The sequence below is a fragment of the Aureimonas flava genome (assembly GCF_003583935.1).
Taxonomy (GTDB): Bacteria; Pseudomonadota; Alphaproteobacteria; order Rhizobiales; family Rhizobiaceae; genus Aureimonas; species Aureimonas flava.
Genome location: NZ_QYRN01000002.1, coordinates 169,709 through 226,591, shown reverse-complemented (window position 1 = coordinate 226,591; position 56,883 = coordinate 169,709). Strand labels below are relative to the sequence as shown.

47 protein-coding genes, 1 tRNA gene and 1 pseudogene (2 of these 49 only partly in view) are annotated in these 56,883 nt (G+C 71.8%); 17 read left to right on the top strand and 32 right to left on the bottom strand.

Translation table 11 applies throughout. From position 1 onward, the window contains the following. A protein-coding gene (locus D3218_RS04270) for a response regulator (RefSeq protein WP_119538665.1) crosses the window boundary here: on the bottom strand, positions 1-236 show its 5' portion. It extends 139 nt beyond the left edge of the window; only the first 236 of its 375 coding nucleotides appear in the window; the start codon lies at positions 234-236; the stop codon falls past the left edge of the window. A gap of 141 nt (positions 237-377) precedes the next feature. Beyond that, positions 378-2,087: a methyl-accepting chemotaxis protein gene (locus D3218_RS04265; protein ID WP_168990410.1), complete on the bottom strand. Its 1,710-nt coding sequence runs from the start codon at positions 2,085-2,087 to the stop codon at positions 378-380. 216 nt (positions 2,088-2,303) lie between these two features. Here D3218_RS04265 and D3218_RS04260 point away from each other — a divergent pair, with 216 nt between their 5' ends. Continuing rightward, positions 2,304-2,996, top strand: coding sequence for a methyltransferase domain-containing protein (locus tag D3218_RS04260; RefSeq protein ID WP_119538663.1), 693 nt, complete (start codon positions 2,304-2,306; stop codon positions 2,994-2,996). A 23-nt stretch (positions 2,997-3,019) separates the two neighbouring features. Here D3218_RS04260 and D3218_RS04255 read toward each other — a convergent pair whose 3' ends face one another. Continuing rightward, positions 3,020-3,640 (bottom strand): LysE/ArgO family amino acid transporter, encoded by a 621-nt coding sequence (locus D3218_RS04255; RefSeq protein WP_119538662.1) that lies wholly within the window; start codon positions 3,638-3,640, stop codon positions 3,020-3,022. A gap of 73 nt (positions 3,641-3,713) precedes the next feature. On the opposite strand from D3218_RS04255, the gene D3218_RS04250 reads away from it, so the two are divergent. Next, entirely contained in the window at positions 3,714-4,607 is an 894-nt protein-coding gene (locus D3218_RS04250; protein WP_119538661.1) for a LysR family transcriptional regulator ArgP, read from the top strand. Positions 4,608-4,613: 6 nt separating this feature from the next. Here D3218_RS04250 and D3218_RS04245 read toward each other — a convergent pair whose 3' ends face one another. The 10 genes and pseudogenes from D3218_RS04245 to D3218_RS04200 form a co-directional block, all read right to left on the bottom strand. Then, positions 4,614-6,095, bottom strand: coding sequence for a phospholipase D-like domain-containing protein (locus D3218_RS04245; protein ID WP_342635109.1), 1,482 nt, complete (start codon positions 6,093-6,095; stop codon positions 4,614-4,616). A 46-nt stretch (positions 6,096-6,141) separates the two neighbouring features. Further along, positions 6,142-7,944: a chloride channel protein gene (locus D3218_RS04240; protein WP_119538660.1), complete on the bottom strand. Its 1,803-nt coding sequence runs from the start codon at positions 7,942-7,944 to the stop codon at positions 6,142-6,144. Positions 7,945-8,153: 209 nt separating this feature from the next. After that, positions 8,154-8,474, bottom strand: a complete 321-nt coding sequence (locus D3218_RS04235; protein WP_119538659.1) for a formate dehydrogenase subunit delta — start codon at positions 8,472-8,474, stop codon at positions 8,154-8,156. Beyond that, positions 8,471-11,344, bottom strand: a complete 2,874-nt coding sequence (fdhF, locus tag D3218_RS04230; protein WP_119538658.1) for a formate dehydrogenase subunit alpha — start codon at positions 11,342-11,344, stop codon at positions 8,471-8,473. The genes D3218_RS04235 and fdhF overlap by 4 nt, the downstream gene beginning before the upstream one ends. A 12-nt stretch (positions 11,345-11,356) precedes the next feature. Continuing rightward, positions 11,357-12,937, bottom strand: coding sequence for an NADH-ubiquinone oxidoreductase-F iron-sulfur binding region domain-containing protein (locus tag D3218_RS04225; protein ID WP_119538914.1), 1,581 nt, complete (start codon positions 12,935-12,937; stop codon positions 11,357-11,359). Then, positions 12,934-13,419, bottom strand: a complete 486-nt coding sequence (locus tag D3218_RS04220; protein ID WP_119538913.1) for a formate dehydrogenase subunit gamma — start codon at positions 13,417-13,419, stop codon at positions 12,934-12,936. The genes D3218_RS04225 and D3218_RS04220 overlap by 4 nt, the downstream gene beginning before the upstream one ends. Positions 13,420-13,495: 76 nt before the next feature. Then, a pseudogene (locus D3218_RS04215) lies at positions 13,496-15,145 on the bottom strand (OFA family MFS transporter); the annotation flags it as partial. Positions 15,146-15,267: 122 nt separating this feature from the next. After that, positions 15,268-16,194: a LysR family transcriptional regulator gene (locus tag D3218_RS04210; protein WP_119538657.1), complete on the bottom strand. Its 927-nt coding sequence runs from the start codon at positions 16,192-16,194 to the stop codon at positions 15,268-15,270. A gap of 100 nt (positions 16,195-16,294) precedes the next feature. Continuing rightward, positions 16,295-17,122, bottom strand: coding sequence for an ethanolamine ammonia-lyase subunit EutC (gene eutC / locus D3218_RS04205; protein WP_425359285.1), 828 nt, complete (start codon positions 17,120-17,122; stop codon positions 16,295-16,297). Further along, a complete protein-coding gene (locus tag D3218_RS04200) occupies positions 17,119-18,507 on the bottom strand; it encodes an ethanolamine ammonia-lyase subunit EutB (RefSeq protein WP_119538656.1) in 1,389 nt (462 codons plus the stop codon). The genes eutC and D3218_RS04200 overlap by 4 nt, the downstream gene beginning before the upstream one ends. Positions 18,508-18,704: 197 nt before the next feature. Here D3218_RS04200 and D3218_RS04195 point away from each other — a divergent pair, with 197 nt between their 5' ends. From D3218_RS04195 to D3218_RS04185, 3 genes are all read left to right on the top strand, one after another. Further along, positions 18,705-19,562, top strand: coding sequence for a LysR family transcriptional regulator (locus D3218_RS04195; RefSeq protein ID WP_119538655.1), 858 nt, complete (start codon positions 18,705-18,707; stop codon positions 19,560-19,562). Next, a complete protein-coding gene (locus D3218_RS04190) occupies positions 19,563-20,612 on the top strand; it encodes a GlxA family transcriptional regulator (protein ID WP_119538654.1) in 1,050 nt (349 codons plus the stop codon). Positions 20,613-20,842: 230 nt separating this feature from the next. Next, the gene (locus D3218_RS04185; protein ID WP_168990409.1) at positions 20,843-22,063 is read left to right on the top strand and encodes an MFS transporter; all 1,221 of its coding nucleotides are present in this window, start codon (positions 20,843-20,845) and stop codon (positions 22,061-22,063) included. 31 nt (positions 22,064-22,094) lie between these two features. Here D3218_RS04185 and D3218_RS04180 read toward each other — a convergent pair whose 3' ends face one another. From D3218_RS04180 to D3218_RS04135, 10 genes are all read right to left on the bottom strand, one after another. Beyond that, positions 22,095-23,084, bottom strand: a complete 990-nt coding sequence (locus tag D3218_RS04180; protein WP_119538652.1) for a GntR family transcriptional regulator — start codon at positions 23,082-23,084, stop codon at positions 22,095-22,097. 15 nt (positions 23,085-23,099) lie between these two features. Then, positions 23,100-23,771: a cysteine hydrolase family protein gene (locus D3218_RS04175; RefSeq protein ID WP_119538651.1), complete on the bottom strand. Its 672-nt coding sequence runs from the start codon at positions 23,769-23,771 to the stop codon at positions 23,100-23,102. 31 nt (positions 23,772-23,802) lie between these two features. Next, positions 23,803-25,068, bottom strand: a complete 1,266-nt coding sequence (locus D3218_RS04170) for a Zn-dependent hydrolase (RefSeq protein ID WP_119538650.1) — start codon at positions 25,066-25,068, stop codon at positions 23,803-23,805. A 43-nt stretch (positions 25,069-25,111) separates the two neighbouring features. Further along, the gene (locus D3218_RS04165) at positions 25,112-27,157 is read right to left on the bottom strand and encodes a dipeptide ABC transporter ATP-binding protein (RefSeq protein ID WP_119538649.1); all 2,046 of its coding nucleotides are present in this window, start codon (positions 27,155-27,157) and stop codon (positions 25,112-25,114) included. Positions 27,158-27,162: 5 nt separating this feature from the next. Next, a complete protein-coding gene (locus D3218_RS04160) occupies positions 27,163-28,191 on the bottom strand; it encodes an ABC transporter permease (protein WP_119538648.1) in 1,029 nt (342 codons plus the stop codon). Beyond that, entirely contained in the window at positions 28,188-29,138 is a 951-nt protein-coding gene (locus tag D3218_RS04155) for an ABC transporter permease (protein ID WP_119538911.1), read from the bottom strand. Before D3218_RS04155 ends, D3218_RS04160 begins: the two co-directional genes overlap by 4 nt. 117 nt (positions 29,139-29,255) lie before the next feature. Then, positions 29,256-30,953: an ABC transporter substrate-binding protein gene (locus tag D3218_RS04150; RefSeq protein WP_119538647.1), complete on the bottom strand. Its 1,698-nt coding sequence runs from the start codon at positions 30,951-30,953 to the stop codon at positions 29,256-29,258. A 55-nt stretch (positions 30,954-31,008) separates the two neighbouring features. Beyond that, on the bottom strand, positions 31,009-31,356 hold the full coding sequence (locus D3218_RS04145) for a RidA family protein (protein WP_119538646.1): 348 nt from the start codon (positions 31,354-31,356) through the stop codon (positions 31,009-31,011). Next, positions 31,357-32,523, bottom strand: a complete 1,167-nt coding sequence (locus tag D3218_RS04140; RefSeq protein ID WP_119538645.1) for an NAD(P)/FAD-dependent oxidoreductase — start codon at positions 32,521-32,523, stop codon at positions 31,357-31,359. Between the two features lie 213 nt (positions 32,524-32,736). Beyond that, a complete protein-coding gene (locus tag D3218_RS04135) occupies positions 32,737-33,834 on the bottom strand; it encodes a pyridoxal phosphate-dependent aminotransferase (RefSeq protein ID WP_119538644.1) in 1,098 nt (365 codons plus the stop codon). A 196-nt stretch (positions 33,835-34,030) separates the two neighbouring features. Here D3218_RS04135 and D3218_RS04130 point away from each other — a divergent pair, with 196 nt between their 5' ends. Next, positions 34,031-34,735 carry an RraA family protein gene (locus tag D3218_RS04130; protein ID WP_119538643.1) on the top strand — a complete coding sequence of 235 codons (705 nt, stop codon included), beginning with the start codon at positions 34,031-34,033 and terminating at the stop codon, positions 34,733-34,735. Between the two features lie 37 nt (positions 34,736-34,772). On the opposite strand, the gene D3218_RS04125 is transcribed toward D3218_RS04130, so the two are convergent. After that, complete coding sequence (locus tag D3218_RS04125; RefSeq protein ID WP_119538642.1) at positions 34,773-36,254, bottom strand: N-acyl-D-amino-acid deacylase family protein; 1,482 nt, start codon at positions 36,252-36,254, stop codon at positions 34,773-34,775. Positions 36,255-36,318: 64 nt separating this feature from the next. Next, a complete protein-coding gene (locus tag D3218_RS04120; RefSeq protein ID WP_119538641.1) occupies positions 36,319-37,104 on the bottom strand; it encodes an SDR family oxidoreductase in 786 nt (261 codons plus the stop codon). A gap of 260 nt (positions 37,105-37,364) precedes the next feature. On the opposite strand from D3218_RS04120, the gene hydA reads away from it, so the two are divergent. From hydA to D3218_RS20235, 3 genes are all read left to right on the top strand, one after another. Continuing rightward, positions 37,365-38,795: a dihydropyrimidinase gene (gene hydA, locus D3218_RS04115; protein ID WP_119538910.1), complete on the top strand. Its 1,431-nt coding sequence runs from the start codon at positions 37,365-37,367 to the stop codon at positions 38,793-38,795. Then, complete coding sequence (locus tag D3218_RS04110) at positions 38,780-39,703, top strand: nitrilase-related carbon-nitrogen hydrolase (RefSeq protein WP_119538640.1); 924 nt, start codon at positions 38,780-38,782, stop codon at positions 39,701-39,703. The genes hydA and D3218_RS04110 overlap by 16 nt, the downstream gene beginning before the upstream one ends. 741 nt (positions 39,704-40,444) lie before the next feature. Continuing rightward, positions 40,445-40,576, top strand: coding sequence for a hypothetical protein (locus D3218_RS20235; RefSeq protein ID WP_280959957.1), 132 nt, complete (start codon positions 40,445-40,447; stop codon positions 40,574-40,576). On the opposite strand, the gene D3218_RS04105 is transcribed toward D3218_RS20235, so the two are convergent. Together D3218_RS04105 and cpdR are read right to left on the bottom strand one after the other, a co-directional pair. Beyond that, a tRNA-Val gene (locus D3218_RS04105) sits at positions 40,565-40,639 on the bottom strand. The two genes, D3218_RS20235 and D3218_RS04105, sit on opposite strands and share 12 nt — an antisense overlap. Positions 40,640-40,723: 84 nt before the next feature. Beyond that, positions 40,724-41,089 (bottom strand): cell cycle two-component system response regulator CpdR, encoded by a 366-nt coding sequence (gene cpdR, locus D3218_RS04100; RefSeq protein WP_019996719.1) that lies wholly within the window; start codon positions 41,087-41,089, stop codon positions 40,724-40,726. 163 nt (positions 41,090-41,252) lie between these two features. Between cpdR and D3218_RS04095 the strand changes: the two genes are divergently transcribed. Continuing rightward, positions 41,253-42,155: an N-formylglutamate amidohydrolase gene (locus D3218_RS04095; protein WP_119538639.1), complete on the top strand. Its 903-nt coding sequence runs from the start codon at positions 41,253-41,255 to the stop codon at positions 42,153-42,155. 82 nt (positions 42,156-42,237) lie between these two features. Continuing rightward, entirely contained in the window at positions 42,238-43,020 is a 783-nt protein-coding gene (gene hisN / locus D3218_RS04090) for a histidinol-phosphatase (protein ID WP_119538638.1), read from the top strand. Here hisN and D3218_RS04085 read toward each other — a convergent pair. Continuing rightward, a complete protein-coding gene (locus D3218_RS04085; RefSeq protein ID WP_119538637.1) occupies positions 43,010-44,083 on the bottom strand; it encodes an alpha/beta fold hydrolase in 1,074 nt (357 codons plus the stop codon). The two genes, hisN and D3218_RS04085, sit on opposite strands and share 11 nt — an antisense overlap. 579 nt (positions 44,084-44,662) lie before the next feature. On the opposite strand from D3218_RS04085, the gene D3218_RS04080 reads away from it, so the two are divergent. Further along, entirely contained in the window at positions 44,663-45,127 is a 465-nt protein-coding gene (locus D3218_RS04080) for an Hsp20 family protein (protein ID WP_119538636.1), read from the top strand. A gap of 70 nt (positions 45,128-45,197) precedes the next feature. Here D3218_RS04080 and D3218_RS04075 read toward each other — a convergent pair whose 3' ends face one another. Continuing rightward, positions 45,198-46,247, bottom strand: a complete 1,050-nt coding sequence (locus D3218_RS04075) for a threonine aldolase family protein (protein ID WP_119538635.1) — start codon at positions 46,245-46,247, stop codon at positions 45,198-45,200. Positions 46,248-46,569: 322 nt separating this feature from the next. On the opposite strand from D3218_RS04075, the gene gltB reads away from it, so the two are divergent. The 3 genes from gltB (at position 46,570) to D3218_RS04060 (ending at position 53,710) form a co-directional block, all read left to right on the top strand. Continuing rightward, positions 46,570-51,288, top strand: coding sequence for a glutamate synthase large subunit (gene gltB / locus D3218_RS04070; protein WP_119538634.1), 4,719 nt, complete (start codon positions 46,570-46,572; stop codon positions 51,286-51,288). Between the two features lie 212 nt (positions 51,289-51,500). Further along, entirely contained in the window at positions 51,501-52,955 is a 1,455-nt protein-coding gene (locus D3218_RS04065) for a glutamate synthase subunit beta (protein WP_119538633.1), read from the top strand. Between the two features lie 107 nt (positions 52,956-53,062). Next, the gene (locus D3218_RS04060; RefSeq protein WP_119538632.1) at positions 53,063-53,710 is read left to right on the top strand and encodes a ceramidase domain-containing protein; all 648 of its coding nucleotides are present in this window, start codon (positions 53,063-53,065) and stop codon (positions 53,708-53,710) included. Positions 53,711-53,775: 65 nt separating this feature from the next. Here D3218_RS04060 and D3218_RS04055 read toward each other — a convergent pair whose 3' ends face one another. Further along, positions 53,776-54,546: a L,D-transpeptidase gene (locus D3218_RS04055; protein ID WP_119538631.1), complete on the bottom strand. Its 771-nt coding sequence runs from the start codon at positions 54,544-54,546 to the stop codon at positions 53,776-53,778. A 235-nt stretch (positions 54,547-54,781) separates the two neighbouring features. Here D3218_RS04055 and D3218_RS04050 point away from each other — a divergent pair, with 235 nt between their 5' ends. Both D3218_RS04050 and D3218_RS04045 read left to right on the top strand, forming a co-directional pair. After that, positions 54,782-55,192: a MerR family transcriptional regulator gene (locus tag D3218_RS04050; RefSeq protein ID WP_119538630.1), complete on the top strand. Its 411-nt coding sequence runs from the start codon at positions 54,782-54,784 to the stop codon at positions 55,190-55,192. A gap of 94 nt (positions 55,193-55,286) precedes the next feature. Continuing rightward, positions 55,287-55,784 carry an MmcB family DNA repair protein gene (locus tag D3218_RS04045; RefSeq protein WP_119538629.1) on the top strand — a complete coding sequence of 166 codons (498 nt, stop codon included), beginning with the start codon at positions 55,287-55,289 and terminating at the stop codon, positions 55,782-55,784. A gap of 10 nt (positions 55,785-55,794) precedes the next feature. Here the strand turns inward: D3218_RS04045 and D3218_RS04040 are convergent, their stop codons facing one another. Both D3218_RS04040 and D3218_RS04035 read right to left on the bottom strand, forming a co-directional pair. Beyond that, entirely contained in the window at positions 55,795-56,355 is a 561-nt protein-coding gene (locus D3218_RS04040; RefSeq protein WP_119538628.1) for an ActR/PrrA/RegA family redox response regulator transcription factor, read from the bottom strand. 97 nt (positions 56,356-56,452) lie between these two features. Then, positions 56,453-56,883: the 3' portion of an ActS/PrrB/RegB family redox-sensitive histidine kinase gene (locus tag D3218_RS04035; protein WP_119538627.1), read on the bottom strand. Its footprint extends 958 nt past the window's final position; the window shows 431 of its 1,389 coding nt (coding positions 959-1,389); the start codon falls outside the window, past its right edge — the gene reads right to left on this strand; the stop codon is at positions 56,453-56,455.

The window sequence follows — 56,883 nt, the reverse complement described above, 5'->3', positions numbered from 1 at the left end:
AGCGCGCGGGCGACGGGAAACACCGTGTCGCCCGCCAGGTTCACGTCGAGGATCGCGGCGTCCGGCGCCTCGTCGCCGGCCAGCAGGGCCAACGCCTCCTCCAGGCTGCCGACCGGACCCACGACCCGGCCGCCGCCCGCCCTGACCGCGTCCGTCAGCGCCTCGGCGGCGACGCGTTCGTCCTCCACGATCAGCACGCGCTGGCCGGAGAGATCATGGGCCGAGGTGGTGAACATGGCGCAGTCCGTTCGCGCGCGTCGTCGTCTCCTGATGTAAGGGCCGCACCTGCGCTTGGCGACGGGATCGCCCGGCGGAAACGTGTCTCGCCTACCGAAATCCCGGCGCCGCGGGCGTCGGCCGATGCGCTCCCGCCCCCGTCAGAACCCGCTCGCCAGGCGCGCATGCAGGGCGTGGACCGGCGAACCGCGGCGCGGCGCGGCGCCGGGCTGCGACACTTCGAACCGGCCGATCATCGCGTTGAGCGCGCCCACCTCCGTCGACAGTTCGGCGCAGGCGGCCGCCGATTCCTCGACCATGGCCGCGTTGCGCTGGATGCTGCGGTCCAGCGTGCCCATCCCGGTCTCGATCTCCCCGAGGCCTTCGGCTTGGCTGCGGACCGCCTCCACGATCGTCGTCACGTGGTCGTTCACCGCCGCGAACTTCTCCACGATGTTCTGGAGCGACTGGCCGGCGCGTCCGACGAGGTCCACGCCCTCCGCCACCTGGTTGCGCGAGGTGGAGATCAGCGTCTTGATCTCCTTGGCGGCCTCGGCCGAGCGTTGCGCCAGCCCGCGCACCTCCTGCGCCACCACGGCGAAGCCCCGCCCCGCCTCGCCGGCCCGCGCCGCCTCGACGCCCGCGTTCAGCGCCAGGAGATTGGTCTGGAACGCGATCTCGTCGATCACCCCGATGATGCTGCCGATCCGGTCGGACGAGACCTGGATCTTGCCCATCGCCTCCACGGCGCCGCCCACGATCGAGCCCGACTGTTCCGCCTCGCGCCGGGTGCGCGACACGAGTTCGCCCGCTTCCCCGGCCTTCACGCTGGCCACGCGCATGCCGGCGCTCATGGCCCCGAGCGCGGCCGAAATCTCCTCGATGGCCGCGGCGTCCTGTTCCGTGCGCCGGGCGAGATCGTCGGAGGCGGTGCGGATGCCGTCGGCGCTCGACTGGATCGTCGAACCGTTGCCCGAGATCGCGATCAGGGTCTGCTCCAGCGTCTCGACCGAGCCGTTGAAGCTCTGGCGGATGGGGTCCAGCGCCTTGCCGAACGGCGTGTCGAGGCGGTTGCGAAGGTTGCCCTGCGAAAGGGTGACGAGCGCCTCGCCGAGCGCCCGGACGGCGCGCACCCGGTCGCTCACGTCGGAGGCGAACTTCACCACCTTGGCGACCTTGCCGTCGAGGCCGAGCACCGGGTTGTAGGAGGCCTGGATGAACACCTCGCAGCCGTTCTTGCCGAGCCGCCGGAACTCGTCGCTGACGAACTCGCCGCCGCGCAGCTTGGCCCAGAAGGCGGCGTATTCGGGCGAGGCGGCGTAGGCGGCGTCCACGAACAGGCTGTGGTGGCGCCCCACCACCTCCTCCAGCGTGTAGCCGAGCGCGCCTAGGAAGGCCGGGTTCGCGGTGACGACCTGACCCTCCAGCGTGAACTCGATCACCGCCTGCGAGCGGTCGATCGCCGCGATCTTGGCCGCGCTGTCGATCTGGCTCAGCTTGGTCTGGGTGATGTCGTTGGCGAACTTCACGATCTTCACCGGCTTGCCGGCGCGGTTCACGATCGGGTTGTAGTTGCCGCGGATGAACACCTCGCGGCCGCCCTTGGCGAGGCGGCGGAACTCGTCGCACTCGAACTCGCCTCGGCGCAGCTTGGCCCAGAAGGCGGCGTATTCGGGCGAGGCGGCATGGGCCGCATCCACGAACAGGCTGTGCGACCGGCCCACGATCTCGCTTTCGGCGTAGCCCATGAGGTCGCAGAAGTTGCGGTTGGCGCGCAGGATCCGGCCGTCGAGATCGAACTCGATGATCGCCATCGAGCGGTCGAGCGCTGCGAGGATTCTGTCGGATTCCGAGGCGAACAGGGCAGTCACTGCGGGTCCTCCCATTTGCGAAACCACGTCAGCATGCGCCGGTCTGGTTAAGGCAAATCGAAGACGGAATCGGGCCGGTCGAGCAATTCGCCGCAGGCACAGTTACGAATTGGATAAAATGCGATCTTTAACCATAGGAGGATGTATTTCGGTCGATAAATTGACCGCAGCTTCATTAACGGCACATTAACCTTACCAAGTAACGGAGGTGCCCTGATGACGGTCGCAACGGACCATTGGGTCAAGCCGGACCCGCTCTCCAACCCGAAGAGCCTGGAGCGCCGTTTCCGCGCGCGGCGCTTCGCCCAGGTGGCGCCGCTGATCGAGGCGGCCCTGGCGCGCCGGCGTCACGTCGAGATCCTCGACCTCGGCGGCACGGAAGCCTACTGGGAGATCGGCGCCGATCTGCTGCGGCGCCATGCGGGGCGGATCACCGTGACGCTGGTCAACAACGAGCCGGCGGCCGAGCCGCGCAGCGCGATGTTCCGCAGCGTGGACGGCAACGCCTGCGACCCCGCGCTGTTCGAGGGGCGCCGCTTCGACCTCGTCCATTCCAATTCGGTGATCGAGCATGTGGGCGACTGGGACGCCATGGTCGCCTTCTCGCGCACCGTGCACCGCCTGGCCGACCGGCACTTCGTCCAGACCCCGAATTATTGGTTCCCGCTGGAGCCGCATTTTCGGGTGGTCGGCTTCCAGTACCTGCCGTTGGCGGTGCGGGCCTATCTGTCGCGGCACTTCAACCTCGGCTTCTTCCCGCGCGCCGGGAGCGTCGAGGAGGCCTGGAGCAACGTGCGCGACATCCGCCTTCTCGACCGCGCCATGATGCGCACGCTGTTTCCGGGCTCGCGGATCGCGAGCGAGCGCGTGGCGGGCCTCACGAAGTCGATCATGGCGATCCGCGACTGAGGCGCGGCGTCGGCGCCCGGCCGTCAGGCCCGGACACCGGCCAGGAGCGAGGCGGCGAGCGAGAGCATCGCGAGGCCGACCAGCGCGTCGAGCACGCGCCAGGCGCCGGGCCTCGCCAGGAGCGGGCGCAGCGCCCGGGCGCCGAAGCCGAGCGCGCAGAACCAGGCGAGGCTGGCGCCGGCCGCCCCCAGAGCGAAGACCGGGCGCAGCGCGGGCGGCTCGGCCGACCCGGCGACGCCCATCAGGAGCACCGTGTCGAGATAGACATGGGGGTTCAGGAAGGTGAACGCCGCCGCCGTGGCGAGCGCGCGCCGCAGCGACCGCTCGCCTCCCGCCTCGGCGGCCATCGCGCCCGGCGTGGCGGCGCGGCGCAGCGCCGCCACGCCGTAGCAGGCCAGGAACGCCGCTCCGCCGAGCGCCAGCGCGCCCGACAGGCGGGGCGCGGCCGCCAGCAGCGTGCCGGCGCCGCCGACCCCGGCGGCGATCAGCACCGCGTCCGCCGCGGCGCAGAACAGGACGACCGGCCCGACATGCCGGCGCGCGAGCCCCTGCCGCAGCACGAAGAGGTTCTGCGCGCCGATCGCCACGATCAACGCGGCCGACAGGGCGAAGCCGGAGAGGAAGGCGGCGGAGGAATCGCTCATGCCCCCTCATGGACGGCATGCGGCATGCAGCCAAACTTGTTTTCCTGTCGCCGGTGAAGCAAGGCTTCATCCGATGCTGGACTATCCCGCCCTTCGCGCGCTCGCCGCCGTGGTCCGCGAGGGCAGCTTCGAGCGGGCCGCCGCCGCCCTGTCGATCACGCCCTCGGCGGTGTCGCAGCGCGTTCGCGCCCTCGAGGAGCGCCTCGGCGCGATCCTGGTGGTGCGCGGGCAGCCCTGCCGCCCGACCGACCTCGGCCGGACCCTGTGCGCGCATGTGGACCGGGTCCGGCTGCTGGAGGCCGATCTTGGCCTGGCGGGGGAGGGGGCGTCCGCGCGCAGCGTCCTGCGCGTCGCGGTGAACGCCGACAGCCTCGCGACCTGGTTTCCCGTGGCGCTCGCAGGCGCCGGCGAGACGCTCGGCGCGACGCTCGACCTCGTTCTCGACGACGAGGCGCACACGGCCGGCCGCCTGCGCTCGGGCGAGGTCGTGGCGGCCGTCACCGCCTCGCCCGAGCCCGTCACGGGCTGCCGCACCGTTCCGCTCGGAAGCCTGCGCTACGCCGCCTGCGCCAGCCCGGCCTTCGCCGCGCGCTTCTTCGGCGCGGGCGTCGATCCCCGGTCGCTCGCCGACGCGCCGCAACTGCGCTTCGACCGGCGCGACGGGCTCCAGGCACGCTGGATGGCCGAGGCATACGGCCACGTCCCGGACGCGCCGACGCATTGGGTGCCGTCCACGCACGGCTTTCTCGACCTCGCGCTGGCGGGCTTCGCCTGGGGGCTTCAGCCGGTGGCCCTGGCCGAGGCGCATTTGCGGGCTGGCCGGCTGGTGGAACTGCCGCCGGGCCTGCGGATCGCGGTGCCGCTGTTCTGGACCGTGGCGCGGCTCCCTGCCCTGTCGCTGCGCCGTCTCACGCAGGCCGTGCGCCGCGGCGCCGGGCTCGCGCTCGGCGAAGCGCCGCCGGCCTGAGGCCGCTCAGCCTCCGGCCCGCCGGCGCAGGCGGCCGAGCAGGCTGCGGCGCCGGCTCAGCGGCTCGAACATCTCCTCCGGGCCCTCCGGGTCGAGGATCTTGTTGTCGGCGAGCCAGGCCTCGAGGTCGTTCAGCTCCGGCGCCTGGTAGGGAACCAGTGAGCGGCCCGGCCCGCGCAACGCCTCGATCGTGCCGATCAGCGAGCCGGTGCGCGCCAGGGTTTCGGCGACGCGCGCGGCGTCGACCCCGAGATGCTCGGCCAGCAGGTCGTCGCGCACGGCGGCGATCCCGGCACGGGTGCCGCCCGGCGCCAGGGCCGCGTCGACGCTCACGTCGCATTCGGTGTCGAGCCGCATGGAGCGGTTGTTCATGTTGGACGAGCCGACTCGCAGGCAGCGGTCGTCCACCACCAGGATCTTGGCGTGGCAGTAGATCGCCTCGCCCCCCGCGTTCACCGGATGATACAGCCGGAAGCGCCCTTCGCGGTCGATCCGGCGCAGCGCCTCCATCAGGCGGGCGCGCGCCGTGTCCATGGCCACCGGCTCCAGCCAGCCCTGTGCCGAGACCGGGTTCACCACCACGATCTCCGGTCCGCCCGGCTCCTCAAGGCGCCGGGCGATCGCCTCGGCGATGCGGCGCGAGGCGAAGTACTGGCTCTCGGCATAGACGAAGCGCCGGGCGGCGCGGATCTGGTCGACGTAGAGCGCCTCGATCTCGCGCACCGGCTCGCGACCGCCGAACTCGGGCGCCGAGCGCGCGACGGCGACGTCGAGGTCGCGGAAATCGGTCCGCAGCCCGTCCGGCCAGACCGGCTCCAGTCCCTCCAGCGGCGCCGGGTCGGGGCGTCCGCCCGCCCGCTGCCAGCGTTCGCGGCAGATGGCGCCGAGGGCTGCGGCCGCCGGCCCGGTGACGGCGGTGGTGGCGTCGTGCCAGGGCTTGTAGCGGCGGCGGGTGAAGGGGCGGCGGCGGCGCTCGTCGCGGAAGGCGTGGGCGCGCGTGTCCCACCGGTCGGCGGTCATGTCGATGCCGCCGCAGAAGGCGAGCCCGTCGTCGATCACCACGATCTTCTGGTGGTGCGAGGAGCCGGTCGGGTGGGCGCCGTCGAGCTTGGTGTGGATGCGCGGATGGCGCATCCAGGTGAGGAGCGTCACGAGGGTGGAGCCCCGGAGCAGCGTCTTGAGCGCGCCGACGTCCCAGCGCAGGAGGAAGATCTCGAGGTCGGGGTTGCGCCGCACCAGCCAGGGAACGAAGTCGCCGAGCTTCTCCGGCCCCTGCGCCCCGTCCTCGTATCCCAGCGGGATGCGGCCGTCGAAGTCCCAGCCGATCAGGATGATGCGGCGGCGCGCGGCCGTCATCGCGCGGCGTGCGAAGCGGAAGTAGTCGTCCGCGTCGACGATCACCGACAGGCGCTCGGCCCGTTCCACCGCCATGCAGTTGCGTCCCGGCTCCAGGATCGTGGGCGCCGCGCGCAAGGTGGTCTCGTTCACTGCGTCCAAGCCCGTCTGTCCTTTTCGTCTGGGTGCCGGGGCGGCCTCATGCGGTCTCCCCCGCCGCCTCGCGGCGGCGCATCTCCAGTTCCTCGCTGTAGCGCCGCAGCGTGTGGCTTTCGGTGAGAAGGCCCACGACGTTGCGCGTCTTGGGCCCGTCGATCACCGCCAGAGCCTCGCTCTCGGCGCTGTCGAACAGGCCGGCGGCCTCGCGCGCGCTCATCTGCGGCAGAAGCACCGCGTCCCCCCAGCGCAGGAGGTCGTCGATCCGGGCTTCGGGGTCGGTCGCCGTGTCGGAATAGGCGTCCGAGACCAGGACGATGCCGGCATAGGCGTCCTGCGCGTCCACCACCACGACGCGCTGGGCGGAGCCGAGCGGGAAGTCGCGGCGGAAGGTCTTGAGGCTGGTGCCCAGGGTCGCCGTGCGCACGTCCGTGCGCATCATCCGGCCCACCGTGAGGTTGCGGATCCAGCCGATGTCGTGGGCGCTGCGGATGTTCTCGCCCCTGAGGTGGAAGCGCCAGGTGGCGAACGAGTAGCCGAAGGTCTTGCGCGCGGTGAGCGAGGCGGTGACCACGGCCGCCAGCGCCAGGGCGGTGATAGGGAAGTCCCCGGTCATCTCCAGCGCCAGGAAGGTCATGGTCATCGGCCCGCCGACCACGGTGACGGCGAGCGAGCTCATGCCCACGATCGCGAAGGTGACGGCCGGCAGCGCCGTGCCGGCGAACAGCAAGGGCGCGACGTCGGCGAAGAGCTTGCCGAGGAGCGCGCCCATGAAGAGCGAGGCGAAGAACAGGCCGCCGCGAAAGCCGCTGCCGATCGAGACGGCGGAGGCCAGGGCCTTCAGCGCCAGCACGAGCAGGAGCGCCCCGGCCGAGGCCGGAAGGTCGAGCTGGAGATGCAGCGCGCCGTGTCCCGACGACAGGACCTGCGGCGTCGCCAGCGCCAGGGCGCCCACCACCAGCCCGCCGGCCACCGGCCGCAGCGGCGCGGGCAGGCCCGAGCCGCGCACGCCCCGCTCCACCGTGGTCACGCCCTTCATGATGGCGATGCCGAGCCCGGCCGCGAGGATCGCCAGGAGGATGGCCGGCGGGTAGTCCGGCGCGGTGATGGTGCCGGGCGTGCCGACCTCGATCAGGAAGGGGGCGGCGCCCAGGAAGCGGGCCACGAACGTGCCGCACAGCGCCGCTGCGACCACGGGCGCCAGGGTGACCACGGAATAGGTGCCGATGATGAGCTCGAAGGCGTAGAAGGCGCCGGTCAGCGGCGCGTTGAAGGCGGCGGCGATGGCGCCCGCCGCGCCGCAGCCGACCAGCATACGCAGGTCGCCGCGCCGCATCTCGAAGGCCGTTCCGAGGCGCGAGGCCAGACCGCCGGCCATCTGCGTGTAGGCCGCCTCCAGCCCGACCGAGGCGCCGAACCCGTTGGACACGAGGTTCTGCAGCACCACGATCACGCTGTCGCGGATCGACATGCGCCCGCCGTGCAGCGCGTTGGCCTCGATCGGGTCCACGAGCGGCCGCACCTTGCGCCCGCGCGCCCAGAGGAGGTAGGCGCCCAGGATCGCGCCGCCGCAGGCCGGCAGCGCGGCGTGCCAGGGCGAGCCGAGCGCGGCCATCGCGCTGAGATGCCCGTCGTCGGCGCCGAACAGGAGGACGTGGAGCCCCTGCGCGGCCCAGCCGATCACCGTCACCACGAGGCCGGCGAGAACCCCCACCACGGCCGCCACCAGAACGAGGCCGATCTCGTTGCCGCGGACCCAGGCCCGGAACCGGCTGGGCGCCTTCACCGGCGGCGCCGTCGCGGGCGCGTCTCTGGGCGCCTCCCGAGGGGCCTTGCCTCCATCCATGGTCGTGACGCCGCCTTGCCCGTTTCGTCCCCGCTGCCCGGCACAGATAGGCCACGGACCGGCGAGGGCCCGTGCAGGGGAGCGGATTTCGGTGCGCGGCGCCCCGGACGTCCGTGCGGCGGGTGGCGGTGCCGGCTCGGCCGCGGCTCGCTCGAGGGGGGCGCCGGGCGGGGGCCGGCGCCGGTCCGACCCCCCGCGCGGGGCGGGCGCTAGCCGGCGTCGGAGCCCGGCTCGGTGCCGACCGACACGCCGCCGGCCGCCTCCAGCCGCGCGGACGCGGCCTTGGGCGGGCGGGCGCGCAGCGCGTCGAGGCCCTCGCGCGCCAGCGGGCGCAGGCCCGCGCCGCCGCCGTCGAGATGGCGGAAGATCGTCTGGCGCATGCGCGGCGTCCAGAAGGCCGCGACGTGGTCGGCGATGCCGAGCACGCCCGGCTCGTGCGCCTGGCTCTCGAAGAAGCGCGCCACCTGGTTGACCATGGTGACGAGCTTGTCCGCCTCGCCGCCGTGCGCGGCGCCCTCGGCCGCGCTCATTCGGCGGGCTCCGCCGGGGCGACGCGACGCGAGGTGGCGGCGAAGCTGTTGTAGCGCTCCTGCCAGTCGGTGGGCCCGTTGGAGGGCGAGACCTGCACCGCCGTGACCTTGTATTCCGGGCAGTTGGTGGCCCAGTCGCTGTAGTCCGTGGTCACGACGTTGGCCTGCGTCAGCGGATGGTGGAAGGTCGTGTAGACGACGCCCGGCGCCACGCGCGTGGTGATGGTGGCGCGCAGCGTCGTGTCGCCCGCCCGGCTCGCCACCTTGACGAAGGCCCCGTCGCGGATGCCGCGCTGCTCCGCGTCGTGCGGGTGGATCTCCAGGAGGTCCTCCTCGTGCCACGCGGTGTTCTCGGTGCGCCGCGTCTGCGCGCCGACATTGTACTGCGACAGGATGCGGCCGGTGGTCAGGAGCAGCGGGAAGCGCGGGCCGACCTTCTCGTCGGTGGGCACGTATTCGGTGACCACGAACAGGCCCTTGCCGCGCACAAAGCCCTCCATGTGCATCAGCGGCGTGCCGAGCGGGGCCTTGTCGGTGACCGGCCACTGCAGCGTCTCGCGCTCCAGCCGCTCGTAGGAGACGCCCGCGAAGGTCGGGGTCAGCGCCGCGATCTCGGCCATGATCTCGGACGGGTGCGCGTAGGCCATCGGCAGGCCGAGCGCGTTGGCGAGGGCCTGCGTGATCTCCCAGTCGGCATAGCCGTTGCGCGGCGCCATCACGCGTCGCACGCGCTGGATGCGCCGCTCGGCGTTGGTGAAGGTGCCGTCCTTCTCCAGGAAGGTCGAGCCCGGAAGGAAGACGTGGGCGTGGACGGCGGTCTCGTTCAGGAACAGGTCCTGCACCACGACGCATTCCATCGCGGCCAGGCCTGCCGTCACGTGGCGCGTGTTGGGGTCGGACTGGAGGATGTCCTCGCCCTGGATGTAGATGCCCTTGAACTCGCCCTCGACGGCCGCGTCCAGCATGTTGGGGATGCGCATGCCGGGCTCGTCGTCGAGCTGGACGCCCCACATGGTCTCGAACAGCGCACGCGCCGTGTCGTCCGACACGTGGCGGTAGCCCGACAGCTCGTGCGGGAAGGAGCCCATGTCGCAGGCGCCCTGCACGTTGTTCTGGCCGCGCAAGGGGTTCACGCCGGCGCCCCGGCGACCGATGTTGCCGGTCGCCATCGCAAGGTTGGCGATCGCCATCACGGTGGTTGAGCCCTGGGAATGCTCGGTCACGCCGAGGCCGTAGTAGATCGCGGCGCGCCCGCCGGTGGCGTAGAGCCGGGCGCTCGCGCGCAGCGCCTCGGCCGGCACGCGCGTCATCGGCTCCACCGCTTCCGGCGAGCGCGACGGGTCGGACACGAACTCGGCCCAGGCCTGGAAGGCCTCGAGGTCGCAGCGCTCGCGCACGTAGGTCTCGTCCACCAGCCCCTCGGTCACGATCACGTGGGCCATGGCCGTGAGCACGGCGACGTTGGTGCCGGGGCGCAGCGGCAGGTGGTGGGCGGCCTCCACGTGGGGGCTGCGCACGAGATCGATCCGGCGCGGGTCGATGACGATGAGCTGCGCGCCCTCGCGCAGCCGCTTCTTCATGCGGCTCGCGAAGACGGGGTGGCCGTCGGTCGGATTGGCGCCGATCACCAGGATGACGTCCGCCTCCTCGACCGAATCGAAGTCCTGCGTGCCCGCCGAGGTGCCGAGCGTCGTCTTGAGGCCGTAGCCGGTGGGCGAGTGGCAGACGCGGGCGCAGGTGTCGACGTTGTTGTTGCCGAAGCCGGCGCGGATCAGCTTCTGGACGAGGAAGGTCTCCTCGTTGGTGCAGCGGGACGAGGTGATGCCGCCCACCGCGTTGCGCCCGTACTTGGCCTGGATGCGCCGGAACTCGGACGCGGTGTGGGCGATCGCCTCCTCCCACGACACCTCGCGCCAGGGCTCGGCGGTGGAGGCGCGGATCATCGGCGAGGTGATGCGCTCGCGGTGGTTGGCGTAGCCGTAGGCGAAGCGGCCCTTGACGCAGGAATGGCCGTGGTTGGCCTTGCCGTCCTTCCAGGGCACCATGCGCACCAGCTCATCGCCGCGCATCTCGGCCTTGAACGAGCAGCCGACGCCGCAATAGGCGCAGGTGGTCACCTTGGAGTGCTCCGGCACGCCGATCGCCACCACCGACTTCTCCATCAGCGTCGCGGTGGGGCAGGCCTGCACGCAGGCGCCGCAGGACACGCACTCGGAGGAGAAGAAGTCCTCGCCCTGGCTGGGCGACACGCGCGAATCGAAGCCGCGCCCCGCGATCGTCAGCGCGAAGGTGCCCTGCACCTCCTCGCAGGCCCGCACGCAGCGCGAGCAGACGATGCATTTCGACGGGTCGTACTGGAAATAGGGGTTGGAGAGGTCCTTCTCCATGAACAGCGGGTTGGGCGCCCCGCTCTCGACGGGGTGGACGTGGTTCTCGCCGTGCTGGCCGTAGCGCACCTCGCGAAGGCCGACCTCGCCGGCCGTGTCCTGCAGCTCGCAGTCGCCGTTGGCCGAGCAGGTCAGGCAGTCGAGCGGGTGGTCGGAGATGTAGAGCTCCATCACGCCGCGCCGCAGCTTGGCGATCCGGTCGGTCTGGGTGCGCACCACCATGCCCTCGGCCGCCAGCGTCGTGCAGGAGGCGGGCGTGCCGCGCATGCCCTCCACCTCGACGAGGCACATGCGGCAGGAGCCGAAGGGCTCGAGCGAATCGGTCGCGCACAGCTTGGGGATGCGGGTGCCGAGCTCGGCGGCCGCGCGCATCAGCGAGGTGCCGGCGGGGACGGTGACCGCCTCGCCGTCGATGGTGAGGGTCACGTGGCGCTCGGCGCGGCGCTCGGGCGTGCCGTAGTCGGTTTCGGAAACGAGAGACATCGGGCCTCCTCCTTATTCCGCCGCCTGGAGCCCGGCCGGAAGACGGCGGGCATCGAGGTCGAAGTCTTCGGGGAAATGGGTCATCGCGCTGGTCACGGGATAGGGCGTGAAGCCGCCCAGCGCGCAGAGCGAGCCGAACTTCATCGTGTCGCACAGGTCGGCGAGCAGGGTCAGCTCGGAGCCCACGGGCTGGCGCGCCTCGCGCTTGGCGAGGATGCGGTCCACGGTCTCGACGCCGCGCACCGCGCCGATGCGGCAGGGGGTGCACTTGCCGCAGCTCTCGGCCGCGCAGAACTCCATGGCGAAGCGGGCCATGTGGGCCATGTCCACCGTGTCGTCGAACACGGTGACGCCGCCGTGGCCGATCAGGCCGTCCTTGGCGGCGAAGGCCTCGTAGTCGAAGGGCGTGTCGAACAGGGCAGGCGGGAAATAGGCGCCGAGCGGGCCGCCCACCTGCACCGCGCGCACCGGCCGGCCGGAGGCCGTGCCGCCGCCGATCCCGTCGACGAGCTCGCCCAGCGTGATGCCGAACGGCACCTCCACCAGGCCGCCGTAGCGGACGTTGCCGGCGAGCTGCACCGGCATGGTGCCGCGCGAGCGCCCGAGCCCGAGCCGCTCGTAGGCCTCCGGCCCCTCGGCGAAGATCGCCGGCACGGCGGCCAGCGACAGGACGTTGTTGACCGCGGTCGGCATGCCGAACAGGCCCTGCAGCGCGGGCAGGGGCGGCTTGGCGCGCACGATGCCGCGCTTGCCCTCGATGGAGTTCAGGAGCGAGGTCTCCTCGCCGCAGACATAGGCGCCGGCGCCCACCCGCACCTCCATGTCGAAGGCGAGGCCCGAGCCGCCCACGGAGGGGCCCAACCGTCCGGCGCGGCGCGCGCCGGCGATGGCATGCTCCATCGCCTCGATCGCGTGCGGGTATTCGGAGCGGATGTAGACGTAGCCGTAGGTCGCGCCGATCGAGATGCCGGCGATGGCCATGCCCTCGACCAGCCGGAACGGATCGCCCTCCATGGTCATCCGGTCGGCAAAGGTGCCCGAATCGCCCTCGTCGGCGTTGCACACGACGTATTTGCGGGGCGCTTCGGCCCGGCGCACCGTGTCCCACTTGACGCCCGTCGGAAAGCCCGCGCCACCGCGCCCGCGAAGGCCCGAGGCCGCGACGGTCTTGACCCGCGCCTCCGCGTCCATCGCCAGCGCCGCCTCGAGGCCGCGCCAGCCGCCGTGGGCGGCGTAGTCGGCCTCCGAGCGCGGATCCACCACGCCGCACAGCGCCATGGTGGAGCGCGTCTGGCGCGCCAGGAACGGGTGCTCCTCCGGCCGGCCGACGCGGGCCGGGTGGTCGGCGCCCTCCAGCATGCCGGCCGCCAGCAGCGCGGCGACGTCGCCGGGCGCCACCGGGCCGTAGCCGATGCGGCCCTCGGGCGTCTCGACCTCCACAAGGGGTTCCAGGAAGTGCATGCCGCGCGAGCCGGTGCGCACGATCTCGATCGGGCGGGGCGCGGCGGCGGCCAGCGCGGCGGCGACCTCGTCGGCGCCCACCGCCACGGCCGCCGCGTCGCGCGGCACGAAGATGCGGACGGGCGCGCTCATCGCATGGCCTCCTCGACGATGGTTTCCAGCCGCTCGGCGGTGAGGCGGCCGTGGACGCGCCCGTCGACCATGGCGGCGGGAGCGACCGAGCAGAGGCCGAGGCAGTAGACCGGCTCCAGCGTCGCGGCGCCGTCGCCCGTCGTGCCCTTCATCGGCACGCCCAGGAGGCGCTCGGCGGCAGCCTGGAGCGCGCGTCCGCCCGCCGCCTGGCAGGCCTCGGCGGCGCAGACCTTGACCACCGTGCGCCCGGCCGGGCGCCGGCGGAAGTCGTGGTAGAAGGTGAGGACGCCGTGCACGTCGGCGCGCGACAGATTGAGCGCCGCCGCGATCACCGGGACGGCGTCGTCGTCCACCATGCCGAACTCGCCCTGAACGTCGTGCAGGATCGGCAGGAGCGCGCCCGCGCGCCCCCGGTGGGTTTCGATGATCTCGTCCAGCCGCTCGCGGTCGAAGGGGGTGGAGCGTCGCGCGGAATCGAGCATGCCTGGGTCTCCCGGGAATGGGCCGGCGCCGCCCGGGGGGCGGCGCCGGCGGGGGCGGTGGGTGGCCGGTCGGCGAGAAAACCGCGGCGGCCGTGGTCAGCGGCACCCCGACCCCCCAGAGGATCGGCAGGCCGACCGCGGCCCAGGCCAGCGCCGCCGTGGCGTCAAACCCGCCGCGGCCGATGCCGAACGAGCCGCTCGGGATGGCGCTGCCGGCGGCGACCGACTGGGCCTGGAGCGCCGCCACCTCGTCGGCCGGCATGAACCAGCGTTCCGAGAGCGGCCGGATCAGCGCGTTGGCCACGAGGCCGAGCGCCAGCATGCCGGCGAGGATGTACATGGTGCCGCTGTAGAGGTCCGGTCCCGGCGCGACGCCGGCCGCCACCTGCGCCTCGCGGATGTAGTTGACCACCACCGGCCCGACGATGCCCGCCGTCGCCCAGGCGGTCAAAAGCCGGCCGTGGATCGCGCCCACGAACTGCGTGCCGAAGATGTCGGCCAGATACGCCGGAATCGTGGCGAAGCCGCCGCCGTACATCGACAGGATGACGCCGAAGGCCAGCACGAAGAGCAGCTTGTTGCCCGCCTCGGCCAGCGTCGGGGCCAGGGCGTAGAGCACGATGCCGACGATGAAGAAGCAGTAGTAGGTGTTCTTGCGACCGATCCGGTCCGACAGCGAGGCCCAGAAGAACCGGCCGCCGATGTTGAACAGCGAGAGCAGCCCCGTGAAGCCGGCCGCGATCGCCGCGATCGCCGTCTTCTGGCCGGGGTCGAGCTGCGAGAAGGACAGTTCGGGCAGGCCGATCAAGCGGCCGCCGAAGATCTCCTGCAGCATGGGCGAGGCCATGCCGATCACGCCGATGCCGGCCGACACGTTGAGGCACAGCACGGCCCAGATCAGCCAGAACTGCGCGGTCTTGTGCGCGTCGCGCAGGTGCACGTGGCCGGTGGCGATCATCGCGCGCCGGTTGACGGGCGCGCTCCAACCGTCCGGGCGCCAGCCGGCCGGCGGGACCCGGTAGCCGAAGGCGCCGGCCATCATGAACAGGAAGTAGATGCCGGCCAGCACCAGGAAGGTCTGCGCCACGCCCACCGATTCGGGCGTGCGGAAATGGTTCATCAGCATGTCGGCGAGCGGGGCGCCGATCAGCGCGCCGCCGCCGAAGCCCATGATGGCCATGCCGGTCGCCATGCCGCGCCGGTCGGGGAACCACTTGATCAGCGTGGACACCGGCGAGATGTAGCCGAGCCCGAGGCCGATGCCGCCGATCACGCCTGCGCCCAGCCACACGAGCCAGAGCTGGTGGACCGCGACGCCGATCGCCGCGATCGCGATGCCGCCGCACCAGCACAGCGCCGCCACCACGCCCGCCTTGCGCGGGCCGGCGCGCTCCAACCAGCCGCCCCAGACGGCGGCCGAGCAGCCCAGCACCACGAAGAACAGCGTGTAGACCCAGCCGAGGTCGGCCACGCGCCAGTCGCAGCTCGTGGTGAACAGCGCCGACAGGAGCGTCAGATCCGGGCAGGCCACCGGCGCCGTGACGCCGACCGCGCGCGACAGCGGCAGCCAGAACACCGAGAAGCCGTAGGCCATGCCGATGCACAGGTGGATGGCGAGCGCCGCCGGGGGCACCAGCCAGCGGTTGAAGCCGGCCTTGGCGATCGTGGCCTCGCGGTCCAGGAGACCGCTCCTCGGCGGGCGTGCGATTTCGGCTGCTGAACTCATCGGACCTCCCGGGGAACACCGTCGGGCCCGGCCTCCCAGCCATTCGCCCATCGCCGGGAGGTTCGCGCCCAATTTAGAACGCGTCAAATGTTGTCGGAGCGATCATCGATAGGCGCGGTCGATCAGGACGGCGCGTTGCCGTCCCGCAGCGGCTCCACGCGCCGGCGGAAATCCGCCGAGCGCACGCAGGCCAGGATGGCGCGGGTGGGCGCCGACATCGGGTGGCGGTCGAGCACCACGAGCCCGACGGCCTGGGGCGGCGACGGGTCGTCGAAGGGCAGGATCAGGATCGCCGGGTCGCGCTCGGCGGTGTCGGCGTGCGAGTGGGGCAGGATCGAGGACATCTCCCCCATGCGCACCATGGACAGGAGCGCGGAATAGGAGTTGGCCGTGACGCGGGGCTGGACCTCCATGCCGACGCGGCTCATCTGCGCGTCCAGGATGCGCCGGTTCTGCATGTCGCGCGTCAGCAGGCACAGCGGCGCGCCGGCGGCCTCGGCCCAGGACACGGCGGTGCGCCCGCGAAAAGGGCCGTCGGCGGGCGTGGCGAAGCGGTAGCGCTCCTCGTAGAAGGTCCAGGTGATGACGCCGGTCAGCGGCTCGTTCTCGAGATAGGTCACGCCGCCGTCGATGTCGTGCGCGTGCAGCGAGCGTTCGATCTCGCGCGAGGTCATGGACAGGACCACGAGTTGCAGCTCGGGATGGTCGAGCGCCAGCACCGGCGCGATGGCGCCCACCGCCGGCATGGCGGCGGGAATCACGCCGAGCCTCAGCCGGCCGGTGAGGCCGATGCCGGGCTTGCCCGCCGCGCGCAGCATGCCGTCGCAGTCGTGCAGCATCTGCTGCGCCCAGGGCAGCGCCGCCTCGCCCTCGGCGGTGAGGCCGACGAAGCGCCGGTCGCGGCGAACGAGCTCGACACCGAGCGAGGTCTCCAGCGAGGCGATCCCGGCCGACAGCGTCGGCTGCGTCACGCCGCAGCGTTCGGCCGCGCGCCGGAAATGGCCGAGGCGCGCCAGCGTGACGAAATATCGGAGGTGACGGATCTGCATCGGGCTCCCGCGTGGCGCTTGGCCGCCGCGCCATGGCGGGCGTGCCCGACGAGAGTTAACGGGGCGGGCGGCCGGGGGCAACGCCGCCGGCCCGTCCGGCTCAGTCGCCGTCGGTCAGGAAGTTGCGGCCCTCGCCGAGGCTTGGGCCGCCGTCCGGCTCCTCCTCGTCCTTCAACCCGACGCCCGACAGGCCGCGCCGGAACGCCTCGGCCATGAGATAGGCGAGCTTGGCCGCGGCGCGCGGCGGCGCGAGCCCGGCGGCGCGCACGTTGGAGATGCAGTTGCGCGCCTCGTCGGTGAGGCCGGGCCGGGGGCCGAGGGTCAGGTAGAGGCCGAGGCTGTCGGGTGAGGAGAGGCCCGGCCGCTCGCCGATCGCCACCACCACCATGCGCGCGGCGAGCGCGTGGCCGATCTCGTCGCCGATCGCCACGCGCGCCTGACGCACGATCGCCACCGGGGCGAGGCTCCAGCCCCGCTCGCGCACGAGCGGCAGGAGCGCGGCCAGAAGCGGCGCGGCGTTGGCCTCCACCGCCTCGGCCGACAGGCCGTCGCCGATCACCAGCGCGACGTCCCGCCCCCGCGCCTCGGTGCCCAGCGCCTCCAGCCGCGCGCGCGAGGGCTCGTCCAGCCGCCGCCCCGCGTCGGGCCGCTGGAGATAGGCGTTGCGGTCCGCCGCCCGCGACCCGAGCGCGACGCTCGGCTGCCCGAGACCGGCCAGCGCGCCGGCGAGGGCGCCTTCGTCGAGCGCGCGGTGCACGGCGGCGCGCGCCCGGGCGTGGGCGAACTGGAACTCCAGGTGCGGCGCGGTGGGCAGGCTGGTGCCGACCCGTCCGAGTGCGATCCGCGCGGCGGTGTGGCGGCGCAGCTCGGCCCAGGGATCGTCCACCACGACCGGCGCGGGCGTCCCGGTCTTGCGCACGTCCGTCACCCTGCCCGGCCGATCGCGCGCCGGAAGGCCGCCGGAAGCGCGGCGCCCGGCCGCAGCGTGCCGCCCGGCCCCAGGATGCCGGCCGCCTCGGCCCAGGCCTCGAACTCGGGCGCCGGCCGAAGGCCGAGGACCTTGCGCGCGTAGAGCGCGTCGTGGAACGAGGTGGTCTGGTAGTTCAGCATGATGTCGTCCGAGCCCGGAATGCCCATGATGAAGCTGACCCCCGCCACGCCGAGCAGCGTCAGCAGCGTGTCCATGTCGTTCTGGTCGGCCTCCGCATGGTTGGTGTAGCAGATGTCGCATCCCATCTGCAGGCCCATCAGCTTGCCGCAGAAGTGGTCCTCCAGCCCGGCGCGCACGATCTGCCGGCCGTCGAACAGGTATTCGGGCCCGATGAAGCCGACCACGGTGTTGACCAGGAGCGGTCGGAACGGCCGGGCCACGGCATAGGCGCGCGCCTCCAGCGTCTGCTGGTCGACGCCGTGATGGGCGTCCGCCGACAGGCAGGAGCCCTGGCCGGTCTCGAAATACATGGCGTTGTCGCCGATCGTGCCGCGCCGGAGGCTCGCGGCCGCGTCGTGGCCCTCGCGCAGGGTGGCCAGCGAGATGCCGAACGAGCGGTTGGCGGCCTGCGTGCCCGCGATCGACTGGAACACGAGGTCCACCGGCACGCCGCGCCCGATCAGCTCGATCGAGGTCGTCACGTGCGTGAGCACGCAGCTCTGCGTCGGGATCCGGTAGCGCTCGATGATCTCGCCCAGCATGTGGACCAGCGTGGCGACCGTTGCGACGCTGTCGGTGGCCGGGTTGATGCCGATCGTCGCGTCGCCCGATCCGTACATCAGCCCGTCCAGCACCGAGGCCGCGATGCCGGCGGCCGAGTCGGTCGGATGGTTCGGCTGGAGGCGGGTCGACAGGCGCCCCGGCAGGCCGATCGTGCCGCGAAAGCGCGTCACCACCCGGCACTTGCGGGCGATCAGCACGAGGTCCTGGTTGCGGCAGATCTTGGATACGCCCGCCACCATCTCGGGCGTGAGGCCGGGGGCCAGCGCCGCGAGCGCCGCCTCGTGCGCCGCGTCCGACAGGAGCCAGTCGCGAAGGCCGCCGACGGTGAGGTGCGAGACCGGCGCGAAGGCGGCGGCGTCGTGCGTGTCGAGGATCAGCCGCGTCACCTCGTCCGCCTCGTAGGGCACCACCGCCTCCTGGAGGAAGGCGGCGAGCGGCAGGTCGGCGAGCGCGAGCTGCGCTGCCGCGCGCTCCTGCGCGTCGGCCGCCGCGATCCCGGCCAGGACGTCGCCCGAGCGTTCCGGCGAGGCCTTGGCGAGAAGCGTGCGCAGGTCGGCGAACACGTGGCGGCGCCCGCCGCGATCGATTTGGTGGGCCATGGGTGCCCTTCCGAGGCCGAGGGGGCTCGCGTCGCGCGCGGGCCCCGGTACTTCCGACAGGATGGAAAGGCGCCCTGCGCCCGTCAAGCGCCTCGCGGCGGCGCCGGGCGATGGCGGCGGGCGATGGCGGCGGGCGCGGCAATGCACTAACACTCGCCCACGGGCCGCCCGGTGGACGGTGAGGGGACGAGGATCCGATGAACATCGAAGCCCTGCGCAGTTTCCTCGATGTGGCGGACAGCGGAAGCTTCAGCGTCGCGGCCAAGCGGACCGGCGTCACGCAGTCCACCGTGTCCGCGCGCATCCAGTCGCTGGAGGACCATCTCGGCGCGCGGCTGATGCATCGCGGCCGCAGCGGCGTGGAGCTGACCCCCGCCGGGCGCCAGTTCCGCGTCCATGCCGACCGGATCGTCCGGATCTGGACGCAGGCCCGCATGCAGGCGACGCTGCCCGAAGGCTACGACGGCATCTTCCGCCTGGGCGGCCCCGTCTCGATCGAGGAATGGTTGAGCCTGTCCTGGACGCTGTGGATGAAGCGGCACGCGCCCACCGTCGCCGTCCATCTGGAGGCGGGCACCTCCGCCGCCCTGTGCGAGCGTCTCGCCGCGCGCGACATCGACGCCGCCGTGATGTACCTGCCGCAGCAGCGGCCGGGCCTGGTGGTCGAGGAGCTGCTGCGCGAGGAGCTCGCGCTGGTGCGCCACCGCGACCTCGCCGGTGACTGGATGGCCAACTACATCGACGTGGACTGGGGGCCGGAGTTCCGCACCGTGTTCCGGCAGGCCTTCCCGCGCGCCGCGGCCCCGAGCCTGTCGGTCGGGCTCGGCGTTCTCGGCATGCAGTACGTCATGGCGCTGAAGGGGGCGGGATACCTGCCGCTCGGCTTCGCCGCCGCCGAGATCGAAAGGGGGATCCTGCAACTGGTCGAGGACGCGCCGCGCGTGCACCGGCCGGTCTATCTCGTCTACCCCGCGCAGGCCGGCGACGCGGCCCTCGTCGAGATGGCGCTGGACGGCCTGCGGCGCGTCGCGGCGAACCGGGGGGCGGTGGCCTGAATGGCCGGGGCGCAGCGTGAGCCGGGCCCGGGCGCGGAAGGGGACGCCGAGCCCTCGGTGATCGGCTTCTATCTCGCGCCCGGCTTTCCGCTCCTGTCGATGGCCGCCGCGATCGACCCGCTGCGCCAAGCCAACCGGCTGAGCGGGCGCGCGCTGTACCGGTGGGTGCTCGTGTCGGAAGCGGGCGCGCCGGTGACCAGCAGCGCCGCGATCGAGCTGTCCGTGGACCATGCGATCGACACGGCCCCCCGCTGCGACCTTCTGGTCGTGTGCGCCGGCCTGGAGCCGGCGCGCCACGCCGGCGTGCGAGCGCGCGCCTGGCTGCGCCGGCTGCACCGGCTCGGGCGGCGCCTCGGCGCGCTGAGCACGGGCGCCTACCTCCTGGCGGAGGCAGGGATCCTGGACGGGCGCCGCTGCGCGGTCCACTGGGAAAGCGCCGCCGAGTTCCACGAGCGTTTCCCGAACGTCGTCCGGACGCGCGAGCTGTTCGTGGTGGACGGACCCTTCCTCACATCCTCGGGCGGCACCGCGACCCTCGACATGATGCTGCACGTCGTGGCCACCGCGCACGGCGTGGCGCTGGCCTCGGCGATCGCCGACCAGCTCAACCACGCCGCGATGCGCCTGGAGGACGAGATCCAGCGGCTGCGGCCCGAGGTGCGGTTCGGGATCACGAACGCCAAGCTCAGCCGGCTCGTCGCGGCCATGGAGGCGAGCGTCGACGCTCCCCTGGACCTGTCGGTGCTGGCCCGCCAGGTGGGGCTGTCGCGGCGCCAGGTCGAGCGCCTGTTCCGCACGCATCTCGGCCGCACGCCGTCCGACTTCTACCTCGGCCTGCGCATGGAGCGGGCGAGGATGCTGGTCGCGCGCAGCAGCCTCGACCTCGCCGACATCGCCCGCAACTGCGGCTACGAATCCCCGGCCTTCTTCGCGCGCGTCTACCGGCGCCACTTCGGCGTCAGCCCCGCCGCCGCGCGGCAGGCCGCCAAGGCGGGCCGGGCGGCGGCGGGGCGGCCGCCGGCGGACGGCGGGCGCGACCCGGCGCCTTAAGAGGCCGCCCCCGGGAGCGGGTGCGAAGGCGGCCCGGGCGGCGCGACTTGCGCGCGCCTTGCGGGGGCCGCGCCATGTCGCGTCCGTGACCGAAAACGTCGCGCCGCCGCATATCGCGGAGGCCGGCGGATCGCGTTTAGTGCGGGCCGGCGGCGACCCCCCGGACCTTCCATCGGAAGGGCAGGGGCGCGCGGCCGACCGGCCCTCCAGCGCGCATGTCCCAGAGCCCCATGACCCTCCACCTCGGATCCCACCCGGACCGTCGAGACCTTGCCGCTGTCCGCAGCATCATGCCGCTGGTGCTGGCGATCGGCATCATCGCCTCCGGCAACGCGCTGCTCGCCACCACGACCTCGCTCAGCCTGGCGCTGGGCCACGACAGCGTGGAGGCGGTCCGGGTCGCCCTGACCGGCTATCCGCTCGGCTTCCTGATCGGGTGCCTGACGGCGCGCAGCCTGATCTCGCGAAACGGCCACGGCCGCACCTTCCAGGGCATGGCGGTCCTGATGGCCTGCGCCACGGCCCTCTTCTTCGTGGTGCCGGACGCGATGGCCTGGGGCGCGCTGCGGCTCGTCAACGGGTTCGCGATGGCCTGTGCCTTCACCGTGGCTGAGAGCTGGATCAACCTCGAATCCGGGCCGCGCAACCGGGGCTCGCTGCTGGCGCTCTACATGGTCATGAGCACACTCGGCATGGCCTCGGGCCAGTCCCTGATCAATCTCGGCCAGCCCGGCGACGCGCGGCTCTTCATCGTGGCGGCTGCCATCTGCCTGGCGGCGGCGCTGCCCTTCGCGATGCACCGCCGCTACCATCCGGCCGGGCGCACGCACTCGGCCGCCGGCGGCGCGGGCGAGCCCGACGAGCAGGTCAGCCTCGCCACCCTCCTGCGCACCGTCCCCGCCGTGGTGGTCGCCGCGTTCCAGGCCGGCATGGCCAACATGAACTTCGCCGTCCTGGCGCCGATCTACGCCGCCCATACCGGCCATTCCGCCGCCGTGGCGGCCGCGCTCGTCACCTGCTACAGCCTCGGCGGCTTCCTGATCCAGCTGCCGATGGGCTGGCTGTCCGACCGGTTCGACCGGAGCCTGATCCTGTCGGGCGCGGCGATGACGGCGACGGCGAGCTGCCTGGCGATCGCTCTGTTCGGCGGCGTCTCGACGCCGCTCCTCTTCGCGCTCCTCCTGGTCTACGGCGCGGCGGGAAGCGTCGTGTACCCCGTCGCCATCGCGCTGGCCGGCCAGCGGTTCGAGAGCCGCCATATCGTCTCGGTCTCGGGGCGCCTGCTCCTGGTCTACGCGGTGGGCGCGGTGGTGGCGCCGGCCGTGTGCAACGAGCTCATGGCCCGGTTCGAGCCCGGCGCGCTGTTCCTGCTTCTGGGCGCGGCCTTCCTGGCGACGGCCCTGTCGAGCCTGGCCGAACGCATGGTGGGGCAGCGCCGGGCGCGGGCCTGACGGCATCGGGCACCCACAAGTTCGAGGCTGCCTATTCGCGGCCCAGGAAGTAGGCCCGCATCAGCCGCTCGCTCTCCTGCGAGGCGTAGCGCAGATGGATCGCCAGGAGATCGGCGGCGAGGCGGTTGTCGCCGCTCTCCAGCGCGTCGATCACGCTGAGGTGCTCCTGGCACCACCGGCCGATCCGCTGCCAGGTCAGCTTCTCGCCGTAGCTGACGATGTCGATGATCCGGCGCAGCCGGTTCTGGTGCTGGATCGCCTGGAGGAAGAAGGGGTTGCCGCTGCCGCCGGCGAGGAACTCGTGGAACTGCGCGTCCAGGAGGAACACCTCGTCCTTGCCGGCCTCCTCGCTCGACAGCCGGTCGATCATCCGTTCGTGCCGCCGGCGAAGCTCGGCGAGGCCGGCCGGGTCGGCCTGGAACATCGGCAGGCGCAGCGCGGCGGGCTCCAGCGCCTCGCGGAGCTGGTAGCTGTTGCGCAGCGCCGTGTGGTTCTCCAGCGTCGGCTGGAACGTGTAGTTCTGCCCGGCCCGGACGATGATCCCCTCGGCCTCCATCTGCTCCAGCACCTTGATCAGGAGCGAGCGGGGCGTCTTCAGGATCTTGGTCAGCAGGCTCTGGCTGAACCGGGAGGGGATCGTCCCCGACACGTAGCCGCGGATGATGCTGGAGAAGAGAAGGCTGGTGGACGAGGGCGGAACCACGAGCGTCCGGCTCCGCAGCGTCTCCGAATCGGTGCGCAGGAAGAAGCCCCGGTTGGGCACCGCCTCCACGTGGCCCTGCGTCTGCAGGAAGCGCAGGGCGCTGCGCACCGGCGTGCGCGACACGTCGAGCACCGTCGCCAGGCTCACCTCGCGCAGCGGGGCGCCCTCGGGCAGGCCGTGCTCCACGATGTGGCTCAGGATCCGGTTCGCCAGGGCGACCGTGCGCGGACCGGCCGTGCCGGGATCCGCGTCGCGCCCGTCCGCCGGCAAGGCGGCGAGGGGCGGGGTGTCCGGCAGGGGCGGGGAGGGAACGGTCACGGGCAGGCGGCCCCGTCAGAGGGATTCGTAGAGCGCGTCGACGGTATCGGTTCGATACAGGAATTCAACGGGGCGCGTGCAGCGCCAATGGCGCGCCGCCTCGCCGCGCATGGCGGCCAGGAGGCGGTCCGAGGCGGTGACGCCGCCGCCGTAGAGGCGGTTGGCCATGCCCAGGACCGCCGTGCGGTGCATCGCCTGCGTGCCGCTGCCGCAGGCGTCCTTGACGAGCCACACGTGGAAGCCGGCATACACCGCGTCGAACACGGTGCCCTGCACGCAGCTGTCGGTCCAGACACCCGTGACCAGGAGCGTGTCGATCCCGGCGGCGCGCAGCCGGCGGTCGAAGTCGCTCCCGCGGAACGCCGAGGGCCAGATCTTGCGGAACACCACGTCGCCGGGCTCGGGCGCGACCTCGGCGCAGATCTCGGCCAGCGCGCTGCCCGCGACGCCCGAGCGGAGCGAGGCGTCCACCGTGCCGTGCAGCAGCGGATAGGCGTCGGTCTCGGCGTCCTGCGTGGCGGCCTGCACGTGCCACACCGGGATGGCGCGCGCGCGTGCCTCGCGCATCAGCGCCGCGTTGCGCTCGAGAACCTGCGCGAAGCCCTCGACCGGATAGGTGGCCTCGGCGCGGTATTCGTTCTGCAGGTCGATGGCGACCAGCGCGGCGCGGTCGAGAGCGATGGTCATGCTCCGTGTCCTTGAGATGGCTGCGAAAGGGTCAGGCGGCGGCGAAGCCGAGCACGAAGTCGACGAGCGTGGCGACCGCGACGTCGAAGTCCTCCGGATCCATGGTCTCGTCCGGGTTGTGGCTGCCGTTCTCGTTGCGCAGGAACAGCATGGCGGTGGGCACGCCCGCCTCGGCGAAGGCCGCCGCGTCGTGGCCGCCGCCGCTGACGAGTCGCGGCAGATCGAGGCCGAGGCCCGCGCCGGCGCGCGCCAGGCGGTCCATCAGCCCCCGGTCCATCGCGATCGCGGGCCAGGCCATCGGCGCGCCGGGCTCCACCACCAGGCGGCGCGTGCGCGCGATCTCAATGAAGCTCTCGCGGACCGCGCCGTCCACGGCCTCCAGCACGGCCGGGTCGTCGCTGCGCATGTCGAGGCTGAAGCCGAGTTCGCCCAGCACCACGCTGCCGCCGTGCTGGGCCGGATCGCTCTCGACGCGGCCGAAGGTGATCGTCAGCCGGTGTCCGGCGGCCTCGTGCCGGTCCCAGATCCGTTCGGTGGCGCCGATCAGGTCGCCGAAGCCCGGCACCACGTCGCAGCGCGTGGGGCGCGGCTCGGCGCCGGAATGGCCGTAGCGCCCGAGGATCCGCGCGCGCGGGTAGCGGCGCCCGCCGCTGATCGCCGAGACCAGGCCGAGCGGTCGCCCCATGGCGACGAGGGCGGGCCCCTGCTCGATATGCACCTCCACGAAGGCAGCGATGCGGCCTTGGTCGATCTGCGGCTCGCCGCGGGCCACGGCGTCCGGGTCGAAGCCCGCCTCGCGCATATGGTCCGCCAGCGACCGGCCCGTGTCGCCGCGCGGCGTCGAGAGCTCCTCGGGGCCGAGCCGGCCCAGGGCGGCCCGCGCGCCGGGATAGGACAGGGCGAACCAGGCCGATTCCTCGGCGCGCGTCACCATCACGACGAGGTCGCGCGGTGGCGCGACGCCCCGCGCGCGCAGCTCCGCCATCACGGCAAGGCCGGCCAGGACGCCGGCGGCACCGTCGAAGTTCCCGCCGTGCGGCACCGAATCGAGGTGCGAGCCGATCACCACGGCCGGCAGCGTCCGGTCGGCGCCCGCCAGCGTCGCATAGAGGTTTCCGGCCGCGTCGGCGCGCACCTGCGCCCCGAGCGCCAGGGCCTCGCGGCGCACCATGGCGTGCGCGACCGCCTCGCCCCGGCCGTAGGCGTCCCGCGTGACGCCCGGCGCGTCCGCCGTGTCGCGTTCCAGCTCTCGGAACAGGCGCCGGGCGAGATCGCCCGCCGCGAGAAGATTGCTCATGCTCCGCCCTTTCCCCACCGCCCCGTCGCGCCGGCCGGCCCGCTCAGGCGGGCTCTTCGGCCATCGTGATCACCGGCTCCATCGCCGCGAGCGTGTCGCGCGGGAGATGGCAGGCGATGCTGTGATGCCCCGAGAAGCGTTGCACGGGCGGCGGCTGGTTGGCGCACAGGTCGGCGATGGCGTAGTTGCACCGGGTCGAGAAGGGGCAGCCGGGCGGCGGCCGCTTGGCCGAGGGAAGGTCGCCCGACACGATGACCCGGCGCTTGCGAAGCCGGACGTCGGCGATCGGCACCGCCGAGAGCAGCGCCTCCGTGTAGGGATGGTACGGGGCGGCGAAGACCTCGTCCGCCGTGCCCTGCTCCACGATCTGGCCGAGATACATGACCACGATCCGGTCCGCGAGGTAGCGCACCACCGCCAGGTCGTGGCTGATGAAGATCAGCGTGGTTCCCTGCTCGCGCTGGATGCTCATCAGGAGGTCGGCCACCGCCGCCTGGACGGAGACGTCGAGCGCCGAGACGGGCTCGTCGGCCACCACCACGGCCGGGTTGCCGGCGAAGGCGCGCGCGATGCCGATCCGCTGCTTCTGGCCGCCCGAGAGCTGGCGCGGTCGGCGGTCGGCGTATTCGCGCGGCAGCTTCACGAGGTCGAGCAGTTCCAGCACGCGGGCGCGGATGCGCGCCTCGTCGGTCTCCACCCCGAACTTGCGGATGACGCGCGCGATCTGGCTTCCCACCGTGTGGCTGGGGTTCAGCGTGTCGAACGGGTTCTGGAACACCATCTGGAGGTTGCGGACCATGTCCACGGAGCGTTTCTGCACCGGGGTCGCGCCGATCGGGGTGCCGGCGACCTCGAGCTCGCCCGACGTGGCTTCCTCCAGGCCGGCCAGGATGCGGGCGAAGGTCGACTTGCCGCAGCCGCTCTCGCCGACGATGGCGACCGTCTCGCCCTGGCGGGCGTCGAAAGTGAGGTTCCGGTTGGCCCGCAGCTCGTGGTAGCGCTTGCTGAGGTCGCGGACGTCCACCACGACGTCGCCGATCGGCGCGGCCTCGTGGCGCGGTGCAGGCGCGGCGGCTTCGGGCGCGTCGATCTCGCCCACCCGCAGGCAGCGCACCGCTTCCCCGCCCACGGGCCGCATGGCCACCGGATCGCGGTCGCACAGGCCGGGCAGGGCGAAGGCGCAGCGCGTGTTGAAGTTGCAGCCCCTGGGGCGGCTCTGCGGCGGGGGCAGGTGGCCCGGGATCGCCCGCAGCGGGCGCGTGTTCTTGTCGGCCCCCGGCACCGGGATCGAGCCGAACAGGCCCCGCGTATAGGGATGGTGCATGCGCGAGAAGACCTGGCCGACGGTGCCGGTCTCCACCGCCTCGCCGGAATACATCACCGTCAGCGTCTGGCAGGTCTCGCGGATCAGGCCGAGATTGTGCGAGACGTAGAGCAGCGCCGTGCCGTACTGCGCGGCGATCTCGCCGATCAGCTCCACGATGCCCGCCTCCACCGTGACGTCGAGCGCGGTGGTCGGCTCGTCCAGGAGCAGCACCTTGGGCTGCGACAGGAGCGCCATGGCGATCACGACGCGCTGCTGCTGGCCGCCGGAGATCTGGTGCGGATAGGCGCGCATGATCCGGTCGCAGTCGGGCAGCTTCACCCGGTGCAGCATCTCCAGCGCGCGGCGGCGCGCCTCGGCGCGCGACACGCCCTCGTGGTGGATCGGCACCTCGGCGAGCTGGTCGCGGATGGTCATGGCCGGGTTCAGCGAGGCCATGGGCTCCTGGTAGACCATGGCGATGCGCGAGCCGCGGATGCGCCGCAGCTCCTCCGGGGACATCGACAGCATGTCGCGCCCCTCGAACAGGATCTGGCCGCCGGTGATGCGGCCGTTGCGGCCGAGATACTGCATCACCGCGAGCGCGATGGTGGACTTGCCGCAGCCCGATTCGCCGACGAGGCCGTGCGCCTCGCCCGGCATCAGCCGGAGGTTGAAGTCGACCACCGCCGGGATCTCGCCCGCGCGGGTGAAGTAGGAGATGCAGAGGTCGCGGCACTCGAGGACGGGCGTCCCGGACGTGGCGTCGCGCGCTGGAGGGAGCATCGGCGTCAATCCTTCAGGCTGATTTCGCGCAACCCGTCGGCCAGGAGGTTGAAGCCGAGGATGAGGCTGGACACGGCGACGGCCGGGATCACCATCATGTAGGCGAACTTCCACAGGAGCGCGGCGACCGCCGCCTCCTTGATCATCAGGCCCCAGTCCGGGTCGGGCGGCTGCAGTCCGAGGCCGAGGAAGGTCAGCGTTGTGATCGCCACCGTGGTGTAGCCGAGCCGCAGGCAGGCATCGACGATCAGCGGACCGCGCACGTTGGGCAGGATCTCCACCAGCATGATCCGGAGCGCGCTCTCGCCGCGCGTCTGGGCCGCGAAGATGTAGTCGCGCGTCTTGGCGTCGAGCGTCAGGCCCCGCACGATGCGCATGATCGCCGGCGCCGAGGCGAGGGTGACGGCGATGATGACGTTGACGCCGCTCTGCCCCATGACGTTGAGGATCAGGATCAGCAGCACCATCACCGGGAAGGAGATGAGGACGTTGCAGACGAACGAGACCAGCGTGTCCCACCAGCCGCCGAGATAGCCCGCCACGAGGCCCAGGAAGGCGCCCACCACGTAGGCGACGGCGGTGGCCGTGAGCCCCCAGACCAGGACGCGCTGGCCGCCCCAGAAGGTGCGCGAGAGCATGTCGCGCCCGCGCATGTCGGTTCCGAGCCAGAACGTCACGCCGGAGCGCTCGCTGAGCGGGGTCAGGAACGGGGTCACCGGCCGGTTCGGGTCGAGCAGCGGCAGATAGGGGGCGGCAACCGCCACCGCGACCCAGAAGAACACGAGCGTCAGCCCCACCACCGCGAGCGTCGATTCGCGCCAGCGGCGCACCGCCAGCACGTAGAGCGTCAGCGTGGCGGGAAGCGCGGGGAAGAGGACGATCGGACGCCACGACCCGAGCGCGCCCGCGCCGATCACGTAGAGGCTCAGCGGCAGGTAGATCAGCGCGATCAGCGCGACCACCGTGCCGGTGAAGCCGAGCGGCCGGACGAGGGGGCGCCGGCGGACCCTGTCTTGGGAGAGGGGAAGCGTCATTTCAGCCGCACTCGGGGATTGAGCAGGATGTAGCCGATGTCGGACAGGAGCTGCGAGATCACCGCCACGGCGACCGCGACCAGCGTGGCCGCCTGGATCACCTCGACGTCGCCGTACATCGCCGCGTCGTAGAGCATGCGGCCGAACCCGTTGTACTGGAAGAACACCTCCACCACCACGACCTGCGACAGCAGCCAGTTGAGCTGGAGGAAGATCAGCGTGAACGGGACGATCAGCGCGTTGCGCAGCGCGTGGTCGATGATGACCCTGGAATAGGGAATGCCCTTGAGCAGCGCCGTGCGGATGTAGTGGGAGGTCATCACCTCGGCCATGGAGGCGCGCGTCATGCGCGCCACGTAGCCGATGTCGTAGAGGAGCAGCGTGAGGACGGGCAGCACCAGGTCGACCGGGTTGAAGCCGCCGGCCATGGAGGCCTTGGTGGGGACCCATCCGAGACCGAGGCCGAGCACCACGGTGAGCACCACCGCCGTGGCGACCTGGGGGATCGAGGTCGTGAGCACGCAGAACTGGGAGATGACGCGGTCCAGCAGCGAACCTTCGCGCATGCCCGCCAGCGCCCCCAGGGTGAGCGAGATCGGGATCATGAACAGGAACACGAAGAAGGCGAGGGTCCCGGTCGCCCGCAGCCGCTCGCCCAGGAGCGTCGACACCGCGACGTTCTTCTGCATGGAGCGCCCCAGGTCGCCGGTGGCGACATGCCCGATCCAGTCGACGTAGCGGACGAAGAAGGGCTGGGTCAGGCCCTTGCTCTCCAGCCACTTCTGGTAGCCGTCCTCGGACAGGGTGGCCATGCCGAAGCCGCCGAGCTCGGCCGTGGCGACCTGCCGCCGGAACTGGTCGCTGTCGAAGATCGCGAACAGCACGAAGGTGACCACCGCCATGGTCAGCAGCATCTGCCCGAGCCGGGCGGATATCATCTTGATCATTTCCGCCTCGCCGGCTGCGCCCTGGAAACCGGGATCGGCCACCCGCGCTCCCGCGCGGCGGCCGGCTCCGACCGTGGGTCCGGGCGGCGGCCCCGCCGCCCGGACCCGAACCGGCCTTCAGCCCATCCAGACCCGGGTGAGCTGCGACTGGCGCGCCGGATGCGGCTGGTAGCCGTGCACGGTGGCGGAGGCCAGGATGTAGATCGGCCGCCAGAACGGCTGCACCATCAGCGCGTCGTCGCGCAGGATGGTCTCGACCTTCTCCATCAGGCGGCGCCTCTCAGCGACGTCGATGGTCGCCTCGGCCGCGTCCAGCGCCGCGTCGAACTCGGGGTTCGAGTAGTGCGTCTCGTTCCAGGGGGCGCCCGTGCGATAGGCCTGCGACAGCACCATGGTGCCGAGCGGCCGGTGGCCCCAGGAGGTGGCCCCGAAGGGCGTGTCCATCCACACTTCCCAGAACTTGGTGGAGGGCATCACGTTGACCGCGACGCGGATGCCGGCGTCCGCGAGCTGGTTGCGCAGCGCCTCGCAGGTCGCCTGCTGCCAGGGGCCGTCCGTGTTGCCGACGTCGATCGACAGGTCCAGGCCGTCCGGGTAGCCGGCCTCGGCCAGAAGGGCGCGCGCGCCCTCGACGTCGCGCCGCTGCGGCGGGAGCTCGAAGAACTCGGGATGGATCGGCGCCACGTGGAAGTTCGCCCCGAGCTTGCCGCCTTCGGGGAACAGGAGCGTCGTGGTCTGCCCGTTGTCGGCCGCCTTGCAGATGGCCTGGCGGACGCGGATGTCGTCGAACGGCTTCTGGTCGACCTGCATGCGCATGCACAGGGTGCCGGCGGAGCTGGTCACGCCGATCTGCGCGCCCTCGATGCCCTTGGCGAGCTCGAGCTGGTCGGAGGTCAGCTCGTAGATCGCATCCACGCTGCCCGAGGCGAGGGCGAGCGTCTGGGACTCCTGGTCGTAGTCGAGGAAGTGGATCTCATCGAGGTAGACGTCGCCGCCCCAGTAGGTGAAGTCCTCGCCCGTGGTGGTCTTGTGGATGCGGGTGAGCACGCAGCGCTCGCCGACCTTGAGCTCCTTGACCGTGTAGGGGCCGGTGCCGATCGGGTTGTCGGAGAACGGCGCCTGGAAGCTCGGATGGATCACCAGGCAGGGATAGTCGCCGCAGTCCTCGGGCAGGGACAGGACGGGCTTGGACAGGTGGAGGCGCAGCGTGTGCGTGTCCACCACCTCGATGGCGCCCTCCGGCGCCTTGCGGGCCGGCTTGCCCTTGGCGTCGGTTCCCCCGGTCTCCTGCGCCAGCGCGCTGAAGGTCGACAGGCCGAGGATGGCCGAGCCCGTGTCGGAATCGGTCCAGCGGCGGATGTTCCAGGCGACGTGCTCGGCGGTGAAGTCGTCGCCGTTGTGCCACTTCACGCCCTTGCGCACGTTGAGCGTCCAGGTCTTCAGGTCCTCGGAGGGCTGCCAGCTCTCCACCAGCATGCCGCGCGTCACGTTGTCGGGGCCCACCAGCGTCAGGTACTCGATCACCGGGCGCGACTGGTTGGACATCTCGTTCCACGAGTAGACGTGGGGGTCGTCCATCTTGGCGACCTTCTGGCCGAAGCGCAGGATCCCGCCCGCCTGCGCCTTGGGATCGCGCGGGGGAAACGGCAGGTTCTCCGCCTCCTGGGCATAGGCCGGAAGGCCGGCGAAGGCGTAGGCCGCGGTGGCGGAGGCGCCGAGCAGGGCCGCGAGGCGGACGAACTCCCGCCGGGAGATCGCCTTGTCGGCGAGCTGCCGACGCAGATTGACGGTATTGCCGTTTTCGGTCCCGAACATGCCGGTGTCTCCTTTTGGGTTGGAATGCCTTGCGGTGTCGTCGGCGCGGCGGCGGCTAGGCCGCCGCCGTCACCATGATCTCGACGCGGTAGGCGTCGCCGGCGAGGCGCGCCTCGACCGTGGCGCGCACCGGCATCGCCTGCCGGTCGACCCAGGCGTCCCAGGCGACGTTCATCAGGTCGAAGTCGGCGATGTCGCGCAGCCAGATCGTGGCGCTGAGGATCTTCCGCTTGTCGGACCCGGCCTCGGCCAGGAAATGGTCGATCTTGGCGAGGATCTGCTCCGTCTGGCCCGTGGTGCCCGCGGCGAGGTCGTCGGCGGTCATGCCGGCCAGGTAGACGGTCCCGTTGTGGGTCAGGGCGCGGCAGAAGCGTTCGCCGACGGCGTGGCGCTGGATGGTCATTCAGACTGTCTCCATGGTGGTTTGGGCGCCCGTGCGAAAGCGCGCGGGGGCGAGGTCCGCCCGGTCGAGACCGAGCCGCTCCAGGCTCTCGGGCAGGCGGTCCCGCAGGATCAGGCCGGCGCTGGCCTCCGACAGGGCGACGGCGGTCTTGATGCCGTATCCGCCCTGGCCCGCCAGCCAGAAGAAGCCGGGCGCGTCGGGGTCGAAGCCGACCGCGGGCGAGCCGTCCGGCGCGAAGGTGCGAAGTCCGGCCCAACTGTGCAGGATGCGGGTCACCTCGATCGTGGTGGCCTCTTGGAGGCGCTCCACGCCGATCGCGATGTCGAGGTCCTCGGCCCAGGCGTCGCAGGGTTCCGAAGGCGTCGCGTCCGCCGGTGACACGAAGATCTGCCCGGCGTCGCGCTTGAAGTAGAAGTCCTCGTCCACGTCGTTGATCAGCGGCCATCCGGACATGTCGATCCCGGCGGGCGCGGCGATGTTGAAGGCGGTGCGCCGGCGGGGCTCGAGCCCGATCGGCGCGACGCCCGCCATGCGGGCGACGACGTCGCCCCAGGCGCCGGCCGCGTTCACCACGACCGGTGCGCAGAAGAGGCCCCGGGGCGTCTCCGCCAGCCAGCGGTCGCCCTCCCGTCGCAGGCCGGCGATCTCGTGGCCGGTGCGCAGGTCGGCGCCGCGCGCCTTGGCCGCGCGCAGGAAGCCGGTGTGCAGGGCGTTCACGTCGAGCTCGCGCGAGTCGGGCTCGAGGAAGGCGCCGTCCACGTAGTCCGGGCGCAGCACGCCGCAGGCGGCCACCGCTTGCGCCGGCGTCAGCCGTCGCAGCGACGCCACGAGCCGCCGTCCGCGCTCGAACTCCTCTTCCAGGCGCTCGCGCTGGTCGGCGCGGGCGATGGTGATCATGCCGCAGGGGGCGATCAGCGGCACCTCGGTGAAGCCCGCCGGCGGGTTCTCCAGGAAGCCGCGGCTGGCGATGGCCAGCTTGCGGATCACCGTGGTGCCGTAGTTCTCGGTGAAGCTCGCAGCGGAGCGGCCGGTGGCGTGGTAGCCGTGCTGCGTCTCGCGCTCCAGGAGCACGACCCGCCGCTCGGCCGACAGCGCGAAGGCGCAGCCCGCCCCGGCGATGCCGCCGCCGATCACGATCACGTCGGTTTCCGTGGGGCGTTCGCTCATCGGATGTCCTCGTTCGCCGGAACGGGTTCCAGGGGTGCGGGGCCGCCGCCCCACCGGGCCGCCGACCGCCGGCTTGGAACCGCCAGGCGCCCCTCCGTTGTATAAAATTCCCAAAAATGTTCAATCCGAAGACTGCTCATATTTCGATCCGTTCGGGAAAATGAACGTTGAATCGGCAGGCAGCCTGCCCGGATCGTGGGCAGGCACGGGGCGTCACGCTGGGCGGTCGAGGAAGGCGCGCAGCGCGCCGAGAACCTCCTCGTGCTCGGCCGCCGTGCCGATCGTGATCCGCAGGTGCTGCGGCAGGTCGGCGGAGGCGACCGGGCGAAGGTGGATGCCGCGCCGCGTGAGGAAGGCGTGCGCGCGCTTCGCCCGCTCGGGCGAGCCGAAATCCGCCAGCACGAAGTTCGCCTCGCTCGGCGGCCCCGCGAGGCCGAGGACGCCCAGCGCCGCCGCGAGGCGCTGCCGCTCGCGCGAGACCGCCTCGAAGGTCGCGCGCGTGTGGTCGCGGTCCGCCAGCGCGGCGATCGCGGCGGCCTGCGCCTGCGAGGACACGCTGGACGGAGGCGTCACGCGCCGCAGGAGATCGGCGATCGCGGCCGGGAAGTAGCCCCAGCCGACGCGCATGCCGGCCAGGCCGTAGATCTTCGAGAAGGTGCGGATCATCACCGTGTTGCGGCTCGCGTCCACGAGGTCCGATCCGGCGCGAAAGTCCGGCCGGGCGACGAACTCGGCATAGGCGGCGTCGAGCACCAGGAGGATGTCCTCGCGCAGACCCGCATGGAGGCGCAGCACCTCGCTCCAGGGGATCATCGTCCCGGTCGGATTGTTGGGGTTCGCCAGGAGGACGATGCGCGTGCGCTCCGTGACGCGGGCGAGAATCGCGTCGACGTCGGCGTGGAGTTCCGTCTCGGGCGCCACCACGGGCGTCGCGCCGGCGAGCTGGATCACGGTGCGGAAGTAGCCGTAGCCGTGCCGGGTGATCACGACCTCGTCGCCTGCCCCCGCATAGCTGCGCACCAGCGTTCCCAGGAGCGTCATGGATCCCGGCGTGCACAGGACGCGGTCCGCCCGGAGCCCGTGCCGCGCCGCGATCGCCGCGCAGAGCGCCTCGCAGTCGCTGTCGGGATAGCGATTCGAGCCGGCCAGGGTCGCCGCGGCCGCCTCCACCGCCCGTGGGCTGGGCGCGGTGGCCAGCTCGTTCTGGGACAGGATGACCGGCCGGCCCCCGTCGCCCGCAGGCTTCTCGGCGGCGGCATAGGGCGGAACCCGCGCCAGATGGGGCATGGGCGAGACGGTGTCGAGGAGCAAGGGCGTGGTCCGTCAAACGGGAGATCGGCGAGGCACGAGAGCCAGACTGCCCACGATGTCTTTTTGAGTCAAGAAAATACATTTTAGCTGCGGAGGGGAGTAGGCACGCGCGCGCCGTTGTGCTTCCGTGCCGCGGTTTCCCCTTGCTGACGAGATCGCGACGCGCGGGAGCGGGCGCGCTTTCGGGAGAATGCCGATGACCGAGACCACGAGTTTGGCCGAGGCCCTTTGCCGGGTGTCCACCGCCACGATCACCACGATGCTGTTCAAGCACGGCCTGCGCAACGTCTGGCTACGCGGCGCGATGCCCCTGGCGGCGGGGCAGGGACGGCGTGCCGGGCCCGCCTTCACCATGCGCTTCATCCCGGCGCGCGAGGACCTGTCCACGCCGGAGCGCTGGACCGACGCGGTGTCGCCGCGTGCCGCGATCGAGGCGATGCCGGCGGGCGCCATGGTGGTGGTGGACGCGATGCGCGAGGCCGAGGCGGGGATCGTCGGCGACGTGTTCGCCTCGCGCATGAAGGCGCGCGGCGTCGAGGCGCTGGTCACCGACGGGGCCCTGCGCGACGGCAGCGTCATCGCCGAGATCGGCCTCGCCGCCTGGTGCCGGGGCCGCGCGGCGCCCCCGTCCAGCACCACCATGACCTTCGTGGAGTGGCAGACGCCGGTCGGCTGCGGCGGCGTGGCGGTGTTTCCGGGCGACTATCTCGTGGCCGACGACGACGGCGTGGTGGTGGTGCCGGCCGCCCATCTGGAGGAGATCGCCGCAAAGGGCCCCGAGGACGAGGCGCTGGACGCCTGGATCCGGGACAAGGTGCTGGCCGGCCAGGCGCTTCCGGGCTTCTACCCCGCGACCGACGAGACCCGGCGGCGCTTCCGGGTCGAGACCGTGCCGCGTTAGGCGCGCACGGGGCCCGGCGGCAGAGCCGCCGGCGCCCTCAGCAGGCGCAGCCGCGCCGCGCGCCGGCGAGGTGCACCGAGACGTCCCTCGCCCGCCGAAGCACCCGACCGGGCCGCAGCCCGGTGGCGGCGCCCCCGGCCCAGACGGTCCGGCCGTTGACCAGCACCCGCTCGATGCCCTGCGAGGGCTGCGCCGGCTTCTCGTAGGTGGCGCGGTCGATCACCGTCTCCGGGTCGAACACCACGATGTCGGCATGGAAGCCAGCCCGGAGCAGCCCGCGCTCGCGCAGGCCGAACTCGCCGGCCGGCAGGCCGGTCATCTGGTGCACCGCCCGCTCCAGCGAGAACAGCTTCAGGTCGCGCGCGTAATGGCCAAGGACGCGCGGAAAGGTGCCCCAGAGGCGGGGATGGGGGTGGTCGTCGTGCGGCAGCCCGTCCGATCCGATCATGGTCCTGGGATGCGACAAGACGGTGCGCACGTCGGCCTCGTCGAGCTGGAAGTAGACCGCTCCCGCGGGCAGCAGTCGCTCGGCCGCCTCCGCCTCGGTGCAGGCCCAGTCGCGCGCGATGTCGGCGAGGTAGTGGTTGGCGAGCTCGGGATGCGGGTCCGACCAGGTGATCAGGATCGGCACGCCCTTGTCGCAGCGTTGCGTCTTCAGCACCGTGGAGGAGGCGGCGTAGGGGTAGCAGTCGACCCCGATCTCCATATTGCGGCGCGCCTCGTCGATGCGCGACAGCGTGGGCGCCGCCTTGCCGAAATTGTCGCGTCCGGTCGCCTGGTGGTGCGAGATCACGAGCTTGGCCGCCGTGTCGGAGGCGATCTCGATCGCCTCCTCGATCGCCTCCTCCAGGTGCTCGAAGTAGTTTCGCGTATGGGTGACGTAGAGGCCGCCGAGCTCGGCCGCCGCGCGCGAGAGCGCCTTCACCTCCTCCGTGGAGGAGGGCAGGGCCGCGATGTAGTCGAGGCCCGTCGACACGCCGATGGCGCCCGCCTCCACCGCGATCGCCACCTCGCGCGCCATCTCGGCAGTTTCCTGCGCGTTCGCGGCGCGCTCCAGCGTCGGCATGCACCGCCGGCGCAGCGTGGTGTGCCCCACCAGCGCCGCTGCGTTGGTCATGATGCCCTCGGCCTCCAGCGCGCCGAGATAGTCCGCGAAGGTCGCGAAGCGGAAGTTCTCCCGGCCGCCGACCAGGGTCAGCGGGGCGGGCGGCGTCTCGTCCAGCTCGAGCGGCGCGACGCTGATGCCGCAATTGCCGACGATCACCGTCGTCACGCCCTGGCTGGTCTTGGCAACCATGCCCGTCGGGCTGAGCAGGGCGCTGTCGTCGTGGGTGTGCACGTCGATGAAGCCGGGGGCGACGACGTGGCCGGTCGCGTCCACGACCTCGCCGGCGTCGGCATCCTCCACCCGGCCGATCGCCGCGATGCGGCCGTCGCGGATGGCGACGTCGGCCCGGAAGGCCGGTGCGCCGCTCCCGTCGATCACGGAGCCCCCTCGCAGAACCACGTCGTGACGCATCGCAGTCTCCTTCCGCCTCTCCGGGCTCGGATCGATCGCTCGCGGGCCGCGCGAGGCGGCGTGCCTAGACGCTGGCGATCAGGCCGCCGTCCACGCGGATCATGCCGCCGGTGACGTAGGAGGCGTTGCGGCTCGCCAGGAAGGCGACCACGTCGGCGTATTCCTGCGGATCGCCGTAGCGCCCGACGCCGATGTCGGCCGCGCTCGCCGCCGCGACCTCCTCCACCGTGCGCCCGTCGCGCTTGGCCTTCTGCTCGTCCAGGAAGGTGATGCGCCCGGTGGCGATCCGTCCGGGCACCACGACGTTGGCGGTCACGCCGTCGCGCCCGACCTCGCGCGCCAGCGTCTTGGACCAGCCGACCAGCGACATGCGAAGCGCGTTGGACAGGCCGAGATTGGGGATCGGCGCCACGACGCCCGAGGACGTCGAGGTGATGACACGCCCCCAGCCGTTGCGGCGCATGGCGGGCAGGACGCGGTCGCTCACCGCGACCACGGACGCCACCATGCTGCGGAAGTGCTTCTCCCAGGTCTCGGTGGGCTGCCCGGCCACCGGGGTCGGGGGCGGGCCCCCCGTGATGTTCACCAGGATGTCCACCGATCCGAGCTCGGCCTCGACCTGCGACACGCGCTGGTCCACGATGTCGAGCGCGGCGAGATCCCACTGGAGCGCGAGCGCCCTGCCGCCGGCGGCGGCGATCTCGGCCGCGGCCGCGTCCGCCGCCCCGGCATCGATGTCCGCGACCGCGACCCGGGCGCCCTCGCGCGCCAGCGTCCTTGCGATCGCCCGGCCGAGGCCGCCGCCGCCGCCGAGCACCAATGCCGTCCTGCCGTCGAGACCCAGATCCATTCTCAACCCTCGCTGCCTGTCGTGGTGGCGCCCGATCCGCCGTCCGGCGGCCGGTCGCGCCGCCTGTGGTTCCAGTCCGGGCCGTCGCGACGCGCCCCGCGGGGCGAGGGCGAGCTTCGGCCCGCTTCGCCGCGGCGTCCGCGGGTCGAACCAGATTTCCGGTATTCGATATGCCGATTTGAAACGGTTGTAAAATCGAAAATATCGAAATAAGCAGGAACGGGGCGCTTGGTGCCCGGACCCTCGATCGGGGCTTGCGCGTGCACGAGCTTGTCATCAGGAATGGGCGGGTGGCCCGATGCGAGGGCTGGCTGGAGGCCGACATCGGCATCGAGGGCGGCCGGATCGCCGCCCTCGGCAAGGGCCTCGAGGGGCGGCGCAGCATCGACGCCGCCGGGCTCTGGGTGCTGCCGGGCGGCATCGACGCCCACTGCCATCTCGACCAGCCCTCCTGGGGCGGCGCCGACACGGCGGACGACTTCGGGTCCGGCTCGATCTCGGCCGCCTTCGGCGGGACGACGTGCCTCGTCCCCTTCGCCATGCCGGCGCCCGGCACGAGCGCGGTGGAGGGCCTGGAGCGGGCGATGGCACGCTCGGCCGGCCGCTCCTTCGTGGACTACGGCTTCCACGGCGTGGTCACGCCCGGCACCGGCGGGAATGTCGACCGGCAGGTCGAGACGCTGGCCGCGCGGGGCGTTCCGAGCGTCAAGGTCTTCCTCACCTACGAGGGCTTCGCGGCGGGCGACGACCTGGTGCTCGGCCTCATGGACGCCGCCCGCGCCAGCCGGTCCACCGTTCTGGTGCATGCCGAGAACGACGCGGCGATCCGGCGCACGCGCGGCCGGCTTCTCGCGGCCGGCCGTCGGTCGCTCCGCTTCCATCTCGTCGCCGGCGCCATGCCGGCCGAACGCGAGGCGACGCACCGCGTCGCGACCCTTGCCGAGATCGCGGGCGCGCGCGCGGCGATCCTCCACGTATCCGGGCGGCAATCGGCGGAGGAGGTCGAGCGCGCCCGGGAGCGCGGGGTCGCGGTGGTGGCGGAGACCTGCCCGCAATACGTGCTCCTCGACGCCTCGGTGTTCGACGGGCCGGAGCGCGAGGCGGCCCGCTTCCTGTTCTCGCCGCCGCCCCGCGGGGCGGACGACAACGCGTTTCTGTGGCATGCGCTGGCGGAGGGGCGCATCGCGCTGTGGTCCTCCGACCACTCGCCCTACCGCCTGGCCGACAAGCTGCCCCGAACGGCGGACGCGAGCTTCGCCGACGCCGTGAGCGGGGTGCCGGGCCTGGAGACGCGCCTGCCGCTCCTGTTCTCGGAAGGGCTCCTAGCCGGGCGCTTGTCGCTGGCACGCTATCTGGAACTCTCGGCCGAGACCGCCGCGCGGCTCTACGGGCTCGACGACCGGAAGGGCCGGATCGCCGTCGGCCTCGACGCCGACATCGCGCTCTGGGATCCGGCCGCGCGCTGGACGGTCCGCCACGAAGACCTCCATTCCAACGTCGATTTCAGCCCGTTCGAGGGGCGGCGGATCAGGGGGCGCCCCGTGACGGTCCTCCTGCGGGGGGAGCCGGTGGTGCAGGACGGCCGACTGGTCGCCGCCGCGCCCGCCGGTCGCTTCCAGGCGCGCCATCGCGCGGCGCCCGATTCGTTTCCCATTCCACTCGAGGAGCACCAGCCATGGCGCGTCACCTGACCCTTGCGGCCTGTCAAACGGGGCCGATCGCGCGAAGCGCCGGCCGGCGCGAGATCGTGGATCGGCTCGTCCATCTCTTGGAAGAGGCCGCGTCGCAGGGGGCCTCGCTCGCCGTGTTCCCCGAACTGGCCCTGACCACCTTCTTTCCGCGCTGGCTCATCGAGGACGAGGCCGAGATCGACGGCTTCTACGAGGACGCCTTCCCGAACGCCGCCACCCGGCCGCTGACGGAGGCGGCGCGCAAGCTGCGCATCGGCTTCGCGCTCGGCTACGGCGAGATCGCGCAAGGGGACGGCCGACGCCGGCGCTACAACACGATGGCGCTGGTGGGCGACGACGGCGAGGTGCTGGGCCGCTACCGCAAGATGCACGTGCCCGGATCGGAGGAGCCGGAAGAGGGCACCACGGTCCATCTCGAGCGGCGCTACTTCGAGCCGGGCGATCTCGGCTTTCCGGTCTTCGACTACCGAGGAACGCGCGTCGGCCTCGCCTTGTGCAACGACCGCCGCTGGCCCGAGACCTATCGGATGCTGATGCTGGGCGGCGCCGAGGTGGCGCTGATCGGCTACAACACCCCGCTGCTCCTGGACGAGGCGCCCGCCCTCGCGCATCTGCGCATGTTCCACAACCACCTGCCGATGCAGGCCGGGGCCTACCAGAACACGCTCTGGGTCGCCGGCTGCGCCAAGGCGGGGCTGGAGGAGGGGCAGGCGCTGATCGGCGGCTCGTGCATCGTCGCCCCGACCGGCGAGATCGCCGCGCAGGCGATGTCCGTCGGCGACGAGGTGGTCGTGCATCGGGCCGACCTCGACCTGATCGATACCTGCCGGCGCGTGAACTTCGACTTCGATCGCTACCGCCGCCCCGCCGCCTATCGGATGATCTCGGAACGGGCGGGCCCGGTCTGAAGACCCCGGTCGCAGGTGTCGTCCCAGGAACGGGCACCAACTGGGCGACGATCACGCACCGCCTCCAGCGGCATATGCGATCGCGGCAACCCCTGCCGTCCGAAGGGGCCGGTCCAGCGTTCGCCCCACCAGGAGACGCGCGCCGGGCCGGACCGCCGATGGGGCACCTGATTCCCTGGCGAACGGGTCTTGCCCGGCGGAAACCGGGTGCAGGGTCGAGCCTTGGAGCCGTCGCGGAGGAGGCCGGCCACGGTTCCCGGAGTGCCCCTCCCCACGCGTTCCGGCGGACGCCGAGACGAACACCGCGATCGCGGCAAGCCTGCGACAGGCGAAGCGGCTCCCAGGGCTTTGACTCCTGACGACCGCTCGACCGCCCTCTACCCGCTCCGATCGGTCGCGAGGAGCTGACGCCTGCGTGGCCAGATCGGCGCCGGCTCCGCGCATCGCTCCGTCGCCGGAACCTCGACCGGGCGTTCGGTCGCCATGCCGAGCGCCGGTCGATCCGGTCGGTGCCGGCGGCCCGAAGCGGTTCATGTCTTGCGTCCCAGGCGTCGGCGCGAAGAAGGAGCCGACCATCGTGCCGTTGCCGCGAGGAGCACGCGCCGGCGAGCGGTCGATGTCGTGCCGCCGGCGCACGGTGGCGGCCAAGGCCGGCAGGGCGGCGACCCGCGTCGAAAGCGAGGCGGAACGCGTCGGTTCGCCAGAGGGCCGACGCATCGAGGCGCATCGCCGCCACCGGAGATGGCGTCATTCGACGTCTGCGTGCTTTTGCCGGAGGCGATGGGGTCGCTGGCGTTCGACGCGATCGACCTGACGAAAACGCCCGTCGAGCCGAAAGCTGTCCAAGGCGAAGGGATCGAATGGTGGGCGTGACAGGGATTGAACCTGTGACCCCTACGATGTCAACGTAGTGCTCTCCCGCTGAGCTACACGCCCATTCGATGAAGCGGCATACACCACAGGAGGCGCGGGGCGGTCAAGGCCGTTTGCGCGCCCCGTGCCCTGTGGGCCAGAAAAAATTCAGGCGGCGTCCTGGAGCATCTTGCCGACCTCCTCCACCAGCTCGCGCAGGTGGAAGGGCTTGGACAGGATCTTGGCGTCCTTGGGGGCCTTGGAGTCCGGGTTCAGGGCCACGGCCGCGAAGCCGGTGATGAACATCACCTTGAGGTCGGGGTCGAGCTCGGTGGCGCGGCGCGCCAGCTCGATGCCGTCCATCTCCGGCATGACGATGTCGGTCAGCAGCAGCGAGAACGGCTCCTCGCGCAGGCGCTCGTAGGCGCTGCCGCCGTTGTCGTAGGCGGTCACCTCGTAGCCGGCCTTTTCCAGGGCCTTGGCCAGGAAGCGGCGCATGTCGTTGTCGTCTTCGGCCAGAAGGATCTTGTACATCTCGTAACCTGATTGTCGCGGCCCGCGCCGGACGTGAAGCCTTGCACGCAATCGACCTTTTAGCAGATTGCTTAAGCAAGAGCTAAATGGAATGTTCGGGGGCCGAAACGGCCCTATGTCCCATGGAACGCGGTTTGCGAAAGGGAAATGAAGGGGAGTGCATTTGGACGTCGCAGCCCCGACCCTGGAAACCGCCGCGGGCCCGTGCCCGGCCTTCGAGGTCATCGAGCCGACGCGACAGACGAGCCCCTTCGTGTTCTGCTCGCCCCACAGCGGCCGGGCCTACCCGTCGTCCTTCCTCGCCCTCAGTCGCCTCGGTCCCTCGGCCATCCGCAGGTCCGAGGACCTGTTCGTGGACCAGCTCTTCGACTTCGTGCCCGCGCTCGGCGCGCCGCTCCTGGTGGCGCGCTTTCCCCGCGCCTTCCTCGATGTGAACCGCGAGCCCTTCGAGCTCGATCCCGCCATGTTCTCGGGCCCCCTGCCGGAGCGGGCGAACTCGGCCTCCGTGCGCGTGGCCGGCGGGCTCGGCACCATTCCGCGCATCGTCGCCGAGCGCGAGGAGATCTATGCCGGGCGCCTGCCGGTGTCGGAGGCGACGGGGCGCATCGAGACCATCTACATGCCCTTCCACGAGACGCTGGAGCGGCTGGTGGAGCGCACGCGGCGCGCCTTCGGCATGGCCATCCTGGTGGACTGCCACTCCATGCCCTCGTCCGTGCGCCCCCTGCCGGGCGGTCCCAAGGCCGACATCGTGGTGGGCGACCGCTTCGGAACCAGCGCGGCGCACCACTACGTGGCCATGGCCACGCAGCGCCTGTCGGCGCTCGGCCTCGACGTGACGCGCAACAAGCCCTACGCCGGGGGCTACATCACCGAGCGCTACGGCCGGCCGCGCGCCGGCGTCCACGCCATCCAGCTCGAGATCAACCGGGCGCTCTACGCCGACGAGCGCAACTTCGTGCCGCACGCCGCCTTCGGCCACTTCCGCCGCGTCCTGTGGGAATTCGTGTCCTGCTTCGCGGCCGAGGTGGAGGCCGAGCTGCACCGGCCCGCCGCGGCCGAATAGGCGCGCCCGCCGGCCCTCGCCAGCCCTCGCCAGCCCGGCGCGATCGTCCTATAGGACGGGCTTCCCGCCAGGAGACCCGCCGATGACGACGCTTCCCGACGCTTCCTTCCTGTTCCGCCTGGCGGACGCGGCCGCGCGCGAGACGCTGCCACGCTTCCGCACCGCGCTCAGCGTCGATTCCAAGCCCAAGGAGGGCTTCACCTTCGATCCGGTGACGGAGGCCGACCGCGAGGCCGAGAAGGCGATCCGCGCGCTGATCGAGGCGGAATATCCGAGCCACGCGATCCTCGGCGAGGAGTTCGGCCTGTCGGGCTCGGGCGACCATCTCTGGGTGATCGACCCGGTGGACGGCACGCGCCCCTTCATCTGCGGCGTGCCGGTCTGGGGCACGCTGATCGGCCTCACGGTGCGCGGGCGCGCGGAGCTCGGCATCATGAGCCAGCCCTACACGGGCGAGCGGTTCTGGGCGACCGGCGAGGGTGCCTTCGGCGACGGGCCGCTCGGCCGCAAGCGGCTGCAGGTGCGCGACGTCGGGGAACTGGCCGGCGCGACGCTGTTCTCCTCGGCGCCCGAGCTGTTCCGCGGCCCCCTGAAGGCGCGCTTCCAGTCGCTGGTCGACCAGGTCCGGCTCACCCGCTTCGGCGCCGACTGCTACGCCTTCGCCATGCTGGCGGCCGGCCATGTCGACATCTGCGTCGAGCCGGGGCTCCAGCCCTACGACATCGTGGCGCTGACGCCGATCGTGGAGCGCGCGGGCGGCGTCGTCACCACCTTCTCGGGCGACCGGCCGGAGAACGGCGGCGACGTGGTGGCGGCGGCGACGCCGGCACTGCACGAGGCGGCGCTGCGCATCCTCAACGGCTGAGCGGGGCGTCGCCCGTCCCCGGGGGCGCGGCGGCGGGCGGCTCGGCCGCCGCCACGGCCGCGCCGATCAGCGTCTCGTCGATCGCGGGCAGGGGCGGCGGCGGGGGCATCGCCTCCGCCAGGAAGGCCTCGATCGCGGCCAGCGCCGGCTCGCGGAAGCGGTCCGCCTCCTGCAGGAGCTCGTGGCGGGCGCCCGCCACGCGGATCGAATGGCCGGCGCGCATGCGCCAGGCGAGGCGCTCGGCGGCGGGCGTCGAGACGACGCGGTCGTCGCCGGGCAGCAGGAACAACGTGGGAAGGTCGAGCCGCGCGATGCGCGCGGAATCGTCCAGCCGGCGCATCGCCCGCAGCACCGCCCGCAGCCAGGACGCCGAGACGCCCTCCACGAAGAGCCAGGGCGCCGCCCGCTGCAACGCGCGGTTGCGCGCGAAGCGCGCGGCGTCGCTCGTCAGCACGTTGTCGGCGGGGGGCGCGGGCGGCTCCGCTCGGCGCGCGCGCCGCAGCGGCACGAAGCCGAGCCCGCAGCCGTGCAGCAGAGCGGCGAGCGCGCCCAGGAGGCGGGTCGCGCCGGGCCGGCCGGGCAGGGCCACCAGCGGGGCGACCAGCACCATGCGCTCCACCAGCGGCGACAGCCGTTCGGTGGCCGACAGCGCCACCAGCCCGCCCATGGAATGGGCCAGCACCGCGTAGGGCGGTGGGCAGCGGTCCATCACCACCTCGCGCAGGAAGCGTTCGAGGTCGCCCGCGTAGCGCGACACGCCGCCGACATGGCCGACGCCGGCCAGCGCGGTCTCGCGCCCCGAGCCGCCCTGGCCGCGCCAGTCGAAGCTCGCGACGGTGAAGCCGCGCGCGTTGAGGTCGGCGACGGTCTCGTAGTACTTCTCCACCGTCTCGTTGCGCCCCTGGAGGAGCAGCACGGTGCCCCGGCTCGTCATCTCGGCGGGCCCGCGCCCGATCACGTAGCGCAGGCGCACGCCCCGGCCGAGATCGTGGTGGCCGGTTTCCAGGCCCGACGGCGCGGGATGGGCGTCGAGCGAAACGAAGGCGTCTTGGGGCTCGGGCACGCGGGCTCCGTGGAAGCGAAACGACCCCCGAGGCTCTAGAGCATTTCCGGCCGAAGCGGAAATCGCGCCGGGCGGGACGGCAGGGGGTTGAAGGCGGGGGCAGGGCGTCGGGGGCGACGCCGGACGGGCGAGGTCGAGAGCCCCCTTCGAGGCTCTCGACCCCAAGCGACCGGGACGGAAGGGACGGGACGCCCCGATCGTTCGCGTGAACGGATGTCGGATGGCCGCAAGGCGCGGGGTCCGACGGGCGGGCGCCGCGGCGCCGCATCGGAGCGGCGCGCGACCACCGATCCGACGCCCCCGTTCTAGCGGGGTCGAGGTGAACCGCGGCGGAAGGCGGCGTTCATCTTCCGTTCAGCCGGCGCGCGGTGCCCCCGGCCCGCCGCGTGGCGCCTCGCAGAATTCGCGCGTGCCCCGCCGGCCGGTCCCTTGAACGCCCGTTTCGGCTCCCCCATCTCAACCCTGCGATCGCCGGACGGCCGGGATCGCTGGCCCGGACGGACCGGCCGCCGCCCTTCGCGCGGGGCCTCGGATCCATCGGGCCACCCAACGCAAACCGTTGCTCGATGGAGAACATTCATGCGTCAGTTCGACTTTGCCCCCCTCTACCGCTCCACCGTCGGTTTCGACCGGCTCTTCTCCATGCTCGACGCGGCCGGCGGTGCCGAGAACGTCCAGAGCTACCCGCCCTACAATATCGAGCGCACCGGCGAGACGACCTACCGCATCACCATGGCGGTGGCGGGCTTCTCGGACGCCGAGCTGTCGATCGAGTCGCGCGAGAACGCGCTGACCGTGAAGGGCGAGAAGGCCGACGAGGCGTCGGCGGGATCGGAGTTCCTGTATCGCGGCATCGCGGGGCGCGCCTTCGAGCGCCGCTTCCAGCTTGCCGAGCATGTCGAGGTCAAGGGCGCAAGCCTCAAGAACGGCCTCCTGCACATCGACCTCGCCCGCATCGTCCCGGAGGCGCTGAAGCCGCGCCGCATCGCCATCGCGACCGCCAACGCCAACGAGGCCAAGGCGATCGAGGCGACCGCCGCCTGAACACGGGATCCGGTCGCGGACCACACGGCGGCGCCCCTCGGGGGCGCCGTTTTCGTTCGGGGGAGGGGCGTCAGGCGAGCAGCGCGACGAAGCCCTCGACCTCGGCACTCTCCGTGGACCAGCTCGTGACCAGGCGGTAGAGGCCCTCGCCCGGGCCGACGAGCCCCGGCATGTCGTGCGGCGGGTTCCAGTCGTAGAAGGTCGCCCCCTGCGCCCGCAGCCGCTCGGCGGTCGCCGTCTCGATCACGGCGAAGATCTCGTTGGAGCGCGTCTCCCAGGCCTCCCGCGCATGGGCCGAGCGCGCGATGCCGGCGCGCAGCGCGTCGGCCGCCGCGTTGGCGTGGGCGGCGAGCCGGAGCCACAGGCCGTCCGCGAGGTAGGCGTCGAACTGGGCGGCCATGAAGCGCGTCTTGGAGAAGAGCTGCGCCCCGCGCTTGCGGATATAGGGGAACTGCTCGGCCTTGACCGGGTCGAAGAACACCACCGCCTCGGCGCACCAGCAGCCGTTCTTGGTGGCCCCGAAGGACAGGATGTCGACGCCCGCGCGCCAGGTCATCTCGGCGGGCGAGGCGTTGGTGGCGCTGAGCGCGTTGGCGAAGCGCGCGCCGTCCATGTGGAGGGCGAGGCCCCGGTCGTGGGCGATCTCCCCGATCGCGGCGATCTCGGCCACCGAATAGAGGGTGCCGGCCTCGGTCGCCTGGCTCAGCGAGACGGCCATCGGCTGGCCGGCATGCACGAAGCCCGGCCGGAATCTCGCGAGCTCGGCCACGAGGTGGCCGGGGTCCATGCGACCGGCCGCCCCTTCCACCGGCACCATGCGCGCGCCGTGGGTGAAGAATTCCGGCGCGCCGCATTCGTCCTGCGCCACATGCGCCTCGCGGTGGCACATCACCACGCCGCCCGGCCGGTTCACCGCGGCGAAGGACAGCGAGTTCGCCGCCGTGCCCGTGCCCACGAAATAGATCGCGACCTCGCGCTCGAAGATCTCGTTGAAGCGCGCCTCCACCAGGCGGTCGACGTCGCTCGCGCCGTAGGCCGCGGCATGGCCGGCGCCGTGGCGCTCCAGCGATTGCGTGACGGCGGGATGGGCGCCGGACCAGTTGTCGGATGCGAAGATCATGGGGGCTGACTATCGCGCCCGCGTCCGGCCGTCAAAGCGGCCGGGCGTCGCCGGCTTTGCATAGACGGCTTGACGAAGTTAGAACGGCTCTTGTCGCCGAGGCCCAAGTCTGGCATAAGCGCGAAATAGGTCAGCAATACTGCCCTATCTGGGGTTCCCGTCTCCGGGACGGTGCCCGCGGGGGCGCGCCGGGAGGGTGGCGCTCCGTTACCATCGTGGGCATGCGCGGCGCGCGGCGGCCAGGGGCCGGACCGGGCGCCGAAGTCCTGCCCGCAGAACCAGGTGGCCCGAGGTCCGGGCGACGAGCGAAGGGAGACACGCGATGACGATCGAAACGCCATCCATCATCGAGGGTGAGGCCACCAAGGCCGTCGACACCGCGATGGGCGCCGTCAAACCGCGCCGCCTGCCGGAAGCCCAGGGCCTCTACGATCCCGCGAACGAGAGCGACGCCTGCGGCGTCGGCTTCATCGCGCACATGAAGAACCAGAAGTCCCACTCGATCATCGAGAAGGGTCTGACCATCCTGCACAATCTCGAGCATCGCGGGGCGGTCGGCGCCGACCCGCTGATGGGCGACGGCGCGGGCATGCTGGTGCAGATCCCGCACGAGTTCTTCACCGCCGAGATGGCGGCCCAGGGCGTCGAGCTGCCCGCGGCCGGCCACTACGGCGTCGGCTTCGTGTTCATGCCGCGCGACGAGGCGCGCCGCCTCCACTTCAAGGCGATCTTCGAGCAGGCGGCGGCCGAGGAAGGCTGCCCGGTGCTCGGCTGGCGCGAGGTGCCGGTCGACAACGCCTCCCTGTCCAAGGCGCCCGAGATCGCCGCCACCGAGCCGGCCCACCGGCAGGTCTTCATCGGGCGGCCGGCGAGCGTCGCCACCGACGACGAGTTCGAGCGCAAGCTCTACATCATCCGCAAGGTGGTCTCGAACCGCGTCTACGCCGAGGCCCACTCGGTGGACACGGACTTCTACGTCGTGTCCCTGTCGTCGCGCACCATCGTCTACAAAGGCATGTTCCTGAGCTATCAGGTGGGGGCCTACTACCGCGACCTGAAGGATCCGCGCTTCACCTCGGCGCTGGCCCTGGTGCATCAGCGCTTCTCCACCAACACGTTCCCGTCCTGGCGCCTCGCCCACCCCTATCGCATGGTGGCGCACAACGGCGAGATCAACACGCTGCGCGGCAACGTCAACTGGATGGCGGCCCGCCAGGCCTCGGTGGATTCCGAGCTCTTCGGCAACGACATCTCCAAGCTCTGGCCGATCAGCTACGAGGGCCAGTCCGACACGGCCTGCTTCGACAACGCGCTGGAGTTCCTGACGCAAGGGGGCTACCCGCTCGCCCATGCGATGATGATGCTGATCCCCGAGGCCTGGTCCGGCAACCGTGAGATGAGCCCGGAGCGCCAGGCCTTCTACGAGTACCACGCGGCCCTGATGGAGCCCTGGGACGGGCCGGCCGCCGTGTGCTTCACCGACGGGCGCCAGATCGGCGCGACGCTGGACCGCAACGGCCTGCGTCCCGCTCGCTACGTGGTGACCGACGACGACCTCGTGATCCTCGCCTCCGAGGCGGGCACGCTGGAGGTCGCCGAGGACCGCATCATCCGGAAGTGGCGCCTCCAGCCGGGGCGCATGCTGCTGATCGACCTCGAGAAGGGCCGCATCGTCTCCGACGAGGAGGTCAAGACCGAGATCGCCTCGGCCAACCCCTATCGCGACTGGCTGCGCTCCACCCAGCTCATCCTGGAGGACCTGAAGCCCGTCCAGCCGCGCGCCTCGCGCGCCGACGTGTCGCTCCTCGACCGGCAGCAGGCCTTCGGCTACACGCAGGAGGACACGCGCATCCTGATGGCGCCCATGGCCACGACCGGCCAGGAGGCGATCGGCTCGATGGGCACGGACACGCCGATTTCCGCCATGAGCGAGAAGTCGAAGCTGCTCTACACCTATTTCAAGCAGAACTTCGCGCAGGTCACCAACCCGCCGATCGATCCGATCCGCGAGGAGCTGGTGATGAGCCTCGTCTCCTTCATCGGCCCGCGCCCCAACATCCTCGATCTCGAGGGCACCTCGCGCCGCAAGCGGCTCGAGGTGCGCCAGCCGATCCTGACCAACGCGGATCTCGAGAAGATCCGCACGATCGGCCACACCGAGGACCGGTTCGACACCAAGACGCTGGACACGACCTATCCCGCCGAACAGGGCGCGAGCGGCATGTCGGGCGCCGTGGACCGCCTGTGCGAGCGCGCCGAGGCGGCCGTGGTGGGCGGCTACAACATCATCATCCTCTCCGACCGCCAGATGGGGCCGGACCGCATTCCGCTGCCCGCGCTGCTCGCCACGGCCGCCGTGCACCACCACCTGATCCGCAAGGGCCTGCGCACCGCCGCCGGCCTGGTGGTGGAATCGGGCGAGCCGCGCGAGGTCCACCACTTCGCGTGCCTCGCCGGCTACGGCGCGGAGGCGATCAACCCCTATCTCGCCTTCGACACGCTGCTCGGCATGCACGCGCGCGGCGACTTCCCGCCCGAGGTCGACGCCAAGGAGGTGGTCGGCCGCTTCATCAAGTCGGTCGGCAAGGGCCTGCTCAAGGTCATGTCCAAGATGGGCATCTCGACCTACCAGTCCTATTGCGGCGCGCAGATCTTCGACGCGATCGGTCTCCGGTCCGAGTTCGTCAAGCGATACTTCGCCGGCACCTCGACCACGATCGAGGGCGTCGGGCTGGAGGAGGTCGCCCGCGAGACGGTGGAGCGGCACACGCTGGCCTTCTCGGCCGATCCCGTGTTGGCGCGCTCGCTGGAGGTCGGCGGCGAATACGCCTACCGCATGCGCGGCGAGGCGCATATCTGGTCGCCCGACGCGGTGGCCACGCTCCAGCACGCGGTGCGCCTGGACAGCTACGACACCTACAAGGACTACGCGGCGCTGGTGAACGAGTCGGCCGTGGCCAACTCCACCATCCGCGGCCTGTTCAAGCTGCGCATGGCCGAGGAGATGGGGCTCGCCCCCGTGCCGCTCGAGGAGGTGGAGCCGGCGTCGGAGATCGTCCGGCGCTTCTCCACCGGCGCGATGAGCTTCGGCTCGATCTCGCGCGAGGCGCATTCCACCCTAGCGGTGGCGATGAACCGGATCGGCGGCAAGTCCAACACGGGCGAGGGCGGCGAGGAGCCGGACCGCTACCTGAAGCTGCCCGACGGCTCGGCCAACCCCGAGCGCTCGGCCATCAAGCAGGTGGCGTCGGGACGCTTCGGCGTGACGACGGAATACCTCGTCAACGCCGACATGCTCCAGATCAAGGTGGCGCAGGGTGCCAAGCCCGGCGAGGGCGGCCAACTTCCCGGCCACAAGGTGGACGCGACCATCGCCAAGACCCGGCACTCGACGCCGGGCGTCGGCCTGATCTCGCCGCCGCCGCACCACGACATCTACTCGATCGAGGATCTGGCGCAGCTCATCTACGATCTGAAGAACGTCAACCCGGCGGCCGACATCTCGGTCAAGCTCGTCTCCGAGGTCGGCGTCGGCACGGTGGCGGCGGGCGTCGCCAAGGCGCGCGCCGACCACATCATCGTGTCGGGCTACGACGGGGGCACGGGCGCCTCGCCGCTCACCTCGATCAAGCACGCCGGCTCCCCCTGGGAGATGGGCCTCGCCGAGACCCAGCAGACGCTGGTGCTCAACGGGCTTCGCTCGCGCATCGCGCTGCAGGTCGACGGCGGCCTGCGGTCGGGACGCGACGTCGTGATCGGCGCGCTGCTCGGCGCCGACGAGTTCGGCTTCTCCACCGGCCCCCTGATCGCGGCCGGCTGCATCATGATGCGCAAGTGCCACCTCAACACCTGCCCGGTGGGCGTGGCGACGCAGGATCCGGTCCTGCGCTCGCGCTTCAAGGGCACGCCGGAGCACGTCATCAACTTCTTCTTCTTCGTGGCCGAGGAGGTGCGCGAGATCATGGCGGCCATGGGCGTTCGAACGCTCGCCGAGCTGATCGGCCGCTCCGAGCGCCTCGACAAGCGGGAGATGATCGACCACTGGAAGGCGCAGGGGCTCGACTTCTCGCGGATGTTCTTCAAGCCCGAGGCCCCGGTGGAGGAGACCTTCTGGACCCAGCGCCAGGAGCATCCGATCGCGGACGTCCTCGACCGAAGGCTGATCGCCGAGGCCGAGGCGGCGCTGACCGCCCGCCAGCAGGTCGAGATCGAGACCCCGATCGGCAATGCCGACCGTTCGGCCGGCGCCATGCTGTCGGGCGAGGTCGCCAAGCGCTTCGGCCACAAGGGCCTGGCCGACGACACGATCCGGGTGAAGCTGTCCGGCACCGCCGGCCAGAGCTTCGGCGCGTTCCTGGCCAAGGGCGTCACCTTCGACCTCGTGGGCGACGGCAACGACTATGTCGGCAAGGGCCTGTCGGGCGGCAAGCTGATCGTGCGCCCGCGTCCCGAGACGCGCATCGTGCCCGAGGAATCGATCATCGTCGGCAACACGGTGCTCTACGGCGCCATCGCCGGCGAGTGCTACTTCCGGGGCGTGGCGGGCGAGCGCTTCGCGGTGCGCAACTCGGGCGCCATCGCCGTGGTCGAGGGCGTGGGCGACCACGGCTGCGAATACATGACCGGCGGCGTGGTGGTGATCCTCGGGCATACGGGCCGCAACTTCGCGGCCGGCATGTCGGGCGGCATCGCCTATGTCTACGATCCCGAAGGCAACTTCGCCAAGCGCTGCAACATGGCGATGGTCGAGCTCGAGCCCGTGCCCGAGGAGGACGATCTCCTGGAGAAGCTGCACCACCACGGCGGCGACCTCCAGCACAAGGGGCGCGTCGACGTGTCCTCCAACATGACCGGCCACGACGACGAGCGGCTCTACCGGCTGATCTCCAACCATCTCAAGTACACGGGCTCGTCCCGCGCCAAGGAGATGCTGGAACACTGGGAGACCTACCGCCCGAAATTCGTGAAGGTCATGCCGGTGGAGTACCGCCGGGCGCTGCTCGAGATGGAGCGCATGCGCATGGGCGTCGCGGCCGAATAGGGCCGCCGCCTTCCGGAACCCGGTCGCATCGGGCCGCCCTCGTCGAAGGGCGGCCCGAACGCGGGTTCCGCCTCGCAGGTCGCGAAGTCTGGACGCGTTCTACTTTCGCGGAAATTGGTGTAAGGCGAGCCCGGTCGGCAAGGGTCCGATCGCTCGCATAGGGGCGGCCCTGCGCGCTTGAGATCGGCGCCGCCGCCCGGACGGAGGGGCATATGGGCAAGGTCACGGGCTTTCTCGAGATCGACAGGCAGACGGCGAAGTATCAGCCGGCCTCCGATCGCATCCGGCATTTCCGCGAGTTCACGCTGCCGATGTCGGACGAAGAGGTCGGCAAGCAGGCGGCGCGCTGCATGGACTGCGGCATCCCCTTCTGCCACGGGCCGACGGGGTGCCCCGTGCACAACCAGATCCCGGACTGGAACGACCTCGTCTATTCCAACGACTGGGAGGGGGCGATCCGCAACCTCCACTCCACCAACAACTTCCCCGAGTTCACCGGCCGCATCTGCCCCGCCCCGTGCGAGGAGGCCTGCACGCTGAACCTCGAGGACACGCCGGTCGCGATCAAGACCGTGGAGCAGGCGATCGCCGACAAGGCCTACAAGCTCGGCCTGATCAAGCCGCAGCCGGCCGAGACGCGCACGGACAAGCGCGTCGCCGTGATCGGCTCGGGTCCGGCCGGGCTCGCCGCCGCCCAGCAGCTCGCCCGCGCCGGCCACGAGGTCCACGTCTTCGAGCGCGAGAGCCGCGCCGGGGGGCTGCTGCGCTACGGCATCCCCGACTTCAAGATGGAGAAGCACTTCATCGACAAGCGCGTCGAGCAGATGGAGGGCGAGGGCGTCACGTTCCACTACGGCGTGAACGTCGGCAAGACCAAGCCGCTGGCCGAGCTGCGCGAGGAGTTCGACGCCGTGCTCTACTGCGGCGGGGCCGAGCGCCCGCGCGACGCCGGGATCCCGACCAACGGGCTCGCCGGCATTCACGACGCGATGCCCTTCCTGGTGCAGCAGAACCGCCGCGTCGGCGGCGAGCCGGTGGAGAGCGCCGGCTGGAACGCCGGCGAGATCTGGGCGGGCGGCAAGCACGTGGTGGTGGTGGGCGGCGGCGACACGGCGTCCGACTGCGTCGGCACCGCCTTCCGCCAGGGCGCGGTGAAGGTGACGCAGCTCGACATCCGCCCGCAGCCGCCCAAGACCGAGAACAAGCTCGAGGTCTGGCCCTACTGGGCGACCAAGATGCGCGTTTCCTCCTCCCAGGCCGAGGGCGCCGTGCGCGAGTTCCAGGTCGCGACGCTGGAGTTCGTCGGCGAGGACGGCCAGCTCACCGGCGTGCGCTGCGCCGAGGTGGACGAGCGCCGCAAGCCGGTGCCCGGCACCGAGTTCGTGATCCGCGCCGACCTCGCCTTCATCGCCATCGGCTTCGCCGGACCCTTCGCCGACGCCCTGGTGGCCGAGGCCGGCGAGGCGCTGTCCCTGAAGCGCGACGCGCGCGGCAACGTCGCCGTCCAGGCGGACGACAAGGCCTATCTCACCTCGATGGAGGGGGTCTACGCGGCGGGCGACGTGCGCCGCGGCCAGTCGCTGGTGGTCTGGGCCATCCGCGAGGGCCGTCAGGCCGCCCGCGCGATCGACCTCGCCCTGACCGGCCAGACGACCCTGCCGCGCTGAGCGGCGGCGCGAGCCGTCCCGTCCCCGACGCGCTCCGGCGGGGCGGGGCCTCTCCGCTTCGGGGCGAAACGCCCTAGTTCGCCCTTCGTGTTTCAGCGGGGGGCGATATGGACTGGTTCGCGCCGATCGACGCCTATTGCGAGCGCCTCGGGCCCGGCGTCTGGGCCGAGCCGGCGAACGCCATCACCAACCTCGCCTTCGTGCTGGGCGCCGCCGTCGCGCTGGCGGAGTGGCGCCGGGCGCCCGGCCGCGACGGGGTGAGCCTCGCCTTCGTGCTCCTGGTCGCGGTGATCGGCCTCGGCTCGTTCCTGTTCCACACGCTCGCCAACGGCTGGACGCTGCTGGCCGACGTCCTGCCGATCGCCGTGTTCATCTACGGCTATTTCGCGCTCGCCCTGTTCCGCTTCCTGCGGCTGCGGCCGGCCGCGGCGATCGCCGGCACGATCGGCTTCGCGGTGGCCGGACAGGTCGTGGAGCGCCTCGCCGCCCCGGTCCTGGGGTCGTCGGCCTCCTACCTGCCGGCGCTGCTGGCGCTCGGCGGCATGGGCGCGCTGCTCGCAGGGCGAGGGCACGGGGCGGGCCGCCCGCTGCTCCTGGCCGCCGCGGTCTTCGCCCTGTCGCTGACCTTCCGCACGCTCGACGTGCCGCTCTGCCCGACCTTCGCGCTCGGCACGCACTTCCTCTGGCACGTCCTCAACGCGGCGACGCTGACGCTCTGCCTCCTGGCTGCGATCCGCCATCCCCGCCGCGCATGAAAAAGGGCCGGGCGCTTCCCCCGAAGCGCCCGGCCCGCGGCGTCCCCCGCCGTGAAATCTTCGCGTCAGCTCTGCGGCGCGTTGCGGCGCCGGTCGGCCAGCCGCTCCTTGCCCTGGAGCACGATGACGCGCGCGTTCATCGGAACGCGGTCGTAGAGGTCGACGATGTCCTGGTTCATCAGGCGGATGCAGCCGGACGACACCGACTTGCCGATCGACCACCATTCGGGCGTGCCGTGCAGGCGGTAGAGCGTGTCCTTGTTGCCCTGGTAGAGATACAGGGCGCGCGCGCCGAGCGGGTTCATCAGGCCCGGGTTCATGCCGACCTCGTTGCCGTAGGGCTTGAGCTCGGGGCGGCGCTCGATCATCTCGACCGGCGGAAACCACTTCGGCCAATGCTGCTTGTCGCGGATGTCGGCCTCGCCCGCCCAGGAGAAGCCGGCCTTGCCGACGCCGATGCCGTAGCGCATGGCCGTGCCGCGCGGCTCGACGACGTAGAGGAAGTGGTTGCCGGTGTCGACCACCACGGTGCCGGGCTCCAGGCCCTCGCCGTTGTAGACGACGCGCTGGCGGCGGAACTTCTCGTCCACCTTGGCGATCGGGATGGCGGGCAGCTGGAAGCCGCCGTCCTCCATCGCGCCGTAGGCCGTGAGCTCCACGGGGCCGAGCGGGCCGCCGGAGACGATGCTCTCGGCCGGCGCGACATAGGCCTGCGCCATGGGCACGGGTGCCGGGTTGAGCGAGGCGCGCGTCTGCGTCTGCGAGGTGCAGGCGCCGAGCGCCGCCAGGGCAGCGAGCGAGAGGCCGAGAAGAAGGGGATGCGAGCGGGTGTTCATGGAGCGTCCGGTGCGGGCTGCGAGGGCATGACGGCCAGGCATGACGGGCTCCCAGGGCAGGTGCCCCCGTCGGGCCTCCCTCTGGTACGCCCCGGCGACTCGCCTGGCAACGCATCGCAGTAGACCCGCCCATGGTTAAGATTGTGCTTGTTGCCCGCTCGTCACAGTTGACGGGGCAGGGCACCGTTCCACTTCTTGGGCAGGGACGAAGTTCGAAGGATTACGGGGACTTCGTATGAATATCGGGGAAGCGGCGCGCCGGTCGGGCCTGCCGGCCAAGACGATCCGCCACTACGAGGACCTGGGCCTCGTGGCGCCGGCGCGCGCGCCCAACGGCTATCGCGACTATGCCGAGCGCGACGTGCACATCCTGCGCTTCCTGCAGCGCTCGGTCTCGCTCGGCTTCTCGGTCGATGAGACGCGGCGTCTCCTGGCGCTCTACGCGCCCGACGCCCGTCGCGACGAGGCGCGGCGCGTGGCGCAGCGGCGTGCCAGCGAGATCGACCGGAAGATCCTGGAGCTCCACACGCTGCGCCGCGCGCTGGCGGTGCTGATGGACGAGACGGAGGCCGCGGCTCCGCGCGGCTGGCCGGTGCTGGACGAGGTGCCGAACGAGGGCGCGCGCATGCCGCGCCCCGCCTTCTGACACGCGGGCGGCGTCCGGTCGCAGCGGTCCGATGTTTCCGATTCGTTTCGCCGCGCCCCTTGATTCGGCTGCGATTTGCCGGCAAGTCGAGACGATGCCGATCGTCTCTCCCTTCCGCCGCGACCCCCTGGTGGACGGGCGCCAGTCCGAGCGGGCCCTTCTGGTCCGGCGCGGCGTGCAGCGCCTGATGATCCAGATGCGCGTGTCCGTGCTGCCGGAGATCCCGCTGGTGTCGGGCCGGCGGGCCGACCTTCTCTGCCTGTCGGAGAAGGGGGAGTTCTCGATCGTCGAGATCAAGTCCTCGATCGAGGACTTCCGGGTGGACCGCAAATGGCCCGACTACCGGCTCCATTGCGACCGGCTCTACTTCGCCACGCATCCCGGCGTGCCGACCGACATCTTCCCCGAGGACTGCGGGCTGATCCTGTCGGACGGCTACGGGGCGGAGATCCTGCGTGATGCGCCCGAGACGCGGCTCGCCCCGGCGACGCGCAAGGCGCTGACGCTGCGCTTCGCCCGTCTCGCCTCGGACCGGCTCCTTCAGGCCGAATGGGTCGCCAACCCCTACCTCACCGGCGAGGCGGGCGACTGAGCCCTGCCGCTCAGCGCGGCGCGCGCTTGGCGAGGATGCGCTGGAGCGTGCGGCGATGCATCGACAGCCGGCGCGCCGTCTCGGACACGTTGCGGTCGCACATCTCGTAGATCCGCTGGATGTGCTCCCAGCGGATGCGGTCGGCCGACATCGGGTTTTCCGGCGGCTCGGCCTTGATCTCGGGATCGCGCGTCAGCGCGGCGATCACCTCGTCGGCGTCGGCGGGCTTGGCGAGGTAGTCGATCGCCCCGAGCTTCACCGCGTTCACGGCGGTGGCGATGTTTCCGTAGCCGGTGAGCACCACGGCGCGCGCGCCCGGCCGCTGGCGGCGCAGGGCCTCGATCACGTCCAGTCCGTTGCCGAGGCCGAGGCGCAGGTCCACCACCGCATAGGCCGGCGCGCCGCTCCGCAGCGCGGCCAGGCCCTCCGAGACGGTTTCGGCGGTTCGGACCTCGAAGCCGCGCTGCTCCATCGCGCGGGCCAGACGGCCGACGAAGGGGCGGTCGTCGTCCACCAGAAGCATGGTGCGGTCTTCGCTCGGCTGGGCCGCGCCGGTCTGATCTGTCAGCATGGGTTCGTTCCCTCCTTCAGGGAAAGATACGTCGTCATGCCAGCTTATCAACTGGCGCGCGGGGCAATTGGTCGCGCGAGAGGCAGTTTGCGCCGTTTCACACGAGCGGCATCGGGATCTCGAGCTCCGCCAGCACGGCGGCGGGGGAGACGGTGAGGCGCCCGAAGCTTTCCGGCGGCCAGGACACGCTGATGCGTGCGCCCGCGCCCTCGTGCTCCGGCCGGTTGTCGAAGCGGATGCGCGCGCCCGAGCGCTCGATCAGCGTCTTGGCGATGAACAGGCCGAGGCCGAGCCCCCCGCCCGACTGCCGCTGCTCGGCGGCACGCACCGACATGTAGGGATCGCCGATCCGCTTGAGGACGTCCGGGGGAAAGCCGGGACCGTCGTCACACAGCTCGATCGCGATCCGCGCGTCGTTCCAGGACAGGGCGACCGTCACCTCGCCGCGCGCGAAGTCCACCGCGTTCTCGACGAGGTTGCCGAGCCCGTAGATCACCCCGGCGTTGCGGCGCAGCACAGGCTCCGGCC

Excerpts from the sequence above, each read along its gene's own strand:
- D3218_RS04260 (WP_119538663.1), top strand. The coding sequence starts at position 2,304 with ATGACGGTCGCAACGGACCATTGGGTCAAGCCGGACCCGCTCTCCAAC.
- D3218_RS04235 (WP_119538659.1), bottom strand. The coding sequence starts at position 8,474 with ATGAGCGCGGCCGAGGGCGCCGCGCACGGCGGCGAGGCGGACAAGCTC.
- D3218_RS20235 (WP_280959957.1), top strand. The coding sequence starts at position 40,445 with ATGGCGTCATTCGACGTCTGCGTGCTTTTGCCGGAGGCGATGGGGTCG.
- cpdR (WP_019996719.1), bottom strand. The coding sequence starts at position 41,089 with ATGTACAAGATCCTTCTGGCCGAAGACGACAACGACATGCGCCGCTTC.
- D3218_RS04170 (WP_119538650.1), bottom strand. The coding sequence starts at position 25,068 with ATGAGCAATCTTCTCGCGGCGGGCGATCTCGCCCGGCGCCTGTTCCGA.
- D3218_RS04185 (WP_168990409.1), top strand. The coding sequence starts at position 20,843 with ATGACCCTCCACCTCGGATCCCACCCGGACCGTCGAGACCTTGCCGCT.
- D3218_RS04130 (WP_119538643.1), top strand. The coding sequence starts at position 34,031 with ATGACCGAGACCACGAGTTTGGCCGAGGCCCTTTGCCGGGTGTCCACC.
- D3218_RS04065 (WP_119538633.1), top strand. The coding sequence starts at position 51,501 with ATGGGCAAGGTCACGGGCTTTCTCGAGATCGACAGGCAGACGGCGAAG.
- D3218_RS04175 (WP_119538651.1), bottom strand. The coding sequence starts at position 23,771 with ATGACCATCGCTCTCGACCGCGCCGCGCTGGTCGCCATCGACCTGCAG.
- D3218_RS04160 (WP_119538648.1), bottom strand. The coding sequence starts at position 28,191 with ATGACGCTTCCCCTCTCCCAAGACAGGGTCCGCCGGCGCCCCCTCGTC.
- D3218_RS04075 (WP_119538635.1), bottom strand. The coding sequence starts at position 46,247 with ATGATCTTCGCATCCGACAACTGGTCCGGCGCCCATCCCGCCGTCACG.
- D3218_RS04200 (WP_119538656.1), bottom strand. The coding sequence starts at position 18,507 with ATGGCCCACCAAATCGATCGCGGCGGGCGCCGCCACGTGTTCGCCGAC.
- D3218_RS04190 (WP_119538654.1), top strand. The coding sequence starts at position 19,563 with ATGGCCGGGGCGCAGCGTGAGCCGGGCCCGGGCGCGGAAGGGGACGCC.
- D3218_RS04120 (WP_119538641.1), bottom strand. The coding sequence starts at position 37,104 with ATGGATCTGGGTCTCGACGGCAGGACGGCATTGGTGCTCGGCGGCGGC.
- D3218_RS04210 (WP_119538657.1), bottom strand. The coding sequence starts at position 16,194 with ATGCAGATCCGTCACCTCCGATATTTCGTCACGCTGGCGCGCCTCGGC.
- D3218_RS04055 (WP_119538631.1), bottom strand. The coding sequence starts at position 54,546 with ATGAACACCCGCTCGCATCCCCTTCTTCTCGGCCTCTCGCTCGCTGCC.
- D3218_RS04110 (WP_119538640.1), top strand. The coding sequence starts at position 38,780 with ATGGCGCGTCACCTGACCCTTGCGGCCTGTCAAACGGGGCCGATCGCG.
- D3218_RS04165 (WP_119538649.1), bottom strand. The coding sequence starts at position 27,157 with ATGCTCCCTCCAGCGCGCGACGCCACGTCCGGGACGCCCGTCCTCGAG.
- D3218_RS04240 (WP_119538660.1), bottom strand. The coding sequence starts at position 7,944 with ATGGATGGAGGCAAGGCCCCTCGGGAGGCGCCCAGAGACGCGCCCGCG.
- D3218_RS04040 (WP_119538628.1), bottom strand. The coding sequence starts at position 56,355 with ATGCTGACAGATCAGACCGGCGCGGCCCAGCCGAGCGAAGACCGCACC.
- D3218_RS04145 (WP_119538646.1), bottom strand. The coding sequence starts at position 31,356 with ATGACCATCCAGCGCCACGCCGTCGGCGAACGCTTCTGCCGCGCCCTG.
- D3218_RS04150 (WP_119538647.1), bottom strand. The coding sequence starts at position 30,953 with ATGTTCGGGACCGAAAACGGCAATACCGTCAATCTGCGTCGGCAGCTC.
- D3218_RS04255 (WP_119538662.1), bottom strand. The coding sequence starts at position 3,640 with ATGAGCGATTCCTCCGCCGCCTTCCTCTCCGGCTTCGCCCTGTCGGCC.
- D3218_RS04195 (WP_119538655.1), top strand. The coding sequence starts at position 18,705 with ATGAACATCGAAGCCCTGCGCAGTTTCCTCGATGTGGCGGACAGCGGA.
- D3218_RS04250 (WP_119538661.1), top strand. The coding sequence starts at position 3,714 with ATGCTGGACTATCCCGCCCTTCGCGCGCTCGCCGCCGTGGTCCGCGAG.
- D3218_RS04060 (WP_119538632.1), top strand. The coding sequence starts at position 53,063 with ATGGACTGGTTCGCGCCGATCGACGCCTATTGCGAGCGCCTCGGGCCC.
- D3218_RS04140 (WP_119538645.1), bottom strand. The coding sequence starts at position 32,523 with ATGAGCGAACGCCCCACGGAAACCGACGTGATCGTGATCGGCGGCGGC.
- D3218_RS04220 (WP_119538913.1), bottom strand. The coding sequence starts at position 13,419 with ATGCTCGATTCCGCGCGACGCTCCACCCCCTTCGACCGCGAGCGGCTG.
- D3218_RS04225 (WP_119538914.1), bottom strand. The coding sequence starts at position 12,937 with ATGAGCGCGCCCGTCCGCATCTTCGTGCCGCGCGACGCGGCGGCCGTG.
- D3218_RS04155 (WP_119538911.1), bottom strand. The coding sequence starts at position 29,138 with ATGATCAAGATGATATCCGCCCGGCTCGGGCAGATGCTGCTGACCATG.
- hisN (WP_119538638.1), top strand. The coding sequence starts at position 42,238 with ATGACGACGCTTCCCGACGCTTCCTTCCTGTTCCGCCTGGCGGACGCG.
- D3218_RS04080 (WP_119538636.1), top strand. The coding sequence starts at position 44,663 with ATGCGTCAGTTCGACTTTGCCCCCCTCTACCGCTCCACCGTCGGTTTC.
- D3218_RS04125 (WP_119538642.1), bottom strand. The coding sequence starts at position 36,254 with ATGCGTCACGACGTGGTTCTGCGAGGGGGCTCCGTGATCGACGGGAGC.
- D3218_RS04045 (WP_119538629.1), top strand. The coding sequence starts at position 55,287 with ATGCCGATCGTCTCTCCCTTCCGCCGCGACCCCCTGGTGGACGGGCGC.
- gltB (WP_119538634.1), top strand. The coding sequence starts at position 46,570 with ATGACGATCGAAACGCCATCCATCATCGAGGGTGAGGCCACCAAGGCC.
- D3218_RS04050 (WP_119538630.1), top strand. The coding sequence starts at position 54,782 with ATGAATATCGGGGAAGCGGCGCGCCGGTCGGGCCTGCCGGCCAAGACG.
- fdhF (WP_119538658.1), bottom strand. The coding sequence starts at position 11,344 with ATGTCTCTCGTTTCCGAAACCGACTACGGCACGCCCGAGCGCCGCGCC.